General features: G+C 73.3%; 37 protein-coding genes (2 of these 37 running past the window's edge). 26 read left to right on the top strand and 11 right to left on the bottom strand.

Annotated features, from left to right (window positions below; translation table 11 throughout):
* From AB0J33_RS08220 to AB0J33_RS08200, 5 genes are all read left to right on the top strand, one after another.
* Nucleotides 1-1,419 carry the 3' portion of a LuxR C-terminal-related transcriptional regulator gene (locus AB0J33_RS08220; protein WP_363611221.1) on the top strand. It extends 1,146 nt beyond the left edge of the window, so only the last 1,419 of its 2,565 coding nucleotides appear in the window; the start codon falls outside the window, past its left edge; it ends in the stop codon at nucleotides 1,417-1,419.
* Nucleotides 1,416-3,335, top strand: coding sequence for a nitrate- and nitrite sensing domain-containing protein (locus AB0J33_RS08215; RefSeq protein ID WP_363611220.1), 1,920 nt, complete (start codon nucleotides 1,416-1,418; stop codon nucleotides 3,333-3,335). Before AB0J33_RS08220 ends, AB0J33_RS08215 begins: the two co-directional genes overlap by 4 nt.
* On the top strand, nucleotides 3,332-3,781 hold the full coding sequence (locus tag AB0J33_RS08210; RefSeq protein ID WP_363611218.1) for a roadblock/LC7 domain-containing protein: 450 nt from the start codon (nucleotides 3,332-3,334) through the stop codon (nucleotides 3,779-3,781). The genes AB0J33_RS08215 and AB0J33_RS08210 overlap by 4 nt, the downstream gene beginning before the upstream one ends.
* Complete coding sequence (locus tag AB0J33_RS08205) at nucleotides 3,756-4,139, top strand: DUF742 domain-containing protein (RefSeq protein ID WP_363611382.1); 384 nt, start codon at nucleotides 3,756-3,758, stop codon at nucleotides 4,137-4,139. The genes AB0J33_RS08210 and AB0J33_RS08205 overlap by 26 nt, the downstream gene beginning before the upstream one ends.
* A gap of 74 nt (nucleotides 4,140-4,213) precedes the next feature.
* Complete coding sequence (locus tag AB0J33_RS08200) at nucleotides 4,214-4,951, top strand: cellulose binding domain-containing protein (protein ID WP_363611216.1); 738 nt, start codon at nucleotides 4,214-4,216, stop codon at nucleotides 4,949-4,951.
* A gap of 241 nt (nucleotides 4,952-5,192) precedes the next feature.
* On the opposite strand, the gene AB0J33_RS08195 is transcribed toward AB0J33_RS08200, so the two are convergent.
* Nucleotides 5,193-5,741 (bottom strand): SLATT domain-containing protein, encoded by a 549-nt coding sequence (locus tag AB0J33_RS08195; RefSeq protein WP_363611214.1) that lies wholly within the window; start codon nucleotides 5,739-5,741, stop codon nucleotides 5,193-5,195.
* 1 nt (nucleotide 5,742) lies between these two features.
* Nucleotides 5,743-6,510, bottom strand: a complete 768-nt coding sequence (locus AB0J33_RS08190; protein ID WP_363611212.1) for a glycerophosphodiester phosphodiesterase family protein — start codon at nucleotides 6,508-6,510, stop codon at nucleotides 5,743-5,745.
* A 157-nt stretch (nucleotides 6,511-6,667) separates the two neighbouring features.
* Here AB0J33_RS08190 and AB0J33_RS08185 point away from each other — a divergent pair, with 157 nt between their 5' ends.
* The 13 genes from AB0J33_RS08185 to helR all read left to right on the top strand — a co-directional run bounded on the left by AB0J33_RS08185 (nucleotide 6,668) and on the right by helR (nucleotide 26,530).
* Nucleotides 6,668-7,048 (top strand): YccF domain-containing protein, encoded by a 381-nt coding sequence (locus AB0J33_RS08185; protein ID WP_363611380.1) that lies wholly within the window; start codon nucleotides 6,668-6,670, stop codon nucleotides 7,046-7,048.
* 115 nt (nucleotides 7,049-7,163) lie between these two features.
* Nucleotides 7,164-8,012: an alpha/beta fold hydrolase gene (locus AB0J33_RS08180; protein WP_363611210.1), complete on the top strand. Its 849-nt coding sequence runs from the start codon at nucleotides 7,164-7,166 to the stop codon at nucleotides 8,010-8,012.
* Entirely contained in the window at nucleotides 8,009-14,638 is a 6,630-nt protein-coding gene (locus AB0J33_RS08175; protein WP_363611208.1) for a condensation domain-containing protein, read from the top strand. Before AB0J33_RS08180 ends, AB0J33_RS08175 begins: the two co-directional genes overlap by 4 nt.
* Before the next feature lie 12 nt (nucleotides 14,639-14,650).
* Entirely contained in the window at nucleotides 14,651-16,039 is a 1,389-nt protein-coding gene (locus AB0J33_RS08170; protein ID WP_363611206.1) for an MFS transporter, read from the top strand.
* Complete coding sequence (locus AB0J33_RS08165; protein ID WP_238661485.1) at nucleotides 16,036-16,266, top strand: acyl carrier protein; 231 nt, start codon at nucleotides 16,036-16,038, stop codon at nucleotides 16,264-16,266. Before AB0J33_RS08170 ends, AB0J33_RS08165 begins: the two co-directional genes overlap by 4 nt.
* Nucleotides 16,263-17,867, top strand: a complete 1,605-nt coding sequence (locus AB0J33_RS08160; RefSeq protein WP_363611203.1) for a hypothetical protein — start codon at nucleotides 16,263-16,265, stop codon at nucleotides 17,865-17,867. Before AB0J33_RS08165 ends, AB0J33_RS08160 begins: the two co-directional genes overlap by 4 nt.
* On the top strand, nucleotides 17,864-18,895 hold the full coding sequence (locus tag AB0J33_RS08155; RefSeq protein WP_363611201.1) for a 3-oxoacyl-[acyl-carrier-protein] synthase III C-terminal domain-containing protein: 1,032 nt from the start codon (nucleotides 17,864-17,866) through the stop codon (nucleotides 18,893-18,895). Before AB0J33_RS08160 ends, AB0J33_RS08155 begins: the two co-directional genes overlap by 4 nt.
* A 79-nt stretch (nucleotides 18,896-18,974) precedes the next feature.
* On the top strand, nucleotides 18,975-20,858 hold the full coding sequence (locus AB0J33_RS08150) for an HAD-IIIC family phosphatase (protein WP_363611199.1): 1,884 nt from the start codon (nucleotides 18,975-18,977) through the stop codon (nucleotides 20,856-20,858).
* On the top strand, nucleotides 20,851-21,099 hold the full coding sequence (locus tag AB0J33_RS08145; protein ID WP_363611197.1) for a phosphopantetheine-binding protein: 249 nt from the start codon (nucleotides 20,851-20,853) through the stop codon (nucleotides 21,097-21,099). The genes AB0J33_RS08150 and AB0J33_RS08145 overlap by 8 nt, the downstream gene beginning before the upstream one ends.
* The gene (locus AB0J33_RS08140; protein WP_363611195.1) at nucleotides 21,096-22,034 is read left to right on the top strand and encodes a thiamine pyrophosphate-dependent dehydrogenase E1 component subunit alpha; all 939 of its coding nucleotides are present in this window, start codon (nucleotides 21,096-21,098) and stop codon (nucleotides 22,032-22,034) included. The genes AB0J33_RS08145 and AB0J33_RS08140 overlap by 4 nt, the downstream gene beginning before the upstream one ends.
* On the top strand, nucleotides 22,027-23,040 hold the full coding sequence (locus AB0J33_RS08135; protein WP_363611193.1) for a transketolase C-terminal domain-containing protein: 1,014 nt from the start codon (nucleotides 22,027-22,029) through the stop codon (nucleotides 23,038-23,040). The genes AB0J33_RS08140 and AB0J33_RS08135 overlap by 8 nt, the downstream gene beginning before the upstream one ends.
* Nucleotides 23,033-24,241, top strand: coding sequence for a 2-oxo acid dehydrogenase subunit E2 (locus AB0J33_RS08130; protein ID WP_363611191.1), 1,209 nt, complete (start codon nucleotides 23,033-23,035; stop codon nucleotides 24,239-24,241). The genes AB0J33_RS08135 and AB0J33_RS08130 overlap by 8 nt, the downstream gene beginning before the upstream one ends.
* Nucleotides 24,242-24,382: 141 nt before the next feature.
* On the top strand, nucleotides 24,383-26,530 hold the full coding sequence (gene helR, locus AB0J33_RS08125) for an RNA polymerase recycling motor ATPase HelR (protein ID WP_363611189.1): 2,148 nt from the start codon (nucleotides 24,383-24,385) through the stop codon (nucleotides 26,528-26,530).
* Between the two features lie 47 nt (nucleotides 26,531-26,577).
* Here helR and AB0J33_RS08120 read toward each other — a convergent pair whose 3' ends face one another.
* The 4 genes from AB0J33_RS08120 to AB0J33_RS08105 are packed head-to-tail and all read right to left on the bottom strand — an operon-like array spanning nucleotide 26,578 to nucleotide 35,723.
* Nucleotides 26,578-26,784 (bottom strand): MbtH family NRPS accessory protein, encoded by a 207-nt coding sequence (locus tag AB0J33_RS08120; RefSeq protein ID WP_363611187.1) that lies wholly within the window; start codon nucleotides 26,782-26,784, stop codon nucleotides 26,578-26,580.
* On the bottom strand, nucleotides 26,777-29,875 hold the full coding sequence (locus AB0J33_RS08115; RefSeq protein WP_363611185.1) for a beta-ketoacyl synthase N-terminal-like domain-containing protein: 3,099 nt from the start codon (nucleotides 29,873-29,875) through the stop codon (nucleotides 26,777-26,779). Before AB0J33_RS08115 ends, AB0J33_RS08120 begins: the two co-directional genes overlap by 8 nt.
* Nucleotides 29,872-33,168 carry an amino acid adenylation domain-containing protein gene (locus AB0J33_RS08110; protein WP_363611183.1) on the bottom strand — a complete coding sequence of 1,099 codons (3,297 nt, stop codon included), beginning with the start codon at nucleotides 33,166-33,168 and terminating at the stop codon, nucleotides 29,872-29,874. Before AB0J33_RS08110 ends, AB0J33_RS08115 begins: the two co-directional genes overlap by 4 nt.
* The gene (locus AB0J33_RS08105; protein ID WP_363611181.1) at nucleotides 33,165-35,723 is read right to left on the bottom strand and encodes a non-ribosomal peptide synthetase; all 2,559 of its coding nucleotides are present in this window, start codon (nucleotides 35,721-35,723) and stop codon (nucleotides 33,165-33,167) included. The genes AB0J33_RS08110 and AB0J33_RS08105 overlap by 4 nt, the downstream gene beginning before the upstream one ends.
* Nucleotides 35,724-36,023: 300 nt before the next feature.
* Between AB0J33_RS08105 and AB0J33_RS08100 the strand changes: the two genes are divergently transcribed.
* Nucleotides 36,024-38,333: a BTAD domain-containing putative transcriptional regulator gene (locus tag AB0J33_RS08100; RefSeq protein ID WP_363611179.1), complete on the top strand. Its 2,310-nt coding sequence runs from the start codon at nucleotides 36,024-36,026 to the stop codon at nucleotides 38,331-38,333.
* A gap of 33 nt (nucleotides 38,334-38,366) precedes the next feature.
* Here the strand turns inward: AB0J33_RS08100 and AB0J33_RS08095 are convergent, their stop codons facing one another.
* The gene (locus tag AB0J33_RS08095) at nucleotides 38,367-40,439 is read right to left on the bottom strand and encodes a PQQ-dependent sugar dehydrogenase (RefSeq protein WP_363611177.1); all 2,073 of its coding nucleotides are present in this window, start codon (nucleotides 40,437-40,439) and stop codon (nucleotides 38,367-38,369) included.
* Nucleotides 40,440-40,748: 309 nt separating this feature from the next.
* Here AB0J33_RS08095 and AB0J33_RS08090 point away from each other — a divergent pair, with 309 nt between their 5' ends.
* The 4 genes from AB0J33_RS08090 (at nucleotide 40,749) to AB0J33_RS08075 (ending at nucleotide 45,677) form a co-directional block, all read left to right on the top strand.
* Nucleotides 40,749-42,776: a serine hydrolase domain-containing protein gene (locus AB0J33_RS08090; protein WP_363611175.1), complete on the top strand. Its 2,028-nt coding sequence runs from the start codon at nucleotides 40,749-40,751 to the stop codon at nucleotides 42,774-42,776.
* Nucleotides 42,777-42,818: 42 nt separating this feature from the next.
* Nucleotides 42,819-44,108, top strand: a complete 1,290-nt coding sequence (locus AB0J33_RS08085) for a histidine kinase (RefSeq protein ID WP_363611173.1) — start codon at nucleotides 42,819-42,821, stop codon at nucleotides 44,106-44,108.
* Nucleotides 44,105-44,761, top strand: a complete 657-nt coding sequence (locus AB0J33_RS08080; protein WP_363611171.1) for a response regulator transcription factor — start codon at nucleotides 44,105-44,107, stop codon at nucleotides 44,759-44,761. The genes AB0J33_RS08085 and AB0J33_RS08080 overlap by 4 nt, the downstream gene beginning before the upstream one ends.
* 118 nt (nucleotides 44,762-44,879) lie before the next feature.
* Nucleotides 44,880-45,677, top strand: coding sequence for an SAM-dependent methyltransferase (locus AB0J33_RS08075; protein ID WP_363611169.1), 798 nt, complete (start codon nucleotides 44,880-44,882; stop codon nucleotides 45,675-45,677).
* 58 nt (nucleotides 45,678-45,735) lie between these two features.
* On the opposite strand, the gene AB0J33_RS08070 is transcribed toward AB0J33_RS08075, so the two are convergent.
* Nucleotides 45,736-46,464: a cellulose binding domain-containing protein gene (locus tag AB0J33_RS08070; protein ID WP_363611167.1), complete on the bottom strand. Its 729-nt coding sequence runs from the start codon at nucleotides 46,462-46,464 to the stop codon at nucleotides 45,736-45,738.
* Nucleotides 46,465-46,781: 317 nt separating this feature from the next.
* On the opposite strand from AB0J33_RS08070, the gene AB0J33_RS08065 reads away from it, so the two are divergent.
* Nucleotides 46,782-47,855, top strand: a complete 1,074-nt coding sequence (locus AB0J33_RS08065; protein WP_363611165.1) for a hypothetical protein — start codon at nucleotides 46,782-46,784, stop codon at nucleotides 47,853-47,855.
* Between the two features lie 82 nt (nucleotides 47,856-47,937).
* Here the strand turns inward: AB0J33_RS08065 and AB0J33_RS08060 are convergent, their stop codons facing one another.
* Nucleotides 47,938-49,194: a phosphodiester glycosidase family protein gene (locus AB0J33_RS08060; RefSeq protein ID WP_363611163.1), complete on the bottom strand. Its 1,257-nt coding sequence runs from the start codon at nucleotides 49,192-49,194 to the stop codon at nucleotides 47,938-47,940.
* Between the two features lie 376 nt (nucleotides 49,195-49,570).
* On the opposite strand from AB0J33_RS08060, the gene AB0J33_RS08055 reads away from it, so the two are divergent.
* Complete coding sequence (locus AB0J33_RS08055; protein WP_363611161.1) at nucleotides 49,571-55,090, top strand: carboxyl transferase domain-containing protein; 5,520 nt, start codon at nucleotides 49,571-49,573, stop codon at nucleotides 55,088-55,090.
* An 80-nt stretch (nucleotides 55,091-55,170) separates the two neighbouring features.
* Here the strand turns inward: AB0J33_RS08055 and AB0J33_RS08050 are convergent, their stop codons facing one another.
* A complete protein-coding gene (locus AB0J33_RS08050) occupies nucleotides 55,171-55,749 on the bottom strand; it encodes a sigma-70 family RNA polymerase sigma factor (RefSeq protein WP_363611159.1) in 579 nt (192 codons plus the stop codon).
* 226 nt (nucleotides 55,750-55,975) lie between these two features.
* Here AB0J33_RS08050 and AB0J33_RS08045 point away from each other — a divergent pair, with 226 nt between their 5' ends.
* Complete coding sequence (locus AB0J33_RS08045; RefSeq protein ID WP_363611157.1) at nucleotides 55,976-57,403, top strand: PepSY-associated TM helix domain-containing protein; 1,428 nt, start codon at nucleotides 55,976-55,978, stop codon at nucleotides 57,401-57,403.
* Between the two features lies 1 nt (nucleotide 57,404).
* On the opposite strand, the gene AB0J33_RS08040 is transcribed toward AB0J33_RS08045, so the two are convergent.
* Nucleotides 57,405-57,671, bottom strand: partial view of a gluconokinase gene (locus tag AB0J33_RS08040; RefSeq protein ID WP_363611155.1) — the end only. Its footprint extends 288 nt past the window's final position; the window shows 267 of its 555 coding nt (coding positions 289-555); its start codon lies off the right edge, out of view; its stop codon occupies nucleotides 57,405-57,407.

Here is a 57,671-nt window from a genome sequence, read left to right as displayed (position 1 = left end):
GCCGTGGTCGCCGCCACCGCCCTGGCCCACCGTGGTCACGTCGGGCGCAGCGTCGAGCTGTTCCGCTGGTCGGGCACCGCGTCGGCGGCGGCGTTCGCCATCGTCGGCGGGCTCGCCACCGGCGACCCGGGCGCCACCGGCGAGTCACCGGCGGGTGACCCGGCGGGCGAACCACCGACCCTGCACGCCAGCGCCGCCCGACTGATGGCCAACGGGGTACGCGAGAGCGTGACCGGCCCGCCGACCGCCGCGCTCTCCGCGTTGGTGCAGGCCGCGGCGCTGCTGGAGCCGGACGGACGAGCGGCGCTGCTGCCGGACAGCCCGGCGGCCCTCGCCGCGTTGACCGCGGTCCACTGCGGTGAGCTGGAGATCGCCGAGCGGGTGCTGCACCGAGCGCTGGGCGCCGGTGTCGGCGGCCCGCTGATGGCTCGCCGTCACCGACTGTTGCAGGCGTGGATCCTGATGGTCCGTGGCGAGATCCACGCTGCCACCGAGCGCCTCGCCACGGTGACGCTCGACGGGCGTCAGCTGGAGTCGCGCGACCTGCTCTTCGCCGCCGCGATCCGGATGGGCATCGGCCGGCGCAACAGCGACCTCGGGGCGCTCAAGCGTGGCTGGGGGCAGGCGCTGGAGGCGGTGGTGCGGCACCCGGTCGACCTGTTCACCCTGCTGCCACTGGGTGAGCTGGCCATCGCGGGCGCGCGACTGGGTGACCTGGCCCGGCTGGAGCCGTACCTGCACCAGGCGCGTGCACTGCTGGACCGCCTCGGCAACCCGCCACTGTGGAGCGTCCCGCTGCACTGGAGTGGCCTGCACGCCGCCATCCTGACCGGCGAGCCGACGGTCGCCGACGAACACGTCGCGGCGCTGATCGCCGCCGCGGGCCACAGCCGGTACGCGGCCGTGGTCGCCGCCGCCGCGGAGAGCTGGGTGGAGGTGCTCCGCGGGGTCGTCGACCCGGTCCGGGTCGAGGCCGCCGCCCGGGGGCTGCACGACACCGGGTTGTGCTGGGACGGCGCCCGCCTCGCCGGGCAGGCCGCCATCCGCACCGCGGACCGCCGGGCGATGACCACCCTGCTCGAGTGCGCCCGCGCGTTGCAGGGGCGCCCGCCCGGCGGCCACGACGGGCAGACCCCGACAGCCGGCGCCAGCACGGCACGGGCCACCGGCCCCACCCAACAGGGGCTCAGCGACCGCGAGTACGAGGTCGCCGAGCTGGTCCTGGCCGGGTTGACCTACCGGGAGATCGGCGACCGGCTCTTCATCTCGGCCAAGACCGTCGAACACCACGTGGCGCGGATGCGCAACCGGCTGAACTGCGCCAACCGCACCGAGCTGCTGGCGCTGCTGCGCACCCTCGTCGCCGACCGGGCCAGCGACACGGCCGGGCAACCCTGGCCGCAGCGGGCGAGCCGATGACGCGTACCGACGTTCGGCTGATCCGGACCAGGCTGGCCGTGCTGGCCGCCGTGCTGATCACGCTCTGGTCGTACGCGGCCTACGTGTCCAGCCAGGACGCCGTCGACCTGCTGCGCGTACGGGCACTGGCGGACACGCTGGGTCAGCCCATCGACCGCCTGATCCTGGGTCTACAGACCGAACGCCGGATCACCGCCGAGACGATCGCCGGGGCGGGGCAGCCGACACCGGCGCTGCTCGGGGCGCGCGCGGGCACTGACCGGGCCGCCACCGAGATCCGCGCGTTCACCGAGGGCCGCGACCTGCGGCTGCTCAGCGCCGGCAGCGTCCGCGACCGGGCCGCCGAGCTGGTCCGGCGGCTCGACGGGCTGGGCACCACTCGATCCCGGGTGGACACCGGGCGGCTCGACCAGGCCGCGGCGGTCGCCGGGTACGACGAGGTGATCGACGTCGCCTTCCGGGTGTACGGCCCGGAGTGGGGCGCGTACGAGAGCGGCCTGGCCGCCGACACCCGCGCCGTGATCGCGCTGGCCCGCGCCCGAGAGTTGTTGGCCCGGGAGGACACCCTGGTCAGCGCGGCGCTGACCGGTGCACGGCTCGACGTCGACGAGCGGCGTCGGCTGACCGCGCTGGTCATCAACCAGCGGTACGCGCACGCCGAGGCGGCGGCCGGGCTCCCGGACGAGCACCAGCGACTCGCGGACGGCCCCGAGTTCGCCGCCCTGCTCGCGCTGGAGGACCGGCTGCTGGTCCAGGCGGACACCGCGAACGCCCTGTCCGGTCTCACCGTCGAAGGCTGGCGGGCCGCGGCGGACGCCGCCCTCGGCGCGCTACAGACGCTGGTGACCAGCACCGCCCGCAGCAGCGTCGAGCGGGCCACGCCGGGCGCCGCGGTGCTCGTCGCGCGTACCGGGGCGGTGGTGGGGCTCGGCCTCATCGTCGTGCTCGTGCTCCTGTTCAGCTGGGCCGGCACCGTACGACGCCTCACCGACGAGCTGACCAGGCCGTACGCCGAGCCCCTGGCTCCGGTACGGGACGCCCCGGCGCCGACCGACGGCGCCGAGCGGGAGCTGTTCCTGGGGCTGACCCGGCGCAACCAGGTTCTGCTGCGCGAGCAGCTCAGCCTGCTGGACGGGATGCAACGTCGGGAACGGTCCGCCGAGGAGACCAACGAGCTGTTCCAGCTCGACCACCTCACCACCCGGATCCGCCGCAACGTGGAGAAACTGATCACCCTGGCCGGCGCGACACCCGCCCGCCGCTGGCGACGCCCGGTGCCCCTGCTCGACGTCGCACGGGGAGCGGTCGCCGAGGTACCGGACTATCACCGGGTCCTGATCGCGCCGCACTGGCCCTGGTCGCTGGCCGGCCCCGCCGTCACGGACGTCATCCACCTGCTGGCGGAGCTGATCGAGAACGCGCTGGCCTGCTCCGCGGCGGACACCACCGTCCGGGTCAGCGGCGAGCACCGGCCGCAGGGGTGCGCCGTCCTGGTCCTCGACGACGGACCCGGCCTGGACGCCTCCGCGCTGGCCGAAGCGAACCACCTGCTCGGCAACCCGCCACCGGACGGCCCGCCCACCGGAGCGTCGGGGTGGTACGCCGTCGCCGTCCTGGCCGGCCGCTGCGGCGCGCACGTGTCGCTGCGTCGCAGCCAGCGCGGCGGAACGGCCGCGATCGTGCTTCTGCCGGCCCGGCTGGTCACGGTCACCGACGCCGGCCGGGCACCGGCCGCCGCAGCACCTGACACCCCGCACCCACCGGCCCGCACCGGCGCCGACCTACCTGACCCGAGCGGCGACGGCGCGCTGCCGACGCGGGTCCGCCACACCGGGCCGATCGGCCCGGGACACGGCAGGACCAGCCTCGACACGGTCGAGTTGCCAGTCGCGAAAACAGCAAGGAGACATCAATGACGTCTGCAGTGGTCACCGAGGACGGCCTGACCGACGCCCTGAACCGCCTGGTCGACCGGGTGCACGGCGCGGAGTTCGCCGTCGTCCTCTCGCCGGACGGGTTGCCGCTCGGCGGCTCCCGACGGGTGGAGGCGAAGCTTGCCGAGCAGATCTCCGGCGTGGTCGCCGGCCTGATCGCGTTGGGGCTGGCCGCCACCCGGGTCTGCGAGGCGGGTCGGCTGCGCCAGATCGTGGTGCAGATGTCGCGGGCGTTCCTGTTCATCGCCACCATCCCGAACGGGACCATCCTCACCGTGCGGATCGCCGGTGACGACGTCGAGGTCGGCGACATGGCGTACGAGGTGGCGCTCTTCGTGGGGCAGGCCGAGCAGCACCTGCCGATCACTCTGGGACCGGCCTCGTCGGTGACGATCGGGGACACTGGTGCTCACCAGCGGCACCCCTGACGAGGCGTGGTACGACGACGACGCGGGGCCGGTCGCCCGTCCCTACACCATGACCGGTGGGCGCACCGCGCCCACACGCGGCCAGTTCGACCTGATCTCACTGGTGGTCGCCCGGCGGGGTGTCACGCCCCGCACACCGCTCTTCCCTGAACAGGCGCGGATCGTCGAGCTGTGTCACCATCCAGTGTCGGTGGCTGAGGTCGGTGCCGAGTTGGACCTTCCGGTGGGGACCGTCCGGGTGCTGCTCGGCGACCTACTCGCGGCCGGGTTGATCGAGACGCACCAACCGCCGATGCTGTCGGAGCTGCCGACCGAGGATCTGCTTGAGGCGATACTCGTCGGGCTTCGCGCTCTGTGACCGGGCAGGTGCCAAGCGCGACCCGGACGGATCGGGGTCGCGCACCCGGCGACGAACTGAAGGAGAAACAGGCAGTGCCGGCAACACCATCCCAACCACGCCGTACCGTGGCGATCATCCTGCTGGATCGGGTCGTGGCCCTCGTCACGGCCACACGGCGGGTGCTCACCGGTCGGGAGGACGTCTCGCGGGCCACCTGGGTGGCCGTCCTCGCGGCGCTGGGGGTGCTGATCGCGACGGCCGTGTCCGTCGTCGGGGTGCTGCGTACGCCGGAGAAGCTGACCCCGGTGACCCTGGACCCGCCGCCGTCGACGGAGCAGGTGGGCACGTCGCCGCCCGGTACGCCCCGGGCGCAGGCGCGACCGGCGCTCACCAGCCCGGCGGCGCCCGCTCCCCCGCCCGCCTCGGCCGCCTCCGTCCCACCGGCAGTCGCGGCGTCGACTAGGCCCACACCGACCGGTACGACCGCCGCGCCCACCCCGGCGGCCCTGAACGCCGACTTCGCCGTCGCGGACAACGCGCTGCTCAGTTACGGCGCGGTCGTGACGATCAACAATCCCGGGTCGGTCCCGGCGGCACAGTGGACGTTGGTCGTCACCCTGCCCCGAGAGTCGCTGGGGATCAGCGGGGTCGAGGGCGCACGGGCCAGCCGGGACGGCGCGGTGTGGACGTTCGTGCCGGACGGCGAAGCCGGTCAGGTGCCGGGCAGCGCCTCGCTCCGGGTGACGTTCCGGGTCAACGGCTCGTTGACCGGATCGGCTCCCAAGGCGTGCACCATCGACGGGGTCGCCTGCGCCGGTCTGCCGAACTGACCGGCCGCGCGGTGCGCGGCCTGCCAGTCGAACCCGGGGCCGTACACCCGTCGGACTTCCCCACAGCCGGACGAGGCCGTAGGCGGCGATGCCGACCGGTCCGGCGATCACATAGTGCGCAGCGCGTCTCATGCCCGCCGTCATCGGGGCGTCGGCGTCCGTCCGGCCTGCGGGAGCTTCCGCCGCGTAGCCCTGGGTTCCGGCTCAGGTCTCCCATGGGCCCTGAGTGACCGGGCGCCGGTCAGGGGCGGAACGGCCTGCCGGCCAACGCGGAGTCCTCCGGGAAGGCCAACGAGCTGAAGAACTTCTCCGTCTCGGCACCGCGAATGCTCTCGATCTTCGCCAACAGCGCTTCGGTCGCCTCGTAGGCCCGCTGCTCCCGCTCGGCTGGGTCGGTGGTCGCCTCGGCACGGCCGAACGCGAGTCTCCACTGGTTGCTGGCCTCGATGAGCCCGAAATGGGTACGCCGCAGCAGCGCCCACATCTGATCCCACTGATAAAAGGTCCGTAGTGCGGTGGCGGTCGCGATGACGACGCCCGAGACCGCGATTACCAGATTCTTACCCGGATAGCTGAAGCCGGCCAGCAGCGGCAACGACGCACTGACGACGATGACCAGGATGCCGGTGGAACGGAACAGTCGACGGTGCCATTTCGCCCGCCAGTCGTAATGGTCCCTGAGTTTGTCGACGCTGTCCTGTGCCAGGGCGCGATAGACCTGTAACGGATCGCCGGGAGCCCCGTTCTGCGACTCGGCGAGCAACCCGCTCTGTCCTCGGTCAACAGACACGTCACGATGCTAGGTGCTGCCCATGCGACGGTCTATAGCCCGAGAATACGATGTTGTCGGAGTATTGACGGGCGAAAGTCTCCTGCTCCGGTGAAGCGACCGGCCAGGCGATCACCGGAACACCGCGCCGACGCCACCACGCCGTCAGACCGGACGGAAACGCGTCCACCTCGTACGCCAGAAAATCAGGTCGGGTGACCAGGTTGCTGACCATACTGCGGCCCACCATCCGGGTCAGCGGCCCGGCGGTGCGCAGCAGTCCGCAGATGCGCCCCACCGGAACCCGGCGATGCGGCGCCATCTTCCGCACCGCCATCCGCAGCGCCGCCACCAGCAACGGGTCGAAGGATTCGACGGCGTACCTCCCCGAATAGTCGGCGGTCTGCCGCAGCACCTCGTCGACGAGATCGAAGTTGAGCCCGAGCATCGGCCGTTTCAACTCGATCAGCAGGGGCACCCGTCCGGCGACCCGATCCAGCACCTGCGACAGCGTGGGCACGACCTGGTCGGTGCCGAGCAACCTGAGCCGTTGCCGATCGGCCGGCGTCAGCGCCGCGGTGTCGATCGCCGCACCGGTGAGCGCCGTCAATTCGTAGTCGTGCACGACCACGAGCTCACCGGAGCGGGTGAGCTGCACGTCCAACTCGCAGGCGTAACCCGCGTCGGCAGCCGCCTCGAACGCCGCGAGCGAATTGGCGGGTCGATCGTCGCCGGTCAGTCCACGGTGCGCGATCGGGATGTCGAGCAACCAGCGGTCGTCGGACGCCACACGTTCCTCCTGAGCTTCCGAGACCGGGCTGCCACACGCCGGAACGGGCCGCGCGGAAAGGTTTTCGCGTACCTTACAGCGGTCGGCCCCACGGCGACGGCGGGCGACGTACCCGGCCCCGGACCGGCCGGTGGCGAGCATGTTTCATGCTGGAATGGTGATCCGTTTCGTACTGAACGTGCTGTGGCTCGTGTTCGGCGGTGGCATCGTGCTGGCGGTCGGTTACGGCATCGCCGCACTGATCTGCTTCGCCCTGGTCATCACCATTCCGTTCGGTGTCGCGTCGCTGCGCCTCGCCGTCTACTCGCTGTGGCCGTTCGGCCGCACCCTGGTGCCCAAGCCGGGCGCGGGTGTCGGTTCCGGTGTGGCCAACATCCTCTGGGTGGTGCTGGCCGGATGGTGGCTCGCGCTCTCCCACATCCTCGCCGGCATCGCCCTCTGCGTGACGATCATCGGGATCCCGTTCGGCATCGCGAACTTCAAGCTCGTACCGGCCGCGTTCTGGCCGCTCGGCCGCGAGGTCGTCGAGGCACCGTGACCCACTCCGGCCCGGTCCACAGCGGACCGGTTCCGGTCACCCGCAGCACACACCGCAGCTAACCCTCATCCGACGCTAAGACCGCCGTCACGGGTCGTTCCTAGCGTGTGCGGGCATGGCGACACCACCCGTCGTCGCCGTGCTGAGCAGGAACGGGGTTCGCATGCCACCGCCGACGTCCGCCACCCGACCGACAGGTGCCGCCGCCTGGTTGAGCTGCGCCGCGCCGCGGCCGGCCGCCCGACTGCGGCTGGTCTGCCTCCCGTACGCCGGCGCCGGCGCCGGCGCGTACCTGCCCTGGCCGACGCTGCTCGGCGACGACGTCGAGGTGTGGACCGCGCAGCTGCCCGGCCGCGAGCGCCGGATGGCCGACCCGCCGCTGAGCACGATGGCCGACCTGGCACCCCCGCTGGTCGACGCGATCGTCGAACGGGTGCCGGCCCCGTACGCGATCTTCGGGCACAGCATGGGCGCCCTCATCGGGTACGAGCTGGCCACCCGCCTCGTCGCCCGGGGCGGCCCGGCACCGCAGCGACTGGTGGTCTCCGCGGCGCGCCCGCCGCAGGACAACGCACCGATCGGTACGGCGTACCGCCTCGACGACGCGATGCTGACCCGGTGGATGGGTGACCTCGGCGGGGTGCCCGACGAGGTGTTCGCCGACCCGGACCTGCTGGCGCTGATCCTGCCCACCCTACGAGCCGACCTGACCGTCGTGGCGTCGTACCGACCGAGCACGGTGACGCCTCTGCCGCTGCCCGTGGACGCGGTGGCGGCGGCCGACGACCCGCTGATCAGCCCGGACGACATGGCCGGCTGGGCCGCCTGCACCACCGCCGGGTTCTCGCTGACCGTCGTGCCCGGGGGCCACCTCTACCTGAACGACTCTCCTCCCCCGCTGGCCCGCCTGCTCGCCGGAACCCCGGCGACGCGGGGCACGGACGTCGAGGGGGGCACCCGGTGAGCCAGGACCTGCACCCGGATCTCGCCGGCCTCACCCCGCAACAGCGGGAGTTGCTGGCCCTGCGACTGCGCCAGGCCCGTGCGCGGCGGCCGGACGCCACCACCGCGTACCCGCTCTCCTTCACCCAGGAGCAGCTCTGGTTCCTGGACCGGCTGGAGCCCGGCACCCCGGTCTACAACGTGCCGTTCGCCGAGCGGATCACCGGCCGGCTGGACGTCGCGGCGTTGCACCGGGCGATCAACGCGGTGGTGGCCCGGCACGACGCGTTGCGCATCGTCTTCGTGCCGACCGACTCCACCGTCACCCAGCGGGTCCGCGAGGCCGTGGAGCTGCCGCTGCCGGTGGTCGACCTGACGGCCCTGCCGCCGTCGCAACGGCAAGCCGCCGCCGACCGGGAGACCGCGGCCCACGCGGCGATCCGATTCGACCTCACCACCGGCCCGCTGCTCGCGCTCCGGCTGCTCGCCCTGGCCGACAACGAGCACCTGCTGCTGGTGACCGCCCACCACATCGTCTTCGACGCCTGGTCGGCCGGGGTGTTCGTCGACGAGGTGGTGGGCTGGTACGGCGAGTTCGCCGGTGACGCCCCGGCCGGGCTTGCGGCACTGCCCACCCGGTTCGTCACGCACGTCGCCGCCCGCCGCCGGCCGGAGGCCGAACGTGAACTCGCCGGACACCTGGCGCACTGGCGGGAGCGGCTCGCCACCGCGCCGGCCCGCTCGACGCTGCCGCCGGACCGCCCCCGGCCGCCGGTGCAGACCCACCGGGGCCGCAGCCTGCCCTTCACGGTCGACGCCGAGACGACGGCGGCGCTGGGCGGGCTGGCCCGGTCGGCCGGCGTGACCGTCAACGCGGTCGTCCTGGCCGGGCTCAGCGCCCTGTTGCGGCAGGCCACCGGTCAGGACGACCTGCTGCTCGGCATGCCCGCCGCCGGGCGGGCGAGCACCGACCTGGAACCGCTGATCGGTTGCTTCGCCAGCATGGTGGTGCTGCGGGTGGACGCGACCGGCGACCCGACGGTGCGGGAGTTGGCCCGCCGGGTCCACCGCACCGTCAGCGAGGCGTACGCCCACCAGGAGGCCCCGTACGCGCGGGTGGTGGAGGAGGTCCGCCCGGTCCGCGACCCGAGCGTGAACCCACTGTTCCAGGTGCTGGCCACGATGACCGATGGCGGCGTGGCACAGCGACAGGCGGCCGGCGTCACCTTCACGCCGGTGGCCGCCGAGAACGGCCTCACCGACTTCGACCTGTTCGTCAGCCTGACCGCGCACGGCGACCGGATCGAGGGCGCGGTCGACTTCAACGCCGACCTTTACCTCGACGAGACGATCGCCGCGACGGTGGGCCGTCTACCGGAGTTGCTGTGCGCCATGGCGGACGCCCCGCAGCGGCCGTTGTCGCAGGTGCCCGGGCTGCGCCGGCAGCGGATCGCGCTGGCCGCCACGTTCACCGTCGACCCGGTGCGCGACCCGGTGGAGTTCTGGCTGCGCTTTCTGCGGGTGCCCGCCTCGGTCGAGCTGGTCGGCTACGGGCAACTGGTGGCGCACCTGCTCGCCGGGCCGCCGGCCGACGCGACCGTGTGCCTGCTGCGTTGGGAGGACTGGCTACGCCGGCAGGACCGCGACGCCGGGGAGGCGACCCTGGACGCCGCGATGGACGACCTTGCGGCGGCGGTGGCGGCGTACCGGCGGCGAAGCGAGGCCCCGCTGCTGCTGGTGGTCTGCCCCGCATCGTCGGGTGTGGACCGACGCCGGTCGGACGGTCGGCTCGACGACCGACTGAGCGTACTGGCCGCACAGACGCCGGGCGTGCACGCGGTCTGGGCCGCCGACCACGCGGACAGGTACCCGGTCAGCGAGGTGGGCGACGAACGCGCCGACGAGCTGGGGCACGTGCCGTACACCGGCGAGTACTTCGCGGCGCTGGGCACGATCCTGGTACGCGAGCTGCGCCGGGCCGCCGGTCAGCCGCACCGACAGGTGCTGGTCGACGGTGCTCGACTGCCGGTCGAGCGGCTCGCCGAGGCGCTGCCCGGCCACCAGGTGCGCGCCTGCCCGCCCGACGGCCTGGCCGCCGCGCTGGCCGACGCCGACCCGGCGAGCACGGTGGTGCTCGACACCGACCCGGAGACGGTGGCGGCGCTTCGGCGCGACAACCCGGACGTGGTGGCGCTCACGGTGCCCGCCGGGTGGGACGAGGCGCGCCGATTCCTCGCCCACGTCTGGCCGCTGGACCCGCCCGGCCCGCAGACCCACAGCGAACTGGCCGCGCCGATCGGGCCGGAGCGGGCCGCGTACCTGATCGAGGGATTGAGCACGGCCGCCGCGGTGGCCGAGCGGAGTCGACCCGCACCGACCCGGACGGCCGGCCCGGACGACGCGGAGACGGTCGCGCCGCGCACCCCGACCGAGCAGCGACTGGCCGACCTGTGGGCCAGCGCGCTCGGCGTCGACCAGGTGGGGGTGACGAGCGACTTCTTCCGCCTCGGCGGTCACTCCCTGCTCGCCACCCACCTGCTGTCCCGGGTGCAGGCCGAGTTCGGCCGGGAGGTGTCGCTCTACACGCTGTTCACCAACCCGACCGTGGCCGCGCTGGCGGCGCTGCTGGACGCCGACGACACCGACACCACCGCGCTCGCCCCACTGACCCCCGCCGCGCCCGGCACACCCGCCGTCGCGTCGTCGGCGCAGGTCCGGCTCTGGGCCCTCGACCAGCTCGGCGACGACGTGGTCCGGCACAACACCACCGCCGCGCTGGAGCTGCGCGGCGACCTCGACGAGGCGGCGCTGCGCCGGGCGCTGAACGACGCGCTGGCCCGACACGAGGTGCTGCGGACCACCTTCCGGGATCGGGGCGGCGAGCCGGAGCCGGTGGTGCGGCCGTACCTGGACCCGTGGCTGGAGACGCTGGACCTGACCGGGCTGCCGACGGCGAAGCAGGCCCGCGCGCTGCGGCGGGCGGCCGGCGACCTGGCCGCCCACCGGTACGACCTGGCCGCCGGCCCGCTGCTGCGGGCCCGCCTGGTCCGGCTGCCCGAGCACCGCTGGCACCTGCTGCTCGGGATGCACCACATCGTCTGCGACAACACCTCGTGGAGCATCCTGCTCGACGAGGTCGCCACCCGGTACGCGCACCACGCCACCGGCGCCGACGGGCCGCTGCCGCCGCTGCCGGTGCAGTTCGCCGACTACGCCCGCCACCAGCGCGACTGGTTGACCTCGACCGAGGTCGAGCCGCACCTGACGTACTGGCGGGATCGGCTGCGGGACGCGCCGACCCTGCTGGAGCTGCCCACCGACCACCAGCGCCCCGAGGAGCGCTCCGACGCGGCCGGCTACCAGTCCCAGCGGTTGGCCACCGGTCTCGGGGCGGCCGTGCGAGAGGTGGCCCGCGCCGAGGGCGTCACCCCGTTCGCCGTCCTGCTGGCCGGCTTCGCCGCCCTGCTGCACGCCGAGAGCGGTCAGTCCGACCTGGTGCTCGGCGTGCCGACGGCGGGCCGGGAACGGGCCGAACTCGCCCCGCTGATCGGCTGCTTCGCCGACCTGCTGCCACTGCGGGTCGACGTGGCCGGGCGGCCCACGTTCCGTCAACTGGTGGCTCGGGCGTACCGGACGGCGCGGGAGGCGTACCGGCACCAGGGGTTGCCGTTCGCGTCCATCGTGGAGGCGCTGGGCCTGCCCCGGCAGGCCGCGCACCACCCGCTGTTCCAGTGCGTGCTGAACGTCATCGACGGCCCCGACGAGGTGCCGCGGTTCGCCGGGCTGACCGCCACCGGTGTGGAGGTGCCGAGCGTCGGGGTCGACTTCGACCTGTTCCTCAGTCTCAGCTGGCAGGGCGACGAGTTGCACGCCGACCTGGCGTACCGCGCCGACCTGTTCGCACCGGAGCGGATGGTCCGGCTGCTGACCGGGCTGGGGCGGGTGCTCGACGACGGGGTGCGGCGACCGGACCAGCCGATCGTCGGAGCGGCCCGACCCGTGTCGGCCGCTCGACGGACCACGCCGACGGCGCCCCGCCTGGTGGTGGGCGGCACGGTCGAGCTGCCCGAGCTGGCGGCGACCGTCCGCTTCTGGACGCGACTGCTCGGCCTGCCGCACGTCCTCGGCCAGCTACCCTCCGGGGCGCTGCTGCGGCTGCTGCGCGACCCGGTCGCCGGCCTCGCGACCTCCGCCCGCGATCGGAACGTGCTGGTGCTGAGCTGGGCGGACCGGCTGCCGCCCGGTCCGCTCGGCGCGGCGGTCGGCGGGCTGCGTGACTTCCACGCGGAGCTGCTGGCGGCGGTGGACGCCTACCGCGCCTGGAGCGCCGCCCCGCTGACGATCGCGGTCTGCCCGGCCACTCCTGCCTACCGGACAGCACCGTGGGACGCGCTCTTCACCGAGCTGACCGGGGGGCTGCGCGACGCTCGGCCCGGTCTCGACGTGGTGTCGGTCGAGGCGTGGGCGCGCCGCTACCGGGTGCCGGAGCTGAACGCCGGCGACGCGTGGTCGCCGGAACTCGCCGTGGTCGCCGGGACCCTCCTGGTACGCCGCGCGGTGCGGCATCCGGCGCTGCGCCGGCTGGTCGTACCGGCCGGGCCGACGTCGCGGCAGGCGGAGCTGGCCCGGCTGCTCGCCGCCCAGGCCCGGACCGGGCGCGAGGTGCTGCTCAGTTCGACGCCGCAGGCCCCGGAGCTGTCCGCGCTGCTCGCCGCCGACATCATCAGGTACGCCCCGACGCCGCCCGTCGACGCGACCACGCTGCTCCTGCACCCGGCCACCGAACCCGGCCCCCCGGACACCCTGGCGCTGCCGTTCGACCCGGAGACCGGGCCGGCGCCGGTGCTGCGCGGCCTCTGGTCGCTCGACAGCGCCGGCACGAGCGATGCCGCCCGGTCCACGGACACCGACGAGCCGGTCGACCGGATTGCGCCGGGTCTGCTGGCCGAGGTGGCCACCGAGCTGGCCGACGCGGCGGCGGTGCGGGTCGCCGTCGCCGACGGGTACCGGCGGTCCGCCGACCGGGCCGCCGCCGCCCCGCGTACCGAGCGGGAACGGCAGCTCGTAACGATCTGGTCGGAGTTGCTGCGCACCAACCAGCTCGGCATCCACGACGACTTCTTCGCCGTCGGCGGCGACTCGCTGCTCGCCATGCAGTTGGTGGCCCGCTGCGCGACGGTCGGCATCGACGTCACGCCCCGTCAGCTGGTCCGCCACCCCACCGTCGCCGAGCTGGCCGCCAGCCTCGGTGAGCAGTCGGCGACCACGCTCGACGCCGAGCAGGGCGAGGTGCGCGGCGACGCGCCGCTGACCGGGGCGCAACGCTGGTTCACCGATCTGCTCGCGCCCACGATGGCCCGGCCCGCCCTGTTCAACCACCCCTACTACCTTGAGCTGGCCCGTCCGCTCCCCACCGACCTGCTCCGCGAGGCGGTACGCCGGCTGGTCGCCCAGCACGACGCGCTGCGACTGCGGTTCGTACGGCTCGCGGACGGCGGCTGGCGACAGCAGCACGCCGACCCGACCGACGCGGTCCCGTTCGTCAGCCACGACCTGACCGGCCTGCCGGCGCAGGACCGGGAGGCGGCGGTGCAGGCGCGCTGCGCCGAGGCGCAGACCTCGTTGGATCTCGAACGCGGCCCGCTGACCCGGGTGGCGCACTTCCGGCTCGGCCCGGAGCTGCCCGACCGGCTGCTGATCGTCAACCACCACCTGGTGGTGGACGCCGTGTCCCGTGGGCTGCTCCTGGCCGACCTGGAGACCCTGTGCGGCCAACTGGAACGCGCCGAGGAGCCGGTGCTGCCGCCGAAGACCACGTCCTACCGGGCGTGGGCGCGGCGGCTGGCCGAGTACGCCGGTTCGACGCGGCTCGCCGAGCAGCTGCCGTTCTGGCTGGCCCAGGCGGATGACGGTGTGCTGCGCCGACTCGCGGACGAGCCGGAGACCGGGCCGTTCCGCCTCGGTGACCTGGGCTTGGCCACCGTGACGGTGGACGAGGCGGCCACCAACGGGCTGCACGCCGCCGCGCGCCGGCTGGGGGCCAGTGTGCGGGACCTGCTGGTGTGGGCGGTGGTGGCCACCATCGCCGGGCGCACCGACGGGGGTGCGATCACCGTGGCCACCACCGGGCACGGCCGGGAGCCGCTCTTCGACGACCTGGACGTCAGCCGCACGACCGGCTGGTTCCAGGTGCTCTATCCCCTGCGGTTGCAGCTGCCCACCACCGTCGACCCGACGCGTTCGGCGCGCTCGGTGATCCGGCAGCTCGCCCGGGTGCCGGACAACGGCATCGGCTACGGGCTGCTGCGGTACCTCTGCCCCGACGAGGAGGTACGCGCCGGGTTGGCCGCGACGGCAGCGCCGACGGTCGCGGTGAACTACATGGGTGGCTTCGGGTTCGACGACGTCGCCCCGGCCAACCAACTCCTCGACGTCTGCGCGGCGCCGTTCGGGCCGACCGAGGACAGCGACGGGCACTGGCCCTTCCCCTTCGACGTGACCGGGTCGCTCACCGGCCGCCGGCTCCGCGTCGACCTGAGTTACGCCACCCCGGCCTTCCGGTCGGGGTCCGCTGAACAACTGCTCGACGGCATCCGGACCAGCCTGTTGCGCCTGGCCGGAAACCACGGGCAACCGCCACGGCAGTAGGAGGAGACCCCCATGGCGTTCCGACGCCCGACCCGGTTCGCCGGGTTCACCACGATCTGGTTCGGCCAGCTGCTGTCGGCGCTCGGCACCCGGATGACGAACTTCGCCCTGAGCATCTGGGTGTGGGACGCCACCGGCCGGGCCTTCGACCTGACCATGCTGATGGCGTTCGCGTTCGGCGCGACGGTCATCTTCAGCCCGATCGCCGGCGCGCTTGTCGACCGGTGGGGGCGGCGGCTGACCATTGTGCTCAGCGACGTCGGGTCCGCGATCACCACCGCCGCCGTGCTGCTGCTGTTCCTCACCGACTCGGTCGAGGTGTGGCATCTCTACCTGGTCAACCTGGTCACCGGCGCGTTCCTCGCGTTCCAGCTGCCGGCGTACCAGGCGACCATCACGGTGATGATGGAGAAGGGCCAGTACCCGCGGGCCAACGCCATGATGTTCGCGGTCCGGACCATCCCGGTGATCTTCGCTCCGGGCTTCGCCGCCGCCCTGCTCGGCCTGATGGACATCAAGGTCATCCTGTTCATCGACGCGCTGTCCTACGTGGTGGCGATCGGCGCGGTGTTGCTGGTGCAGTTGCCGCCGAGGCCCCGCTCGACCGAACCGGACGACGCCGGCTTCTGGTCGGACACCATCTACGGTTTCCGCTACATCCTGGCCAGCCGGGCGTTCACCGGGCTGGAGATGATCATGTTCGCCATCAACGTGCTCGCCGCGGTCGGTTTCGCCCTGCTGGTGCCCCAGATCCTGGCCCGCACCGACAGCAGCGCCAACGCGGTCGGGTTGGTGCAGACCATCGGCGCGGTCGGCGGCGTTGCCGGCGCCCTCCTGCTGGGACTGCTACCGAACACCCGGCACAAGATCCGGCGAATGCTCATCGCCATCCTGGTCTTCAGCGTCCTCGGCCGGATCGTCTACGGCGTCGGGGACAGCATCATCGTCTGGTCGGTCGCCCTGCTCTTCCTGCACCTGTCCATCCCCTTCATCGACGGCTACGCCCAGTCGGTCTGGCAGGAGAAGGTGGAGCCGTCACACCAGGGCCGGGTCTTCGCCGCACGACAGTTCATCGAGGACCTGGCGTACCCCGGCGGCACCGCGCTGGCCGGCATCGCCGCCGACCGCTGGTTCGAGCCGATGATGCGCGACGGCGGGCCCGGGGTGCCGTACTTCGGCTGGTTGGTGGGGAGCGGGCCGGGCGCCGGCATGGGGCTCATCTTCGTGATCGTCGGCCTGTTCGGCATCGGCGTCGCGGCGGCCGGCTTCGCCTCACCGAGCATCCGCCGGATGGAGGTCGACCTGCCCGACTACGACGAGACCCCCGCCGTGCCGGCCCCGCTGCCCGCACCGACCGGCACCGACGAGCTGACCGACGACCGCGCGGTGGTGGCGAAGTGACGCTCACCGAGGTGGTCGCCGGGGTGCTGGAGGTCGACCCGGCCGAGGTGACCGACGACTCCGGACCGCAGACCATCGGCACCTGGACGAGCCTGCGGCACCTGCAACTGGTCGTGACGCTCGAGGAGGTCTACGGGCTCTCCTTCGCCTTCGAGGACATCCGCGACGTGCGCAGCGTCGCCGACCTGCGCGCGGTGCTGCGGGCCAAGGGAACGGAGGCGACATGAGCGCCGACCTGCTCGCCCGGCGTACCCGCTGGCAGGCCGTCACCCGACAGCCCCCGACGCCGGTGCTGCGCGTGGCGCTGCTGGCCAGCTACACGGTGGACCCGCTGGTGCCGTACCTCGGGTTGGGCCTGCACGACGCCGGGGTGCCCGCCGACCTCAGCGTCGGTCCGTTCCAGCAGGTCGTGCAGCAGTGTCTGGCCACCGACGGCTTCCTCGCCGACGCCCGGCCGGACGTGCTGGTGGTGGCGCAGCGCCTGGAGGAGGCCGGCGATCCCGGCCCGGCCGGCGCCGGCTGGACGACCGAACTGCTGGCCGGCGCGGAGGCGGCGGTCAGCGCCGCGCGTCGCCGGGGCGCACTGCTGGTGTACGTGCTGCCGGCCGTCCCCGGCACCCGCCCGCACGGCCCGGCCGACGCGATGCGCGCCGACGGCGTGACCGCCAGCGCCACCGCGGTACGGGAGCGCCTGCGCGACCGGTTGGCCGGCGACCCCGGGGTGTTGCTCGTCGACGCCGACGAGGCGGTACGGACCGTGGGCGACGGGCGGGCGTACCACCCGGCGCTGTTCCGGTTCGCCAAGGTGCCGTACGTCGAGGAGGTCTTCGCGCGCCTCGGTGCCGCCGTGGCCACGCTGGTAGGCGGCTTCTTCGGCGCGGTCTGCCGCGCGCTGGTGCTCGACGGCGACGGGCTGACCGGCGCGGCGCACCTGCTGCCGGCGCTGCGGGAGCTGCGCGACGCCGGGGTACCCGTGGCGCTGCGCGCCAGCGGCCCCGGATGCTTGTCGAACGGCGACACGGTGGACCTGCTGCCCGCGCTGAACGGCTGGGTCACCGACGACCGACCGCTGGCCGACCAGCTCGCCGAGATCGCCGCCGAGCTGGACGTGACGACGAACCAGCTGGTGCTGGCCGGCGTCGGCCCCGCCGAGGGCAACCCGGTGGCACGCCGCGTGACGCTCGGCACCGACCCGCGGGGCTGGTCGGAGGAGCTGCGCGCGGCGCGGCTCACCGACCGGCTGCCCAGCCGACGCTGGAGCGGTGGCGGCACGCCCGCACCGGCCAGCGCGCCCACCACGCTGTCGCTCGACGACTTCGTGGCCGGGCTGGACGTCCAGGTCGACTACCGACCGGTGAGCGCCGACGACATCGCCGAGGTCGCCGAGGTGGTCGCCCGAGCGCACGACTTCGCCCTGGCTCCGGCCCCACCGGCAGCCGCGCTGGCCGAGCGGGCCGGTGACCTGCTGGCCGTACGCGTCCGCGACCGGCTCGGCGACTACGGCACCTCGGGGCTGGTGGCGCTCGACCGGTCCGTGCACCGCTGGACGGTCGACGTCTTCTCACTCTCCTGCCCGGTGCTCGGCAAGGGCGTGGAAGCGGCGGTGCTGCGCGAGCTGACCCGGCGGGCCGGGCGGGCCGGGGCCGACGAGGTGCTGGTCCGCTGGACCGACACCGGCCGCAACGGCACCGCCCGGCGCTTCCTGGCCGATCTGGACGCCGTGGCGTCCGCCGATCCGCAGGTCCGGCTGCGGGCCGCTCGCCCCGACGGCGACGGTGCCGACGCGGCAGCGGCAGCGGCGGGCCGGGGTACGGCGGTGCGGCGATGAGCGGGCCACCGCCGGTCGGCGTCGGGGTGGCCGCCCTGGCCCACGTGCTCGGCGAGCAGGTCGACGTGGCGTCGGCCGCCGCCGCGTACACCGAGGACCTGGACCGGCTGCGGTCCTGGGAGTACCGGGGTTTCCACCGGGCCGGCCCCGGCGTCGGGGTCACCGACCTCGCGGTGGTGGCCGGCGGCACCGCGCTGGACCGGGCCGGGTTGTCCGCCGCCGACGTGGACCTGGTGGTGCTGGCCATCCCCGACCTGGCCGAGTACCTCTACTGGGACCCGGCCGCGCACACCCAGGCACGGCTCGGCGCGCACCGGGCCGAGGCGGTGCTGCTCAACCAGGCCTGCGGAGGTGGGGTGGCCGCGTTCGACACGGTCGCCGGCCGGTTCGCCACCCACCCCGAGTACCGGACGGCGTTGCTGATCGGTGGGAACCGGGTCTGTGAGCCGTACTGGAACCGGATGGAGGTCAACACCAGCATCTTCTCCGACGGCGCGGCGGCGGCCGTGCTGGTCCGCGACCACGACCGGTGCCGCTGGTTGGCGACCGAGACGATCAGCGACGGCCGGTACGCGGGCTTCATGCGGATGCCGGTCGGCGGGGCGGCGCAGCCCTTCACCCCGGAGGGCGGCGCTCCCCGCGTCGGCGACCCGGCGGACCGGCTCAACGAGTTCTTCGCCGGTGACGTGCGCAGGATGTTCGCGTTCGTCGCCACCATCCGGGACCGCAACCGGCGGGTGGTGGAGGCGGCGTGTGACCGGGCCGGCGTGACGCTGGCCGACGTCCGCCGGTTCGTGCACTTTCACGACAACGCCCGGCAGTTCGCCGAGCTGGCCAAGGACCTCGGCGTGGAGGTGGAGCGGACGAACGTCGAGCTGGCCCTCGCGCACGGCCACGTCGGCTGCGCCGACCAGCTGATCGGGCTGGAGCGCCACCTCGACACCGGGGAGCTGACCGAGGGGGACCTGGTCGCCCTGACCAGCACCGGCAGTGGCATGCACTGGGTCTGCACCCTGCTGCGGGTCTGACCGGCCGTGCCCACGACGGCGGCGCCGTGACCGGCCTGTCGACAACGATCCCGCCCGGCGGGAGAGGAAGGAAGAGGCAATGAGAGTCGAGGAGGTCCTTCTGCGGATCCGCCGGCTGCGCCGCCCCGACGCGCCCGCGGATCCGGAGCTGGCACCCGGCCTGGTCCACCTGGACGACGCGGCGGTCACCACCGTCGCCTCCGCCGGCCGGCTGCTCGCCGACGTGCCGGCCGAGAAGCTGTCCAGCCCGGACTTCCCGCTCCGGCCGCTGCGGGTCGCGATCACCGGCACGTTCACCCCGGGGACGGTCGAGCCGCTGCTGCGGGTGGCGTTGCTGCGCATCGGTATCGCCGCCGAGATCCACGTCTCCGGCTTCGACCAACTCGTCCTCGACCTCAGCGACCCGGGTTCGGCGCTCGCCGAGTTCCGGCCGGACGTCACGCTCTGCCTGCTGCACGACGGCTGGTTCCTGCCCGCCGAGTGGGACCCCGGCGACCTGAGCGGCCTGGCCGACACGCTCAGCCAGCGGGCGGACGTGCTGGCCGCCGCCGTCCGGGGCTACGCCGCCCGCACCGACGGCGCGTTGCTGCTGCACACCGTGCCGATGTCCCCGCTGGAGCACCGCAGCCTGGTCAGCTTCCGCGGCCGGGCCGAGTTGGGACGGGTCTGGCGGGAGCTGAACGGGCGACTGCTGGAGCTGGGCGAGCGGGAGACGACGTACACCCTCGACCTGGAGACGTTGCTGGTGGACCACGACGGCCCGGTGCGCGACGAGCGCCTGTTCCGGTTCGCCAGCATGGCCTGGACGCCCACCGTGGAACGCCGCTACGCGCACGAGGCGGCCACCTTCTGTCGGGCGGTCCTCGGCCGGACGGCGAAGGTGCTCGCGCTCGACCTGGACAACACGCTCTGGGCGGGGGTGCTCGGCGACGACGGGCTGGCCGGCATCATGCTGGGCACCGACTATCCGGGCAACTGCCACCGCGACGTGCAGCGGCGGGCCCTGGCGCTGCGCCGGCAGGGCGTGCTGCTGGCGGTGTGCAGCAAGAACGACCCCGACCTGGTGACCGAGGCGTTCGCGCAGCACCCGGATCTGCTGCTGCGGGGCGACGACTTCGTGGCGCAGGCGGTCAACTGGGGGCGTAAGGACGACAACCTGCGTCAGCTCTCCCGCACCCTCAACCTCGGCCTGGACGCCGTGGTGTTCGCCGACGACAGCCCGTTCGAGTGTGAGCTGGTGCGCCACGAGCTGCCGACGGTACGGGTGGTGGAGCTGGCCGGTGACCCGGCCGGGTTCTCCCACAAACTGCTCGCCGAGGGGCACTTCACCGTGCTGGCCACCGGGGCCACCGACCGCGAACGCACCGAGCTGTACCGGGCCCGCACCGGCCGGGAACGCTTCGCCGCCACCTTCGACTCGGCGGCGGACTACCTGCACGAGCTGAAGCTGCGGGTCACCGTCCGCCCGGTGGACGACCTCAGCCTGCCCCGGGTCGCGCAGCTCGGACTGCGCACCAACCAGTTCACCATGACCGAACGGGCGCACACCGAGGCGCAGACCCGACAGCGCGCCGCGTCGCCCGACCACCTGGTGCTCACCGTCGAGGTCACCGACCGGTTCGGTGCCGAAGGGCTGGTCGGTGGCCTGTGGCTGGACCGGTCCACCCCGGACTCCTGGGTGATCGAGAACTTCGTGCTCAGTTGCCGGGTCTTCTCCCGTGGCGTCGAACAGGCCGCGCTGCACCGGGTGGCGGAGTTGGCCGGCTCGGCCGGCGCGACCCGGCTGGAGGCGCTGTTCCGGCCCACCACCCGCAACAAGCCCGGCGGGGCCGTCTGGCCCGGCGCCGGGTTCACCGTGGCGTCCGAACAGGACGGCACCATCCGGCACGTGTTGCCGCTGCACCCACCGCCCCGGCTGTTGCCGGCGTGGATCGCCCTGGAGGAGGGAGACGTCCGTGCCTGATCTGTTCACCACCGTCGCGGACCTCGTCGAACAGGTCGCCGACATACCGGCCGCGCAGCTGTCGCCGGATGTCCGGTTCGAGACGCTTACCAACTGGACCAGCCTGGAGGCGCTGGGGCTGCTCGCCGCGCTGGAGGACGAACTCGGTGTCCGCCTGGACCTGCGGGCGTACCTGGCGGTGACCGCCGTCGGCGAACTGGTCGACCTGGTCGCCGGCGAGCTGGACGGGGCAGCGCGGTGACCGCCACCCGCACCGAGGCGCCGCCGGGCGCGCCGACCCGGCTCGCCGACGCCGACCTGGATCTGCTGCTGCTCATCCGGCACTTCGAGCTGGCGTTGCTGGACATGTTCGGTCGGGGTGAACTGCACGGCACCACGCACACCTGCCTCGGCCAGGAGTACGTGCCGGTCGCGCTGCGCCCCCTGCTCACCGACGGCGACTTCGTGTTCAGCAACCACCGGGGTCACGGCCACTACCTGGCCCGGTTCGACGATCCGCACGGGCTGCTCGCCGAGGTGATGGGACGCGAGGGCGCGGTCTGCCACGGCGTCGGCGGCAGCCAACACATCCTGCGCGACCGTTACCTGTCGACCGGGGTGCAGGGCGAGAGCGCGCCGGTGGCGGCCGGGGTGGCGCTGCACCTCAAGCGCGCCGAGCCGGGCCGGCTGGCGCTGGTCTACCTCGGCGACGGCACCTGGGGCGAGGGCGCGGTCTACGAGGCGCTGAACATGGCCGCGCTGTGGGGGTTGCCGCTGGTGCTGGTGGTGGAGAACAACGGCATCGCCCAGTCCACGCCGACCGGCGCGCAGCTCGCCGGCAGCATCGGCGGGCGGGCCCGGGCGTTCGGGGTGGAGCACCTGCGGGTCACCTCCACCGACACCGCCGTGGTCCGGGCCGCGTTGGCGCCGGTGCTGCGCCGGGTCCGCGAACGCTGCACGCCGTACGTGGTGGAGCTGATCACCCACCGGGTGGGCCCACACAGCAAGGGCGACGACAACCGCCGCCCGGACGAGCTGGCGTACGCGAAGGCGCACGACTGGTACGTCCGCTACGCCGAGGCGTACCCGGAGCAGTTCACCGCGCGCGACGAGCGGCAGCGCGGGTACGTGGCGCAGGTGGTCGCCGACGTCGCCGGCCGGCCGGCGAGTCGCTGGGCGGAGGCCGACCGTGGCTGAGCGGGTGGTGGAGAACCTCAACCAGGCGTTGCACGCGTTGCTGGCCGACGATCCCGGGTTGACAGTGCTCGGCGAGGACGTGGTCGACCCGTACGGCGGGGCGTTCAAGGTGACCCGGGGGCTGTCGACACGCTGGCCGGACCGGGTGCGCTCCACCCCGTTGAGCGAGGGAGGCATCGTCGGCGTGGCCGGTGGCCTGGCGCTGGCGGGGCAGAGCGCGATCGTCGAGATCATGTTCAGTGACTTCGTGGCGCTGGCGTTCGACCAGATCCTCAACTTCGCCAGCAAGTCGACCACGATGTACGGCCGGCGGGTGCCGATCCGCCTGGTGGTGCGCTGCCCCACCGGCGGCAACCGGGGGTACGGCCCGACGCACAGCCAGAGCCCGCAGAAGCACTTCGTCGGCATTCCCGGCCTGACCCTGCACGAGATGTCGCCGTTCCACGACAACCGGACGGTCCTCGCCGGCATGCTCGCCACCGGACGGCCGGGGCTGCTCTTCGAGGACAAGGTCCTCTACACCACCCGGATGTACGCCGACGGCGTGGTGGACGAGCTGTTCCGCTACGACCTGATCGGCCCGGACGCCGACGTGGCCCGGGTCTGGGTGGACGACCCGGAACAGGCCGACTGTGTGCTCGTCGTACCCGGCGGGTTGGCCGCGCGGGCCGTGTCGGTGGCCCGGGAGCTGCTGTTGCGCGACGACATCGTCTGCCAGGTGCTGGTGCCGTCGCGGTTGTGGCCGGTGGACGCGGACACCCTGCTGCCGCCGATCGCCCGCGCCGGCCGGGTGGTGGTGGCCGAGGAGAGCACCGCCGGCGGCACCTGGGGGGCGGAGTTGGCGCACGTCGTGCACCAGCGACTCTGGGGCGCCCTGCGGGCACCGGTGCGGTTGGTGCACTCCGCGGACAGCGTCATCCCGACCGCCGCGCATCTCGAACGCACCGTGCTGGTGCAGGACGCCGACATCCACCGGGCCGTGAAGGAGGTCGTCAGCGGTGACTGACCTGGTCGTTCCCAAGCTGAACAACAACGACACGACGTACGTGCTGATCGACTGGCTCGTCGCGGACGGCGAGCAGGTGCGCGCCGGTGAGCCGATCGCCGAGGTGGAGACCTCCAAGGCGGCCGAGGAGTTGCTCAGCGAGCATTCCGGCGTGCTGCACCGGGTCACCGAGGTCGACCAGGAGTGCGCACCCGGCGACGTCATCGGCCACGTCTTCGACACCGAGGAGGCCCGGCAGCGCTTCCTCGCCGCGGCGGTCGCCCCCGCCGGGTCGGCGCCCGAGGCCCACCCGGGCGGTCCGGTGCTCACCGACTCGGCCCGGGAGTTGGCCGCCGCGCACGGTCTCGGTGACGACGAGCTGCGCGCGCTCGGCAGGGCGGTCGTGCGCCGTACCGATGTGGAACGCCTGCTGGCCGACCGGTCGGCGGCGCCCACGGCGACGACCGAGCCGGTGGTGGTGGCCGCGGCCGCCGCGCTCGCGGCCGGCGACGGCCCGGAGCCGGACGACCCCCGCCCGGTGCACGCGCTCTCCCGCGCCCAGCGGGCGGTGGCCGCGGTGGTCACCGAGTCGCACCGGGAGGTGCCGGCGGCGCTCGCCGTCATCAAGGTACGCGTCGACGCCGCCCTCACCGTGGCCCGGCAGCTCACGCGCACCACCCGCACCCTGGTCGGTCTGCCGGAACTGCTGGTCAAGGCGATCGGCGGGCTGCGCGAGGAGCACCCGTTGCTGTTCGCCGCGCCCGGCGACGGCAGCAGCGTACGGCTGGCCGAGGCGGCGCACGTCGGCGTCACCATCGACGTCGGGACGGGACTGTTCATCCCGGTGGTCCGGGACGTGGAGGAGCTGACCTGCGCGGAGATCGCCGAGACGCTGATGGACTTCCGGTCCCGGGCCGGTGGGACCGGCTTCCGGGCCGGGGAGCTGGCCGGCGGCACCATCGTCGTGTCCCTGCACACCGACCCGGACGTGGTGCTCGCCGGGCCGATCGTCTTCCCGGGCCAGACCTGCGTGGTGGCAATCGGGGGCACCCAGGAGGAGTTGGCGCTGGACGACGCCGGCCAGGTCGTCACCCGCCGGTTCGTCAATCTGAGCGCGGTCTACGACCACCGAGTGGTCAACGGAAGGGAGGCGGTCGCCTTCCTCCAGGCGGTGAAGGCGGCGCTGGAGGCGCCCGCCCACCTGGCCGACGTACTGCCCTGAACACGGAAAACGGGAGACACCACGTCTCCCGCCACTTCTAACTTATAGCGCACCGGGGGGCTTGCGGCAAGACCCCATTTATGACGCAGAATCGTCGGCCGAGGCCAGATTCTGCCGAATGGAAGTCATGAATTGAATTCCTTGCCCACCACCGTGTTCGCACTCCCCGATCGCCTCTCCGCCAAGGCCGACCCGGCGCTCATCGCGCGCGACGAGCGGCACTTCGCGGTCATGGCGCAGAGCCTCGCGCAGCTGACCGCCGAGCTGTCCGACCGCCTGGACACCGCGCGGCGGGCGCCCGGCGGCAAGGGCCGGCAGGCGGTGGACCGGGACGAGGAGGTCCGTAGGCTGAGCGCCCGTCTGCGCTCGCTGAGCCGCTACGGACTGGACCTGTGCCTCGGCCACGTGGTCGAGGCGGGCAATCCCGAGCCGGTGTACATCGGGCGGCGCGGCCTCACCGACAGCACGGGTCGACGGCTGCTGCTCGACTGGCGCTCACCCGCCGCCGAGCCGTTCTTCGGCGCGACCCACGCCAACCCGATGGGTCTGGCGAGCCGCCGCCGGTACCGCTGGACCCGCGGCCGGATCAGCGACTACTGGGACGAGGTGTTCACCGCGGACGGGTTCGTGGGGCACGCCGTCGCGCTCGACGACCAGTCCGCGTTCATCGCCAGCCTGGGCGGCGCCCGGTCGGGCCGGATGCGCGACGTGCTCAGCACCATCCAGGCCGACCAGGACGCGATCATCCGGGCGGGGTCGGCCGGCGCCCTCGTGGTCGACGGCGGTCCGGGCACCGGGAAGACCGTCGTCGCCCTGCACCGCACCGCGTACCTGCTCTACTCCGACCCGCGCCTCGGTCAGCGCCGGGGCGGGGTGCTCTTCGTGGGGCCGCACCAGCCCTACCTGGCGTACGTCGCCGACGTCCTGCCCAGCCTCGGCGAGGAGGACGTGCAGACCTGCACCCTGCGCGACCTCACACCCGAGGGGGCCACGGCGACCGCCGACACCGACCCGGAGGTGGCCCGGCTGAAGTCCTCGGCCGCGCTGGTCGGGGCGGTCGACGCGGCCGTGCGGTTCTACGAGGACCCGCCGACCGCCCCGATGACGATCACGGTCGGCGACTCCGACATCCGGCTGGGCGCCGACGACTGGGCCGACGCGTTCCAGGCGCCGGGGCCGGGCACCCCGCACAACGAGGCGCGCGAGGAGATCTGGGAGGAGTTGCTCACGATCCTGATCGACAGGTACGACGGCGACGAGCCGGACGACGTGCTCCGCGCCTCGCTGCTGCGCAACCGGGAGCTGCGAGCTGCGGTCAACCGCGCCTGGCCGTTGCTCGACGCGGCCGACCTCGTGGGTGACCTGTGGTCGGTGCCCGCGTACCTGCGCAGATGCGCGCCGTGGCTCAGCCCGGAGGAGGTCCGCAGGCTGCACCGCGACGAACCCCGGGCCTGGACCGTCTCCGACCTGCCGTTGCTGGACGCGGCGCGGCGGCGGCTCGGCGACCCGGAGCGGTCGGGGCGCACCCGTCGGCACGATCCGGCCGCCGCCGTCGAACGCGAACACATGGCCCGGGTCGTCGACGAGCTGCTCGCGGCCGACACCTACGACGACGGCGAGGGCCTGCTGACCATGCTGCGCCAGCCGGACCTGCGGGAGGTCCTGGTCGACGACTCCGCGCTGTCGGACGCCGACCCGGATCTGTTGGCCGGCCCGTTCGCGCACATCGTCGTGGACGAGGCGCAGGAGCTGACCGACGCCCAGTGGCAGATGCTGCTCGCGCGCTGCCCGTCGCGCAGCTTCACCATCGTGGGCGACCGCGCCCAGGCCCGGCACGGGTTCACCGAGTCGTGGCAGGAACGCCTCGAACGGGTCGGGCTGGACCGGGTCGCGCTGGCCTCGTTGACCATCAACTACCGGACGCCCGCCGAGGTCATGGCGGAGGCCGAGCCGGTCATCCGGGCCGTGCTCCCCGACGCCAACGTGCCGACCTCGATCCGCGGCAACGGGCTACCCGTCGTCCGCGGATCGGTCGCCGAGCTGGGCTCGATCCTCGACACCTGGCTCGCCGCCCACGCCGACGGCATCGCCTGCGTGATCGGCGACCCGACGTTCCCGCCGACGGCCCGGGTCCGGTCCCTGAGCCCGGAGCAGGCCAAGGGGCTGGAGTTCGACCTGGTCGTCCTCGTCGACCCGGAGACGTTCGGCACCGGCATCGAGGGGGTCGTCGACCGTTACGTCGCGATGACCCGGGCCACCCAGCAACTCGTGCTCCTCAGCAGTGCCTGAGGCTGGGCCGACCCGGGTCTCGGGGCCGCACCGGTCCCGCTCGGGTCTCAGCCCAGCCGGGCGGCCTCGGCGGCCAGGTGTTCGCGGACGCTGCGGGGGCGCATGTCGGTCCAGGTCCGCGCCACGAAGTCCAGGCACTCCTGGCGGCTGCCGGCACAACCGGCCTCCCGCCAACCGTCCGGGACCTCCTTGTGGCGGGGCCAGAGGGCGTACTGCTCCTCGTCGTTGACCAGGACGCGGTGTTCGTCAGCCATCACGGTTTCCTTCCTCGTGTCGGGCCAGGTGCAGTTCACGGGCGAGACTCTCCGGGGACAACGCCCGGATCTCCGCGAGCAGGTCGGCCAGGTCGCCGTCCGTGGGTGGGACAACCGCCGGGGGTACGTCGGCGGTCGGTCGGGCCAGCGCGGCGACGGTACGGGCCAGCGCGGACGGAGTGGGTGACTCGAAGATCGCGGCCGGCGGCAGGTCGACGCCGAGGGCGTCGCGCAGCCGTGCCACCACCCGGGTACCGAGCAGGGAGTGCCCGCCCAGCTCGAAGAAGTCGTCGTGTGGGCCGATCTCGTCCACCCCGAGCAGGTCCATCCAGATCCGCCGCACCACCTCGTACGGCTCGTCGGCCGGCGCGGGTCGCGGCGTCGCCGGGGACACCGGAGTGGACTCCGGCGCGGTGTCGTCGGGGCCGATCGGTTCCGGTCGCCGCGGCGAAAACCGCTCCACCCAGTGCCGCTGGCGGGCGAACGGGTACGTGGGCAGGGGCACCCGCCGTCGTCCGTCCTCCCGGGCGTCGGGCCGGCGCAGTGGCACCCCGGCCAGCCAGAGCCGGCCGACCGCCAGGGCGACCGAGGCGTCCTCGCCGACCGGGGTGCGCTCGACGGGGAGGGTGGTCGACACCGGAACACCGCGCGCCGCCTCGTGTTGGCGGGCGAGGGTGGCCAGGGTGCGACCGGGGCCGACCTCCAGCAACGCGTACCGCTGGCGCAGCAGCAGGTCCGCGCCGGCGGTGAAGTTGACCGGTCGGCGCAGCTGCCGCACCCAGTAGTCGGGGTCGGTGGCCTCGTCGTCGGTCAGCCAGCCGCCCGTCACGTTCGACACCACGGGCAGGGTCGGCGGGCGCAGCGGCACCTCACGCAGGTGCGCGGCGAAACCGGCGAGGGCCGGTTCCATCAGGGCCGAGTGGAACGCGTGCGAGGTGCGTACCTCCCGGCAGGCCACCCCACGTTCGCGCAGCTCGGCGGCGAGCGCGGCGACGGCGGCGGTCGCGCCGGAGACGGTGGTGAGCCGGGGCGCGTTGGCGGCGGCCACCTCGACCCCGGCGGGCAGCAGGGGCGCGACCTCGTCGGCGGGCAGGTGCACCGACAGCATCGACCCGGGCTGCTGGGCCTGCATGAGCCGGCCGCGTACCGCGACGGTGGCGAGCGCGTCCGCGAGGGTGAAGACGCCGGCCCGGCACGCGGCCACGTACTCGCCGAGGCTGTGCCCGGCCAGGGCGGCCGGACGTACGCCGTGGTGGTGCAGCAGCTCGGCGAGGGCGTACTCGACGGCGAAGAGGGCCGGTTGGGTGAGCCGGGTCTCGTCCAGCTCCGGTGCGGCGGGCACCGGGTCACCGGGCGGGCAGAGCAGCGTGCGCAGGTCCACGTCGAGGTGCGGGCGGAGCAGGTCCGCGCAGCGGTCGAAGGCGGCCCGGTAGACCGCCTCGGTGCGGTACAGGGTGCGGCCCATCCCCGGGTACTGCGCGCCCTGGCCGGGGAAGAGCAGTGCCACCCCGGCCGGTGCGCCGGTGGCGACGCCGGTGCGGACCAGCGCCGAGCCCCGGTCGGCGAGCTGGGCGGCGGCGAGGGCGCCGGTGGCGGCGACGGTGACCAGCCGGTGCCCGAACTCCGGCCGGGACTCGCGCAGGGTGTACGCGACGTCGGCCAGCGGGAGTTCGGGATGCTCGGCCAGGTGGGTGGCGAGCTGGGCGCGGGCCCGGTCGAGCGCGTCGGCGTCCCGGGCGGAGAGCATCAGCAGCCGGGTGGAGTCGGTGGACGAGCCGGGCGGGGCGGGCTCGACGGGCTCGGCGGCTTCGAGGACCACGTGGGCGTTGGTGCCGCCGATGCCGAACGAGCTGACCGCGGCCCGGGGCGGCGTGTCCCGGTCGGGCCAGGGTTGCGCGGCGGTGGGCACCCGGAACGGGCCGCCGGTCAGCTCGGGGTGCGGTTCGGTGCAGTACGGGCTGGGTGGCACCACCCGATGGTGCAGTGCCAGCGCCGCCTTGATCAGGCCGGTCACCCCGGCCGCTACGTCGAGGTGCCCGAGGATCGACTTGACGGAGCCGAGCGCGCACTGGCCGTCGGCGGTCCCCCGGAACGCCTCGGCGAGAGCCCGCAGCTCGATCTGGTCGCCCAGCTCGGTGCCGGTGCCGTGCGCCTCGACGTACCCGATGGTCTCCGGGTCGACCTCGGCCATCTCCTGGGCGGCCCGGATCGCCGCGACCTGACCGTCCACTCCGGGCGCGGTGAAGCCGACCTTCACCCGGCCGTCGTTGTTGACCGCCGAGCCGCGGATCACCGCGTACACGGTGTCGCCGTCGCGGCGGGCGTCCGCCAGCCGGCGCAGCACGACCACTGCGACGCCGTCGCCGCCGACGGTTCCGCTGGCCCGCACGTCGAACGGACGGCAGTGCCCGTCGCGGGACATGATGCCGCCGGCCTCGTGGCGGTAGCCGGTGCCGGCGGGCAACAGCAGGTGCGCGCCACCGGCGAGCGCGACGTCGCAATCCCGGGCCAGCAGTGCCTGCCCGGCGAGGTGCACGGCGACCAGCGAGGACGAGCAGGCCGTCTGCACCGCCACGGCGGGGCCCCGCAGGTCCAGGTGGTACGCCACCCGGGTGGGCAGCGAGTCCTTGTCGTTGGCGAGCATCAGCTCGTACTCGCTGACCGAGTCCAGCTGCGGGTTGCGGAACAGGTGGTGCAGCAGGTAGCCGCTGGCCGCGGCGGCGGCGTAGACCCCCACCAGCCGGTCCGGGTCGCCGGTGAGGTGACCGGCGCGTTCCAGCGCGGCCCAGGCGCACTCCAGGAAGAGCCGTTGTTGCGGGTCGAGCAGCCGGGCGTCGCGGGGCGAGTAGCCGAAGAAGCCGGCGTCGAACCGGTCGACGTCCGCCAGCGCGCCGTGCGCCGGCACGTGGTCCGGGTGTCGACGTTCGTCCTCGGTCACCCCGGCGGCGGCCAGTTCCGCATCGGTGAAACGGCTGATGGTCTCCTCGCCGGCGAGGACCCGCCGCCACAGCTCGTCCACGTCGGCGGCGCCGGGAAACCGGCCGGCCATCCCGACGATGGCGATCTCCAGTCCGGTCTCCTGCGTGGTCATGGTCGTCCCTCCCCGGCCGGCACCGGGCGGGCGCGTCGCGCCCGCTCGGCGAGGGCCTGCTTGCGTTCGTCCCGGCGCCGACCGGCGGTCGGGTCCGGAGGTGGCGGGGCCGCCGGCGCTTCCCCGTCGAGAAATCGGGCCAGCAGCGCGATGGTCGGGTACCGGAACAGCTCGACGGCGGGCACCGGGCGGCCCAGCCGGTCGGCGAGGCGGGCCTGTGCCCTGGCCAGCAGCAGTGAGGTGCCGCCCAGGTCGAAGAAGTTGTCGTGCACGCCGACGTCGGCGAGCCCGAGCACGTCGCGCCACACCTCGGCGACGGCCCGCTCGACCTCCCCGTTCGGTGCCAGGTACGCGGCGCCGAGGTCGGCGCGCACCACGGCGGGGGCGGGCAGCCGGGACGGGTCGAGTTTGCCGCTGGCGTTCACCGGCAGGTCGTCGACCACCACGAAGGCCGTCGGCACCAGGTATCGGGGCAGCTGCCGCAGCAGGTCCTGGCGCAGCTCGTCCACCACCAGGTTGTCGCCGACGAGGTAGCCGACCAGCCGCCGTCCGCCGGGCGAGTCGGTGCGGACCACGGCGGCGGCCCGGCGCACACCGGCGCACTGCCGGAGCCGGGCCTCCACCTCGCCCAGCTCGATCCGATAGCCGTTGATCTTGACCTGGTTGTCGGCCCGGCCCAGGAACACCAACTGCCCGTCGGCACGCCAGCGGACCAGGTCGCCGGTGGCGTACATCCGCGCTCCGGGCGTCGGGGCGTACGGGTCGGGCACGAAGCGCCGCGCGGTGAGCGCCGCGTCGCCGTGGTAGCCGCGGGCCACCCCGGCGCCGCCGAGATACAGCTCGCCGGGCACCCCGGGGGGCACCGGCCGCAGCTCGGCGTCGAGCACGTAGGCGCGTACCCCGGTCAGCGGCCGACCGATGGGCAGCTCGGTGCCGTCCGGGGCGCAGTGCGCGGCGGTGGCGGTCACCGTGGCCTCGGTCGGGCCGTACCCGTTGATCAGGAGCCGGCCGTGCGACCAGGCGGCGGCAACGTCCGGCGCGCAGGGTTCGCCGCCGACGGTGAGCACCCGCAGATCCGGCGCCCCGGCCGGGTCCAGGGCGTCGAGCACCACCGGGGGCAGGTCGGCCACGGTGACGGCGTGCCGGACGAGCGCGGCGGCCAGGTCGGGGCCGGGGGCGCGCTCGTCCGGGCCGAGCAGGCGCAGCGTCGCGCCCACGGTGAATGCGGTGACCAGGTCGGACAGGGACACGTCGAAGCTGATCGAGTGGAACTGGAGGACCCGGTCGTCGGCGCGGACGCCGACCAGTTGGGCCTGCGCCCCGGCGAGGTTGCCCAGCCCGCGATGGGTGCCGACGACGCCCTTGGGCAGCCCGGTGGAGCCGGACGTGTAGATCAGGTAGGCGGCGGCGTCCGGGTGGACGGTTCCCGGAGGTGGACCGGCGGCGGCCGGCAGCGGCTCGTCCACCCGCAGCAGTGGCACGTCGGTGGCGGGCAGCGCCAGCTGCGCGTCGGCGTCGGTGACCACCAGCGCGGCGGCGGAGTCGGTGAGCAGGTAGGCCAGCCGGGCCGCCGGCAACTGCGGATCCAGGGGCAGGTAGACCGCGCCGGCCCGGAGCACGCCGAGGAGCGCGACCACCCAGTCCGGGCCAGCCGGCAGGCAGACCCCGACGGTGGTCTCGGCCCGTACGCCGCGGGCCAGCAGGGCGTGGGCCAGCCGGTCCGCCCGCACGTCCAGCTCCCGGTAGGTAAGCGTCTGCTCGCGGTACGCCACGGCGACCGTGTCCGGGCGGGCGGCGGCCTGCCGGGCCACCAACGCGGGGAACAGCGGCTGCTCCGCCGCCGCGGTGGCGGTGGCGGCCCAGCGGTCGACGAGGTGCCGACCGGCGTCCGGGCGCAGCAGCGGCAACCCGGCAACCGGAGTGTCCGGGTCGGCGAGGGCGGCGGTGAGCAGCGTGGCGAGTTGGTCGGCGAGCCCGCGGGCGGTGGCCTCGTCGAAGAGCCGGGTCCGGTACTCGATCCGCCCGTCGATCCGCCCCTGGTACGGGATGACGGTCAGTGTCAGGTCGAACATGGACGTGCCGGTGTGCGTCTCGCCGCTGGCCAGCACGGTGACCCCGGGCAGCGTCAGGCGCTGCTCCCAGCCGTCCTCGACGGCGAACATCACCTGGGCGAGGGGGTGCCGACCGGGATCCCGGACCGGTCGGATCTCCTGCACCAGCGCGTCGAAGGGCACCGGGTCGGTCAGCGCGGTCAGCGCCGCGTCCCGCAGATGGTCCAGCAACGCGGCGAAGGTCACCTGCTCGTCGACCCGGCTGCGCAGCACCAGCGTGTTGACGAAGAAGCCGACCGCCGTCTCGCTGTCGAGCGTCTGCCGATTCGCGACGGGGGTGGCGAGCAGCAGGTCCGGCTGCTGGCTGTGCCGGTGCAGCAGCACCGCCCAGGCCGCCGCGAAGATCATGTATGGGGTGGCGCCGGTGCGTCGCCCCGCCTCGGCGACCCGGTCGGCCAGCTCGGGCGGCCAGGAGAACTCGATCTCGTGGCCGGCGTCCTCCAGCTGCGCCGGTCGGGGCCGGTCGGTGGGCAGGTCCAGCCCCGGCGGCGCGCCCGCGAGGGCGTCACGCCACCAGCCCAACCGCCGGGTCAACTCGGTCGGATCGAGCAGCCGGTCCTGGGCCAGGGCGGCCGGCACGTCGCGCGGCACCGACGGCAGCTCCGCGGCCCGTCCGGCGCGGGCCGCCGCGTACGCCGCGGACAGCTCCTCGAAGAGCAGGCCCATGCTCCAGCCGTCGCAGACCACGTGGTGCAGGGAGAGCAGCAGCGACCAGTCGACCGGGCCGGTGCGGCACAGTGTGGCGCGCAGCAGCGGACCCCGGGTCAGGTCGAACGGGCGGACCGCCTCGGCGGCGGCGTACTCGTCGATCCGGTCCGCCGCGACGTCCCGCACGTCCAGCGGCAGGCCGCCCGGCGGCAGGATCAGCTGGTACGTCTCCCCCTCCAACGGCACGAACACCGTGCGCAGCGCCTCGTGCCGCGCCACCAGCAGGTCGAGCGCGGCACGCAGCGCCGGCACGTCCAGGTCGCCGCGCAGGTCCACCCGGTACGGGACGTGGTAGGCGGGGCTCTCCGGGTGGAGCTGGGCCAGCAGCAGCATCCACTCCTGCGCGGCGGTGAGTGGGTGGATCCCGTACCGGTCACCGTCGGCGCGGAGCGCCGCGAGGAACGCCCGCCGCCGTTCGGGCGGCAACGCCTCCACCCGCTGCCGCAGCGCCGCTGGCGTGAGGACAGCGCTCATCTGGCGCTCCCGTGCTCGTACTGGTCGAGCAGGCCGGCGAGATCGGCGGGTGGTGCGGCGTCCGACGGGACCGCGTCGACCGGCCCGTCGGGCTGGGCCACCGCCGCGCGGGCCCCGGTGATCTCGTCCGCCGCGGCGGCCAGCGCCGCCACCGTCGGGTGGTCGAAGATCAGTCGCAGTGGCACCTCCACGCCGATCGCGGCGGACAGCCGGGACCGCACCCGGGTGGCCTTCAACGACCGGCCGCCGAGATCGAAGAAGTCGTCGTCGCGCCGACGCACCGGCACACCGAGCACGTCGCGCCAGACCGAGGCCACCACCCGCTCGGTGCCGGTACGCGGGCCGGCGTCCTCGTCCTCCGTCGGGGGCGCGCCGGGCGCGGGCGGCGCGTCGGGTGTCGACAGCGCCTCGGGTACGGGCGGCGCGTCGGGTGCGGGCAGGGCGTTCGTGTCCACCTTGCCGTTGCGGTTGAGCGGCAGCCGGGGCAACGTCACGAACACCGCCGGCACCAGGTGGTCGGGCAACTGTTCCCGGGCGCGTTCCCGGACCGTCTCGACGCGCACCCCGTCGGCGAGCACCACGTACGCGACGAGTCGGGCGTCGCCCGCCCCGTCGCGGTCGGCGCGCACGATGGCGTCGCGCAGCAGCTCACCGCCGCGGAGCACCTCGGTCACCTCGCCCGGTTCCACCCGGTAGCCCCGGATCTTGACCTGGTGGTCGGACCGGCCGACGAACTCGATCAGCCCGTCGACGCGTTGCCGGACCAGGTCGCCGGTGCGGTACAGCCGGCCCCCCGCGCGCGGCCCGAACGGGTCCGGCACGAACCGGTCGGCGGTCGCCTCCGGACGGCCGAGGTAGCCGCGCGCCACCCCGTCCCCGCCGATGAACAGCTCACCGAGCACGCCGGGCGGCACCGGCTGGAGGAACCGGTCCAACACGTACACGCGGGTGTTGGCGACCGGGCCACCGATCGGCACCACCTGGTCGTCGGCGGTGAGCAGGGCGCAGTCGTACGTGGTGGTGTAGGTGGTGCCCTCGGTCGGGCCGTACCCGTTGACCAGTGTCAGGTCCGGGCAGGCGGCCCGCAGCCGGCCCACCGCCACCCGGTCGGCCTGCTCCCCGCCGAAGGTCAGGTAGCGCAGACCGGCCAGGGCGTCCGGGGCCTCCGTCGCCAACTGCCGGGCCACAGAGGTGGCCAGGAACATCATCGTCACGCCGGTGGCGCGCAGCCGCTCGCGCAGCCGATCCGGCACGATCACGTCGTTGATGTCCAGGTCGGCCAGGCAGGCGCCGTTGAGCAGCGCCCCCCACACCTCCAGGGTGGCCGCGTCGAAGGACATCGTGGCGGCCTGCCCCATCACGTCCTCGGGGCGTACGTCGACGAAGTCGGTGTCGCGGACCAGCCGGACGATGTTGCGGTGGCTGACCCCGGTGCCCTTGGGCTGGCCGGTGGAACCGGAGGTGTACATGACGTACGCGAGCTGGTCGGGGTGGATGGTCACCCGCAGCGGGTCCGCCGGGTCCTGGTCGGGCGGTAACCGGTCCACCACCAGGCGCGGCGTGCCGTCGTCCGGCAGCCGGTCGGCCAGCGCGGCGGTGTGCAGGATCGCTCCCGGCGCGGCGTCGCGGCACATCAGCGCCAGCCGCCGCGACGGGTACCCGGGGTCCAACGGCAGGTACGCGGCACCGACCTTGAGCGTCGCCAGGGCGGCGATGACCCAGCGGGCGGTGTCGGGAACGCAGAGTCCGACCAGCGCCTCGGCGCCGATGCCCAGTCGCCGTAGGTGCCCCGCCAGCTGGTTGGCGCGCCGGTCCACCTCCCGGTAGCTGAGGATCTCGTCGCCGTGGCGCAGCGCGGGGGCGTCCGGAGTCTCCCGGGCCCACCGCGCGAACAGGTCGGGCACCGACCGGTCGCGGGGGTAGGCGGTGTCGGTGGCGTTCCACCCGGCCACCACCCGCCGTTCCGTCGCCGGGTCGAGCAGCGGCAGGTCGGACAGGCGCGCCTCGGGCCGCTCCTCGACGCGAGCGAGCAGAGCGGTGAGCGTGGCGCCGATCAGCGCCGCGTTCGGGTGGGTCACGGTGGCCGTCGGCGACCCGTCGTCGGCCCGCAGCCGCAACACACCCCGTGCTCCCGGTGGCAGCGCCCCGAGGCTCGCCGACACCACCGGCCGGTGCTCCGCAACCATCGGGGGCAGCGCCGCCTGGTGTGCCCGCGCCTCGCGCAGCGCCGTGCGGACCAGGTCGCGCAGCTGCGTCCAGGTGGGATCGTCGGGAACTCGGACCCGCACGGGCAGCCATCGTCCCGGCGCGCCCCGGTCGGTCGGCGTCTCGGCGAGCAGGTCGCCGCCGCCGGTCCAGCGGTGCAGCAGCGCGAACACCCCGGCCAGCGCGTCGACCAGCGACTCGGACGAGCCGGCCGGCAGGGCCACCCCAGCCGTGCCGTCGACTGCGGTGTCGGGTACGGGCGGCAGGGGCAGCTCCGGTGGCTCCGGAAGGGCGTCGAGTTGTCGCTGCCAGAAGGCGGCGAGGTCGGGCGCGACGGACTGTTCGGACATCGGATCTCAGCTCCGATCGGGCAGGCGAAACGCAATGCCCGGAATTCTGCGGTGGACCCGTGCCGGTTGCTTGTACGGGCCGTGCGCGTGCTGTGGGGGCTGCCTGAGGGAATCCTGAGGGTGGGATTATGCCGATACCGCATAGCAGTCAGTAAGTACACCGACTCTTTTGGTTATGGCGATGATGCTCAATGAAGACAATGATCGTGCCGGGGGGAAAGCCACGCCGGGCGTCGGCTACGGACGACCGGTTGTCTCTTCACTGACCTGAGCCTCCACGAGAGAAAACAGGAGTGGTGGATGTCCGGAGACAGACTCAACCATGCCTCGCGCCCGTCGGCGCCGAGCCGCGATCAACGCGGGGGCGAGGCATCGGCACCGGGTCAACCGCACCGGGGCGGTGATCCGGGGCGCGCGCTGCGCCGCCTTGCCGACGTCGGCGACCGCACGGCCGCGCACCTGTGGCTCACCATCCAGCCGGACCTGCTCACCGCCACACCCGACCCGACCGACGCCGCACTGGCCGACATCTGGCGGGTCGCGTTGCAGCACCACCTCGACGGCGAACCGCAGCTGGCCGCCGCACGGCTGGCGATGGTCCCGATCGACGCGGCCGGCCCGCACGCCGTACAGGTGCACTGTCACGCGGCTGTGCACCACCTGATCGAGGGTGACATCGAGCGGGCCACCACCGACGCCGAGGAGGCCGCCCAGGCCGCGCACGGGTGCGACTCCCCCGCCGCCCACGGGGCGTACGCCCGACTGGCCACGCTGCTTGCCGCGGCGACCGGCGACGCGTCGGCGGCACGGCGGCGAACGGAGCCGGCGGAGGGGCTACGCCACGCGGACGTCGGCCTGTTCCGACTGATGATCCACCTGGACCTCGCCGGCTACCTGCTGGGCGTCGGCGACGCCTCCGACGCGCTGCGGCACGCCGAGGCGGCCGTCCGGCTGGCCGAGGTGACCGGCGACACCGGTTACGAGCCCTACGCGCTGGCCCTCGCCGCCTCGGCGAAGTGCCTGCTGGGTCGCCTGGAGGAGGCCCTCGCCGACAGCGCCGCCGGTCAACGCCTGCGGGAGCTGGCCGGGATCGGCGCCGACGAGGCGTTCTCGCTCACCACCCTCGGCATGGTGCACCGTCGCCGACGCGAGCCACGCCAGGCCCGCAAGGCGTTGGAGAGCGCCCTGGCCATCCTCGGCAACGGGCAGCACCGGCCGATGTCGCGCGCCCTGATCCTGGCCGAGTTGGCACGGATCCGCGCCGCCGACGACCTGCGGGCCGCACGGGATCTGGCCGAACGCGCGGTCACCATGGCCCGGGAGCCGGACCGGCCGTACGCGCTGCTGGCCCGCGGCTGGGTGGCGCTGCTGCGCGGCGACACCGACGCGGCCCACTTCGACGCCGCCGAAGCCCGCACCGGCGCCACCGTCGGGCGGCGGCGCGCCACCCTGATCGAGGCGCTGCAACTCACCGTCCTGGCGGCGGAGGACCCCCGGGCCGCCGCCGGTCTGCTCGACGACGCCGGCGCGCTCTGCCGGGACCTGGGCGACCCGGCCCAGGAGGCCGCGGTTCGACTGATCGCCGCCCGACTCGAGGGCCGGCAGGCACGACGCGGCGCGGAGGGGGCCGAGCAGAAGCTGCGCCGCTGCGGGGTACGCCTCGACCCGGGCGTCGCCGACGGGCTCACCGCCATCACGCTGCGCGTACCGGCGGTGGTCATCCACACCCTCGGTGACTTTAGGGTGTTCCGGGCCGGGGCCGTCGTGCCGTACGGCGAGTGGCAGTCCAAGAAGGCACGGGACCTGCTGAAGATCCTCGTCGCGCATCGCGGTCGCGCCGTCCCCCGCGCCCGGCTGATGGAGTTGCTCTGGCCGGACGAGTCGCCGGCCCGGACCGCGAACCGGCTCTCCGTGCTGTTGTCCACCCTGCGCCGCGTGCTCGGCACCGGGCACCGCACCAGCGGGCGGGGCGCGGTGCTTGCCGACCGGGGCTCGGTGGCGATCGACCTCGACGTGATCGACGTGGACGTCGAGACGTTCCTCACCGCGGCGGAGGAGGCGCAGGCCGCACAGCGTGCCGGGCACCCCACCGCCGCCGGGTTGCTGACCCGCGCCGACGAGCTGTACGGCGGGGACTTTCTCGCCGACGACCCGTACGAGGACTGGGCGCAGCCGCTGCGCGAGGAGGCGCAGGTGGCACACACCCGGGTGTTGCGGGCGCTGGCCCAGCACGCCTCGGACACCGACCAGAAGCTCGTCTACCTGATGCGGCTCGTGCACCGGGACCAGTACGACGAGGACGCCCACCTGGAGTTGGTGGAGGTGTTGCGGGCGGCGGGCCGGCACGGCGAGGCACAGCGGCGCTACCGCGCGTACGCCGAGCGGATGCGGGAGCTGGGCATCGACCCGGCGCACGCCGACGGCACGGCCAAACCCGCCGGATCCGGTGCCGGGCCGCACGCCGACCCGCCGTCGGGCACGGGGGCACGGTTGGCCCGCTGGCGGGCCCCGGCCACGCTGCCCCGGGCCTGGACCACCGAGTTCGGGGATGCCACGATCCCGAGCCAGCGGGCCCTGAGTTTCCAGAGCCTGAGCAAGCACCCGGTCTGACCCGCGCCGCCTCGGCACGCCGAGCCGTCGACGTTAGTTGCCGAGCGTGACGTGCAGGATCTTCTCGTTGCTGTTGTTCGGGGTGCTGTCCTTGTCGCCGACGTTGGTGGTGGTCAGCCACAGTCCTCCGTCGGGGGCCGGCTCCACGGTCCGCAACCGGCCGTAGGTGCCACTGAAGTACGTCTGCACGTTCGTCAGGCTGCTGCCGCTGATCACCGCGCGGTACATCCGGGCGCCTCGGGCGCAGGCCACGTAGAGGGCGTCACGCACGATCGTGATGCCGGAGCAGGACCCTTCGGCGGTCGGGTAGGTGCGGGCCGGTGCGATGAAACCGGCGGTGCCGCAGCTGCCGCTGGTGCCCTCGCAGGCCGGCCAGCCGTAGTTGCCACCCTTGGTGATCAGGTTGGTCTCGTCCATGATCGAGTTGCCGAACTCCTGCTCCCAGAGTCGGCCCTGCGAGTCGAACGCCAACCCCTGCGGGTTGCGGTGCCCGTAGCTCCACACGTAGTTGCCGAACGGGTTGTCCGACGGGACGGTGCCGTCCGGGTTGAGCCGCAGGATCTTGCCTTCCAGGCTGGCCCGGTCCTGGGCGTAGTTGCCGTTCTGGGCGTCACCGGTGCTGGCGTACAGCTTGCCGTCCGGGCCGAACCGCAGGCGACCGCCGTCGTGGTACTTGTTGCGCCGGATGCCGCTGAGGAGCACCTGTTCGGTGGCGGTGTTGAGGCGCCCGTTCTCCAGTTTGATCCGGACGATGCGGTTGTCGCTGGGTGAGGTGTGCATGATGTACAGCCAGCGGTCGCTGGTGAAGCCGGCCGAGATGGCGAGCCCCAGCAGACCACCCTCACCGTCGGTGCTCTGCACGTTCGGCACCGTGCCCAGGTTGGTCTTGGCCCCGGTGGCCGGGTTGAGCTGGATGATGTCGTGCGCGTCGCGGCGGTTGTAGAGGACGCTGCCGTCCGGCAACGTCACCAGGCCCCACGGGATGTCGGTGTCGGTGGTGACCTGCCGCACCCCGCACACCGGGTTGGCGCACGCCGCGCCGGTGGTCACCGTCGTGGTGCCGCTGCGCGACGAGGCGTTGTCCTGCGCGTCCCGGGCCACCAGGTGGTACTGGTACGCGGTGTTCGCCGCCAGGCCGCTGTCGGTGAACGTCGTCGCCGGCGGCGCGCCGGTGACCGTGCCCACCTTCACGCCGGCCCGGTAGATGTCGTACGCCCGGACCCCGATGTTGTCCGTCGACGCCGTCCAGCGCAGGGTCACCGTGGTGCCCGACGCGCTGCCGGTGAGCTGTTGCGGCGCGGTCGGCGGCTGGGTGTCGGCCTGGCACGGCGGCGGTGTGATCGAGACGGTGCCGCTCGCCTGGGACACGTTGCCGGCGGCGTCGCGGGCGTTGACGTACAGACCCCAGGTCGCCCCGGCGACCACCGTGAGGTTGGTGGAGAGCGTCGTGCCGCTCACCGACGTCATCAGCTGACCGTCGTGGTAGATGTCGTAGAAGGCCACCCCGACGTTGTCCGTCGAGGCGTTCCACGCGAACGTCACCGAGTTGCAGGTCAGGCCACTCACCCGGGGGCTGCCCGGCGTCGTCGGCGGTTGGGTGTCGGCGCTGCCGAGGGACGTCGTCCACCGCTGGTTGGACTGCCCGTTGCAGGTCCACAGACCGACGGTGGTGCTGTTGGCGGTGCCCGCGCCGGTGACGTCCAGGCACAGACCGGACTGGACGCCGACGATGGTTCCGGAGGTGTTGATCCGCCAGCGTTGGTTGGCGCCGCCGGTGCAGCCGTTGATCTGCAACGCGGCCGGCGCGGTGGTGTCCTGACCGACCACGTCCAGGCACATCGTGTCCTCGTAGACCCGCAGCTCGCCGCTCGGGGTGAGGGTCCACGCCTGGTTCGCCTGCCCGTTGCAGTCGTAGATGTTGATGCCGGCGCCGGCGGTCCTGACGTTGCCGACCACGTCCAGGCAACGGCCGCTGGCCACGCCGACCACCGTCGACGGCGCCGCGGCGGCCGCTGGCACCCCGACGGCCACCGTCAGCAACGTCACCGCCGCCATGGCCGCCGGCAACAGCCGGCGTCGTGGGTTGGTCCGCGCGGTGACTCGCATCCGTCCTCCAGGGTCAGGGCGCCGGCCGGCCACCGGGCGATAGTGCGCCCGACCACGCCGAACAAACACATCGACCATCAAAGATGCATTCGCCGCCCAAGTCAAACGATGTCCCTCGATCGGGGGCAAACCCGCTGATCGGCGGGGCGTCCCGGCGAGGCGCTTCTCCTACTCAGGTCGTAGACCCATTGCCGTCCTGCGCCAGATGGTTCGCGGCGATCGCTCGAACAGGCTTGTGCCAGGGCATCGGGTGACGCCGTACGGACACTGCTCCGGACACCCGTTCGCCTGGAAAGGCACTGGCCGACAATGCGTCCACTTCCTCTTCTTCCGGCCCGTCCCACCCGACCCGGCGTCCGGCTCGGCGCGACGGTGGCGGCCACGGTCGTCCTCGCCCTGAGCGCCGCCGGCTGCGGCGCGGCGCAGCGCACCCCCGCGCCGCCCGTCGACGCTCCGGCGGCACCCGCCGCCGCGAGCGGGACCGGCCCCGCCCTGACCGACACCGACGTCAACGCCTGGCTCGACGGCCTGCTGCCGGCCGCGCTCGACCGCACCGGCATCGCGGGGGCCACGGTCGCCGTCGTGGACGACGGCAGAATCGTCACGACCCGGGGGTACGGGTACGCCGACACCGGCACCGGCGGCAACGAGGTCGTGCCGGTCGACCCGGACCGGCATCTGTTCCGGATGGGATCGGTGTCGAAGCTCGTCACCGCCACCGCGGTACTGCAACTGGTGCAGGGCGGGAAACTCGACCTCGACGCCGACGTCGAGACGTACCTCGATTTCGAGCTGCCGCGCCGCTGGGAGCGGGCCGTGACCCTGCGGCACCTGCTGACGCACACCGCCGGCTTCGAGGAGCGGATCGCCGGCCTCATCGGCACCGACGGCGGCGACGTCAACCTGCGCAGGGCTCTGGTGACCGACCCACCGGAGCAGATCTACGAGCCGGGCACCGTCCCCGCGTACTCCAACTACAGCAACGCGCTCGCGGGCTACGTCGTCGAACGGGTCAGCGGGACGCGCTTCGAGGAGTACGTCCAGCGCAACATCCTGGACCGTGCCGGCATGCCGTCGTCGACCTTCGCGCAGCCCCTTCCGGCGGCGCTGCGCGACCGGATGTCCAACGGGTACGACACCTCCGCCGGCCCCGCGGCGCCGTTCGAGATCGTCGGCACGCCACCGCCGGGCGCGCTGAGCGCCCCGGCGACGGACATGGCGCGGTTCATGCTCGCCCAGCTCGGCGAGCAGGTGGGTTTCGCGCCCCTGCTGGATCGGCCGACCCGTGAGCTGATGCAGCGTCCGGCGCTCGACTCGACGTCGCTGGGCACGCTGGCCGACGGACCCCGGATGACCCTCGGCTTCTTCGCGGAGGACCGCAACGGTCACCGGATCCTGGGTCACGGCGGCGACACCAAGTACTTCCACTCGCACCTACAGATCTACCCCGACGACCGGGCCGGCATCTTCCTCTCCCTGAACAGCAACGGCACCGGCGCGATGGACAGCCACGAGCTTCGCGCGTCGGTCGTGAACGGCTTCGCCGACCGCTACTTCCCGGCCCGTGAGGACCAACCGACGGCAGGCGTGGACCCGGCGACCACCGCCAGGCACGCCGCCCTGGCCGCCGGCACGTACGAGTCCTCGCGGGCGATCCGGAGCAACTTCCTGACCGCGATCGGCCTGGTCGGCCGGACCACGGTCAGCGTCGCCGACGGGAACCGGTTGCGACTGACGCCCGGTCCACTCTCCGACTCCCCCGCCCTGTACGAGGAGGTGGCGCCCTGGGTCTGGCGTGAGGTCGGCGGGCAGCGCACGATCGCCATGCGGGCGACCGGCGACCGGGTCGAGGCGATCGGTTTCGACTCCGCGTTCGCGTTGCTGCCCGTCGAGCCGGCCCGCGCCTCCACGGTGGCCATCCCGTTGCTCGCCCTGTCGACCGTCGTGCTGATCCTCGCCGTCCTGTCCTGGCCGGTCGGCGCGGTCGTCCGCCGCCGGCTCGGTCGCGCTCCCCGCGAGCGGGCCGGGCGTACCGCGCGGGTCCTGAGCCGCCTCGCCGTCGCCGGTACGCTGCTCGCGCTCACCGGGTGGGTGCTGAGCATCACCACCATCATGGGCCTGCACGACGTGCCCGGCGCCGTCCTGCGCACCCTCCAGGTGCTGCAACTGGTCGGTCTGCTCGGTGTGCTGCCCGCCGGGGTCCGACTCGTCGACGACGTGCGACGCCACGTCGGCTGGCCACGGATCGTCGGCAGCGGTCTGCTCCTGTTCGCCCTCGCCGGCGCGGGCTGGTTCGCCGTGGAGTTCCACCTGCTCGCGCCTAGCATCTCCTACTGACCCGCCCGACCCCGGACGATCCGGAGCAAGGACGCGCACCGCATGAGGGACCACACCGGCACCGAACCCGGCTCACCGCGACTGACGAAGTGGCTCGACGGACGGCTCACCCGACTCGGGGTGAACGGGGTGGTCGCCCGGGACTGCCTGCTGGCGGCGGCGCTGACCGTCCTGACGTTCGCCCTGCTGACGGTGCTGCTCTTCTTCGTGGCGCCGGAGGACGGGCTGTCCTTCGACCCGACGCGGGCGTGGCTGCTCGTCGCCCTCTGCTGCGTGCAGGCGATGGCGCTGTGTCTGCGTCGGGTCCGGCCGCTGCTCTGCCTCGGGGTCATCGTCGCCCTGCAACTGCCCGTCATCGGCGTCGGCCTGCCGGAGGCGACCATCCGAGGCATCGCGCCCTTCGTGGCGGCGTACACCGTCGGGTCGTTGCTGCCGGTTCGGCGCGCGTTGCTGACCGTCGGCGCGGTCGTGCTGGTGGAGTCGCTCGGGGCGGTCGTCCTGGTGACGCCCGACGTGCTGACCGCCGTCGCGTACGTCTCGGCGAGCGCCCTGACCTACGCCGCCGCGACGTTCGTCGGCGGCTACGTGGCCACCTACCGGCGCTACGTCGAGTTGGTCCGGGTGCGGGCGGACGAGGCCATCCGGGAGCAGCGGACGAAGGTTCAGGCGGCGATCGGCGCGGAACGCTCCCGGATGGCCCGGGAGCTGCACGACGTGGCGGCCCACCACCTCTCCGGCATGGTCGTGCAGGCCGCGGCGGTCGAGCGGCTCATCGACCGGGACCCGGCGGCGGCGAGGGCCGGCGTGGCCTGGATCCGGAGCCAGGGCAAGGAGACCCTGGACAACCTGCGGCTGGTCGTGGGTGTGCTGCGGGGGCGGCCGGGGCACGAGGACGACGACGCCCCGGTGCCGGGGCTGGGCATGCTCGACGACCTCGTCCGCACGGCGGGTGACCTCGCCGGCCCGGTGGAGTTCGTTCGCGTGGGTGCGCAGCGTGAGGTGTCGCCGATCGCCGACGTCGCGCTCTACCGGATCGCGCAGGAGTCGCTCAGCAACGCCCGTCAACACGCGCCGGGCGCCCCGGCGCGGGTGGTGCTCCGCTTCGACCCCCGCTCGGTGTCGCTGGAGGTGGTGAACGAACCGCCCGGCCCGCGCGGCGTACCGACGGCGCGGACCGGCGGAGTCGGCCTGGTGGGTATGCGCGAGCGCGCACAACTGATCGGGGCGACGTTCACTGCCGGTCCGACCGCGGCCGGTGGCTGGGCGGTCACCGCGACGCTACCGACGAACGGTCCCGCCGCGGCGCGGCCGAAGGAAGAGGCCCCCGCATGATCAGAGTGATGCTCGTCGACGATCAGGCGGTCGTCCGCGCCGGCTTCCGCGTCATCCTGGAGCAGGACGGCGAGATCGAGGTCGTGGCCGAGGCGTCGAGCGGGTCGGCAGCGGTCGAGCTGGCCCGCCGGCTGCAACCGGACGTCATCTGCATGGACGTCCGGATGCCGCACGGCGACGGGCTCACCGCGACCCGGCAGATCATCGCCGACGCGTCCGGAGCGCCGCCGGCGGTGCTGGTGGTGACGACCTTCGACCTCGACGAGTACGTCTTCGGCGCGCTGGAGTCCGGCGCCAGCGGTTTCATCCTCAAGGACTGTGAGCCGGAGGACCTGATCGAGGCGATCCACCGCCTCGCGAGCGGGTACGGGCTGGTCGACCAGGCCGTCACCCGACGCGTGATCTCGGAGTTCGCCAGGCGTACGCCGGCACCCCGCTCGGACGCGGCGGCGGCACACCAGCTGACCGCGCGGGAGACCGAGATCGTGGAGTTGCTCGCCCAGGGCCTGTCGAACGTCGAGATCGCCGAGCAGCTCTTCATCGAGACCAGCACGGTCAAGTCACACCTCGGGCGGGCCATGGCCAAGATCGGCGCGCGGGACCGGCTACAGACCGTCGTGTGGGCGTACCAGAACGGGGTGGTCCAGCGGTGATCGTGACCTGAGCACAGACCACACGGCACCCGGGTCGACAGTGGACGGCGCCGGAGTACGATCCCGGTCGTACCGCTGTGGTGACCTCCAGCTGACGACCCCTCGATAGGAGCCTGGCATGGCCGGCCCGGACGCCGAACTCACCGCGAAGCTTCAGCCCGACGTACCGCACGCGGCCCGGATCTGGAACTACTGGATGGGCGGCAAGGACAACTTCCAGTCCGACCGGGCGGCCGGCGACGCCGTCGCCGAGGTCTACCCGGAGATCGTGCTCATGGCGCAGCAGTCACGCGTCTTCCTGGTGCGGGCCGTGCGGTACCTCGCGGCCGAGGCGGGCATCCGGCAGTTCCTGGACATCGGCACCGGCCTGCCCACCATGCAGAACACGCACGCGGTCGCCCAGGGCATCGCGCCCGAGTCCCGGATCGTCTACGTGGACAACGATCCGATGGTGCTGGTGCACGCCCGGGCGCTGCTGGCCAGCACGACGTCGGAGGGTGTCACCACCTACGTCCCCGCCGACTACCACGATCCGGAGAAGATCCTCGCCGAGGCGGCGCAGACGCTCGACCTCACCCAGCCCGTCGCGGTGATGTACATGGGCGTGCTGGGTTACGAGCCCGACCTGGACGTGGTGCGTTCGATCATCCGGCGCACGATGGACGCGATGCCGTCCGGCTCCCACCTGGTGTTCTGGGACGGCACCGACACCAGCCCGGCTGTGGTTTCCGGTGCCGAGCGGCTGGCGCAGAGCGGCGGGGTCCCGTACATCCTGCGCAGCCCGGCGGAGCTGGAGAGTTGCTTCGACGGGCTGACCATGGTCGAGCCGGGTCTGGTGCCGATCCCGCTGTGGCGGCCGGAGACGCCCGACGCCGTCGGCATCGACGCCTACGGTGCCGTCGCCCGCAAGCCCTGACCGACACGACGTCCGCCCCGCCTCCCGCCGTCGCGCCGGAGGCGGGGCGGACGTCGTCTCACCGGGCGCACGTCAGGGTCAGGCCCTCGGGGACCGCGCTTGTCGACACGAGCAGACCGAACGTCGTCACCCCGTCCGACGCCAGCGTCCCGTTGTAGGCGGCGTTGCGCACGGTGACGTCGGCGCCGGCCGTCTCGACCACCCCGCCCCAGGACGTCTCGACCCGCTCGTCACCGGACCACCGCCAGGAGACGCGCCACCGGTCCAGCGGCAAGGCCCCGGTGTTACGGACCGTGACCGTTGCGACGAAGCCGCTGCCCCAGCGGGCGTCGATGGTGGCCGTCGCGCGGCACGAGGTCAGCGACGCGGTGCGGGTCGAGGCGATCACGTACGGGTCCCGCCGGCCCTCGGCGTCGGTGAACCGGTACCAGTACTCCGTGTCGGGCGTCAGCCGGTCGATGGTCACCGCGCCGTTGAGTTCCGGCCCGGAGACACCCTCGGCCACCGCAGCCCGCCACTGTTGGGCGTCCTCTCGGCTGGTGAAGAGGCTGACGGTCATCGGCGGGTTGTAGCCGCACGGCGGCCGGAAGAACACGACGTACGAGATGGTGAGGCTCGTGGTGGTGGCCCCGCTCACGTTCGCGGTGATCGGCAGTGCCGGGGGGCAGGTCGGCGTCGGTGTCGGCGTGGCCGACGGCGTCGGGGCGGGCGTCGCCTCGGCGGCGTCGGTGGTCGCGGTCCAGGCGGCCAGCGCCATGGTCGTGACGGCGAGGAACATGCGAAGCATCGGTGCCTCCGTGGTTGGCGGGCACCGACGACCGCGGTGGTGGCCGGTGCCGCACTCGGGTTTCCGGCCGCCGACGTGGGCTGCCCGGCACGGGCGGCATGGCCACCTCGTGCGCCCCGTGGACCGGAGGAGATGTGGTGCGCGCTGGCTCCCCGAGCACGACCGAACCACAGCATGGCAGTCGACAGGCATCGATACAAGCCGGTCCCGATCCCGTTGGACATCGTCCGTTTTCTCTTCGCCGGAGCGACACCCACCGGGCGTCCGCGCCAAGAATGATCCATTGTGGTCTATCCAATCGGACACGGGAGCACACCATGCTCGACGTAAACCCCCCGACCCGGCGACCCCGGGTGGCGAGGGCACTGATCACGGCCGCCGCCGCGGCGGTGCTGGCGGCTGCCGCGCTGACCGCCCCGAGCCCCGCCGGCGCCGCCGTCAGCCGGGCCGAGCTGGCCCTGCGCTGGGCGCCCATCCACTACCAGGACGTCGATGCCACCGGCGGCCACGCCCTGAGCGGCCAGTCGGACTACCTCACCCGGGTCGACTTCGACGGCGACCTGGACGGGCGCAACAACTGGGACCGGGCCGGCCAGGCTGGCGCCTCGTTGGCGGCGCACGCGTACTACTCGGTCGTGGAGACGAGCACCCACTGGTACATCACGTACTTCTTCTTCCACCCGCGCGACTGGACCGACCACCCGTTCTTCGAGACCGAGCACGAGAACGACGGTGAGGGCGCGCTGTTCGCGATCGAGCGCGACGGTTCCGCGTACGGTGTCCTGCGCTCGGCCGTCACGGTCGCGCACAGCGACTTCTACTCGTACACGCCGAGCGGCAGCACCTGGACCAGCGGCGGCGAGAGCATCGACGGCACCCTGCGGTTCGAGGCGTCGCCGCACGACACGTTCCAGCACCCGGTGACCGCGCAGGAGGCGCAGGGCCACGGCCTCAAGGCACACCCGCAGTACGACATCAACGGTGACGGCCTGGTCTACTACCCGTCGACGGTCGCCGAGACGCCGAGCAGCGGCAACGACCGCGACGTGCGGTACCAGCTGATCGACATCTTCGCCGCCGGCGGCCTGTGGGCGCAGCGGTCCAACGCGAGCCTCTTTGCCAGCCTGGGCACGTTCGCCGGTGACACGTCCGGCGACTGTGGCGCCGGCACCTGGAGCTGTTCGACCAACTCGGCAAACGCGCCGTGGGGCTGGGACGACGGCAACGACGCTCCCGCGCGCGGGGAGATCGCCAGTGACCCGGCGAAACTGTCGGCCGCGTACTTCACCGTGCCGACCGCCCTGGCCCGCACCTACAGCTACAACCCGTACGCCGGTGCGGCGGCGGCGCTCGCCGAGGCGGCGAGGACGGCACCGCCGACCGTCGACTGATGTCTCCGTCTCCCCGGGGTCGGGCCTGCCGGGCTCGTCACCGGGGAGACGGGGTCGACCCGCATTCGAGCGGGTTCACCGATCAGCGCTTGCCCAGGAAGATTCCGATGCCGTTGGCGACCATTCGCTCCGTACCGTCGGACGGGCTGTTGCGGGCGGTGGCCGTCGCCTGGCCCGGCTCGCGGACGGCGACCGTGCTCGAACCGCCGCCGTCCAGGTTCACGGCGGCCCGCGCGCCGAGCGACCGCATCAGGTCGGCCAGCTCGGCGATCGTGAAGCCGGCGCTGGCCGGGGCGCGGCCGGCCAGGGCGACCAGGTACACGGTCCGGCCGTCCGCGCTGACCCCGGCCGAGCTGCGCACCGCGGCGGTCTTGGTGTCCAGGCCGGCGAGCGGTGCACCGTCGCGAAGGATCGGCGCGCCACCGACGGCGAAGGTCAGCTTCGGATTGTCGGCGGAGACGAGCTTCTCGCTCACCTGCACGCGGTCACCGACGGCGAGGTCGTCGAGCGCGTCCGCGCCGCCCTCCCGGCCCACCAGCACCTCGGTGTCGGCCGGGATCGCGCCCGCACCTGGCGTCTGACCCACGGCGGTCACCACGCCGTCGCGAACGGTCACCTCGTAGGTGCGGGTGCTGCACGGGTCGCTCCGACTCGTGTCGGTGCCGCAGGTGGACCGGACCCGGGAGGCGGTTCCCCAGTCGGCGGTGAACAGGCCGACCCCGTCGACCGGGAGCGCGTACTGGTTGAGGCCACCCAGGGCGATCGTGCCCTTCGTGCTGCGCACCTCGCCGTCCAGGCTCAGGGTGTCGACGCGCGCCTTGCCGTTCACGCCGACGCCGAAGACGTCCCGGGTCGAGGTGCCGGGGGCGAGGCCGGGCCCGAACCGCTGCGCGGTCGGCACCGCGAACTTCAACTCCGCGCCGTCGGCGATCTCCGGACCCGACGACGAGTAGGTCGGGGTGACGCCGACGTGGGTCTCACTGTTGTTGAAGAAGTCGCCGTTCACGCCGGCGACGGCGCCCTGGTCGTTCGTCATGGCCGAGACGACCTTGCGCTGGGCGACCGCGTCGGGGTGCAGGAGGCCCAGGGAAACCTCGTTCTTCTTCAGGTTTGCGGTGAGCAGGTAGCCCACGGTGACGCCCCGGGGCGTGGCCACCTGGAACGAGCGGTAGGTGACGCCCGGGGCGAGCTGTTCGGTCGTTGTGAAGATGACCGGGGTGTCGGTCGCGGGTAGCGTGGCAGTCACGGCGTGGGCGACGCCGGCCGGCGTCACAAGCGTGGTCAGCCCCGCCGCGAGCAGCAGCGCCAGACGCGGGCGTACGAGGTTCAGTGACCTCATTGCCGCTCCTTCAATGGTGCGTTTCCTGGCCTGGGCCGGGAGGGTCTAGCCGGCTGGCGGTTGGCCCGGACCGGCGATGATCTTCCTGGCCAGCCGATCATCCGGGGGTGAACGCGGGAGGCTGCGAACGTGAACCGCCCACACCGTCCTGATCAACTGACGGAGCGTCCGAGCAGGTCGGCCCGGGTCGACCCGATCGACAGCGATGGGCACGCTCCCCCGGGGGTGCCAAAAACTTTTGTGCACTTCCTACAACTGAGCGACTGTTGGTTCGGTGGTTGCGCCATAGCGCTGGCAGCCGCCACCGGGAAAGGTGATCACTGCTGGGAGCCGTCTCCCGGCATGTGGGTCGAGGTCTAGCTAAGGGGTCTTTCGGGTGTTCAACCGTGTCGCCATCGTCAACCGTGGTGAAGCCGCCATGCGGCTCATCCACGCGGTCCGCGAACTGGCCGCGGAGACCGGCATCCCGCTCGAAACCGTGGCTCTCTACACCGATGTCGACCGCAACGCCACGTTCGTCCGCGAAGCGGACATCGCCTACGATCTCGGCCCGGCGTCCGCCCGCCCGTACCTCAACCTGGCAGTGCTTGAGCGCGCGCTGACCGAGACCGGGGCCGACGCCGCGTGGGTCGGCTGGGGCTTCGTCGCCGAGGATCCGGCGTTCGCCGAGCTGTGCGAGAAGATCGGCGTCACGTTCGTCGGGCCGAGCGCGGACGCCATGCGCCAGCTCGGCGACAAGATTGGCTCGAAGCTGATCGCCGAGGAGGTCGGCGTGCCGGTCGCGCCGTGGAGCCGCGGCGCCGTCGAGACCCTGGCCGCCGCACGTGCCTCGGCGGCCGAGGTCGGCTATCCGCTGATGCTGAAGGCGACCGCGGGCGGCGGCGGGCGCGGCATCCGCGTGATCCGGAACGAGGCCGAGCTGGACGACGCGTACGAGCGCACCAGCCAGGAGGCCGCGCGGGCGTTCGGCAGCGGCATCGTGTTCCTGGAACGCCTGGTCACCGGCGCCCGACACGTCGAGGTCCAGGTGATCGCCGACGGGCAGGGCACCGCGTGGGCGCTCGGCGTCCGCGACTGCTCGGTGCAGCGACGCAACCAGAAGGTCATCGAGGAGTCGGCGTCGCCGGTGCTCGACCCGGCGCAGGCCGCCGAGCTGAAGACCTCGGCGGAGCGGCTGGCCGTGGCCGTCGGTTACCGGGGCGCGGCGACCGTCGAGTTCCTGTACCACCCGGGCGACCGGCTGTTCGCGTTCCTCGAGGTCAACACCCGTCTCCAGGTCGAGCACCCGATCACCGAGCTGACCACCGGGTTCGACCTGGTCAAGGCCCAGCTGCACGTCGCCGCGGGCGGGCGGCTCGAGGGCGCGCCGCCGGCCGAGCGCGGGCACGCCATCGAGGCGCGGCTGAACGCCGAGGACCCCGACCGCGACTTCGCGCCGTCGCCGGGCCGCATCGCGCGGCTGGACCTGCCCAGCGGCCCCGGCATCCGGGTGGACACCGGCGTCAGCGAGGGCGACACCATCCCGGCCGACTTCGACTCGATGATCGCGAAGATCATCGCGTACGGCCGCGACCGCGACGAGGCGCTCGGCAGGCTGCGCCGGGCGATGGCGAACACCACGGTGATCATCGAGGGCGGGGCGACCAACAAGAGCTTCGTGCTCGACCTGCTCGACCAGCCCGAGGTGATCGACGCCAGCGCGGACACCGGTTGGATCGACCGCGTTCGCGGCGAGGGCCGGCTGGTCACGCACCGCCACTCCGCGGTCGCCCTGGCCGCCGCCGCCATCGAGGCGTACGAGGAGGAGGAGCGCGTCGAACGGCAGCGACTGCTGTCGACGGCGGCCGGCGGACGACCGCAGGTGCAGCACTCCAGCGGTCGCCCGTTGGACCTCAAGCTGCGCGGCGTCGGCTACCGGACGCGGGTGGCACGGGTCGGCGCACACCGGTTCCGGGTCGGCATCGAGACCGGCCCCGTCGTGCGCACCGCCGACGTGGAGCTGGACCGCTTCGACCGGCACACCGGCCAGATCGTCGTCAACGGCATCCGGTACCGGCTGCTCACCGGCACGTACGGGCCCACCCACCTGGTCGAGGTGGACGGCGTGACGCACCGGGTCAGCCGGGACGAGGGCGGCGTCCTGCGCTCTCCGATGCCCGCGCTGGTCGTCGCCACCCCGCTGGAGGTCGGCGCCGAGGTCGAGGCGGGCGCCCCGGTCCTGGTGCTGGAAGCGATGAAGATGGAGACGGTGCTGCGGGCGCCGTTCCGGGCGCGGTTGAAGGAGTGCGCCGTCTCGGTGGGCAGCCAGGTGGAGGCGGGTGCGCCGCTGCTGCGCCTGGAGCCGCTCACCGACGGCGCCGACGAGACCGCCGACGACCCGAGCGCCGAAACCGTCGAACTGGACCTGCCCAGCGCCGTCGGGGAGACGCCGGCGGACGAGCGCAGCCGGCGGGGTCAGGAGGACCTGCGGGGTCTGCTGCTCGGCTTCGACGTCGACCCGCACGACGACAGTCGGGTGCTCGACGACTACCTCACCGCGCGGCGGGAGGCCACCGAGGCCGGTCAGCGGCCGCTGGCCGGCGAGGTCGACCTCGTCGAGGTGTTCGCCGACCTGGCCGAGCTGAGCCGCAACCGACCCACCGGGGAGGACGGCGGCGCCGCGCACGTGCACAGCGCCCGGGAGTACTTCCACACCTACCTGCAGAGCCTCGACGTCGAGCGGGCCGGGCTACCGGACGCCTTCCAGGCCAGGCTCGCCAAGGCGCTCGGCCGGTACGGCGTCACCGACCTGGAACGCTCCCCCGCCCTCGAAGCCGCCGTCTTCCGGATCTTCCTCGCCCAGCAGCGGGCGGGCGCGGACGCCACGGTCATCGCGACGCTGCTGCGCGCCTGGCTGCGGGAGACCCCGCCGGACGAGACGCTGCGCGAGCCGGCCGGCCTCGCGCTGGAACGGCTGATCGCCGCGACGCAGGTCCGCTTCCCGGTGGTCGCGGACCTCGCCCGCGGCGTGGTGTTCGCCTGGTTCGCCCAGCCGCTGCTGCGCCGCAACCGCGCCCGCGTCTACGCCGAGGTCCGTGGCCACCTGCGGCACCTCGACGCGCACCCGGACGCGGCGGACCGGGCCGAGCGCATCGCCGAGATGGTCCGCAGCACCGAGCCACTGGTCCGGCTGCTCGGCCAGCGGCTCGTCCGCGACCACCTCGACAACGCGGTCATGTTGGAGGTGCTGACCCGGCGCTACTACGGCAACAGGGCGCTCACCAGCGTGCGTACCCGGGAGGTCGCGGGCTGCACGTTCGTGGTCGCCGAACGCGCCGAGTCGAGCGTGGTCTCCGCCGCGATGAGGTTCGACGCGCTGGGCAGCGCGCTACGTGGCCTGGCCGAGCTGGCCGCCGGCGAGGACGCCGTGGACGCCGACATCTACCTCGGCTGGGAGAACCAGCCGGAGGACTTCGACGCGATGGGTGCCGCGCTGGCCGAGGTCGTCGCCGCGCACCCGCTGCCGCCCCAGGTCCGTCGGGTGACCACCACCGTCGCGGGTCGCGGCGGGGCGGTCATGCACCACCACTTCACCTTCAGCCCGTCCGGCAGGCAGATGATTGAGGACCGGCTGATCCGCGGGCTGCACCCGTACATCGCGCAGCGGATGCAACTGGAGCGGCTGCACAAGTTCGACCTGACCCGGCTGCCGTCGGCGGACGAGGAGGTCTACCTCTTCCAGTGCGTGGCACGGGAGAACCGGGCTGACGAACGCCTCGTCGCGTTCGCGCAGGTGCGTAACCTGACCGAGCTTCGCGAGCAGGACGGCCGGCTGGTCGCGCTGCCCAGCACCGAGGACGCCATCGCCGCCTGTCTGGACTCGATCCGCCGCGCCCAGTCCCGGCGGCCGTCGAAGACGCGCTTCAACACCAACCGGATCGTCGTCTACGTCTGGCCGCCGAGCGAGCTGACCCGCAAGGAGATGGAGATGATCGCCGGGCGGGTGCGCCCGACGACCGCGGGCGCCGGCCTGGAGGAGATCCTGTTCATCGCGCGGCAGCGCGACCGCCGGACCGGCGAGCTGACCAAGATCGCCGTACGGATCTCGTTCGACGCCGCGGGCGGCGCCGAGTTGACCGTCGGGGAACCGCCGGTCGAGCCGATCGAGCCGCTGGACGAGTACCGGCTCAAGGTGCTGCGCGCCAGCAGCCGCAACACCGTGTACCCGTACGAGCTGACCGGGCGGCTCGGTGACTTCGTCGAGCACGACCTCGACGACGACCACGCCGTGCAGGATGGACGGTGCTCGTCTCCGCCCGAAACCGGCTCCGACTGCGCTCCGTCGCTGGTACCGGTGGACCGGCCGAAGGGTCGCAACAGCGCCGCCATCGTCGCCGGGGTGGTCACCACGCCGACCGAGCGCCACCCGCAGGGTGTCACCCGGGTGGTGCTGCTCGGCGACCCGACGAAGTCGCTGGGCGCGCTGTCGGAGCCGGAGTGCCGGCGGGTGATCGCCGCACTGGACCTGGCCGAGCGGATGCAGGTGCCGCTGGAGTGGTGGGCCCTCTCCGCCGGTGCCCGGATCTCGATGACCTCCGGCACCGAGAACATGGACTGGGTGGCCGCCGCGCTCAAGCGGATCGTCGAGTTCACCCAGGCCGGCGGTGAGATCAACATCGTGGTCGCGGGCATCAACGTCGGCGCGCAGCCGTACTGGAACGCCGAGGCGACGATGCTCATGCACACCAAGGGCATCCTGGTGATGACGCCCGACTCGGCGATGGTGCTCACCGGAAAGCAGTCGTTGGACTTCTCCGGCGGGGTGTCCGCCGAGGACAACTTCGGCATCGGCGGCTACGACCGGGTGATGGGGCCGAACGGGCAGGCACAGTACTGGGCGCCGAACCTGACGGCCGCCCGGGACGTGGTGATGGCCCACTACGACCACACGTACGTCGCACCCGGCGAGGACGCGCCCCGGCGGGCGGTCACCACCGACCCGGCCGACCGCGACATCTCCGACTTCCCGCACGACGTGGCGGGCAGCGCCTTCCGCACGGTCGGGGAGATCTTCTCCGTCGAGGCCAACCCGGACCGCAAGAAGCCGTTCGACATCCGTACGGTGATGCGGGCCCTGGCCGACCAGGACCACCCGGTGCTGGAGCGCTGGGCCGGCATGGCGGACGCGGACACCGCGGTCGTGCAGGACGTCCACCTCGCTGGCATCCCGGTCTGCCTGCTCGGCATCGAGTCCCGGTCGGTGCCGCGGCACGGCTTCCCGCCCACCGACGGTCCGGACACCTACACGGCCGGCACGCTCTTCCCGCGCTCGTCGAAGAAGGCCGCGCGGGCGATCAACGCGGCCAGCGGCAACCGACCACTGGTCGTGCTGGCGAACCTGTCCGGCTTCGACGGCTCACCGGAGTCGATGCGCAAGCTGCAACTGGAGTACGGCGCCGAGATCGGCCGGGCGATCGTGAACTTCCGCGGACCGATCGTCTTCTGCGTGATCTCGCGCTACCACGGCGGCGCGTTCGTGGTCTTCTCCAAGGCGCTGAACCCGAACATGACCGTGCTCGCGCTGGAGGGCTCGTTCGCCTCGGTGCTCGGCGGCGCGCCCGCCGCCGCGGTGGTGTTCTCCGCCGACGTCAACGCCCGTACGGCGGCCGACCCGCGGGTGCGGGACCTGGAGGCCCGCACCGCTGCCGCGACCGGCACCGAGCGCGCCGCGCTCACCGCCGAGCTCGACGAGCTGCGCTCGTCGGTGCGCGCGGAGAAGCTCGGCGAGGTGGCCACCGAGTTCGACCGGGTGCACAACATCCAGCGTGCCGTAGAGGTCGGTTCGGTGGACGCCGTCATCCGCGCCGCCGAGCTGCGTCCGCGCATCATCGAGGCCATTGAGGGTCGCCTGGGCTAGCACGACGAGGAACGCCCGCCACGGGTCAGCGACACCGGTGCACGGTGGTGCCGACCCGTGGCGTTGGCGGGTGGCACCCTTCAGCCCGTTCTCCGATCGTGGCCGGGGGTGCTGTCGGACTGCCAGGCGGCGACGAGATCCTCGCGTGCTCGGGCGACCCGGGAACGGATGGTGCCGACCGGGCACTGGCAGACGTCCGCCGCCTCGGCGTAGGACAGGCCGAGGACCTGGGTGGCGACGAACGCCTCGCGGCGTTCCCGGGTCAGGCCGGCGATCAACTGGTGCAGGGTCACGCCCTCGTCGGCGCCGGCCGTGATCGCACCGGCAGCCTCGGCCGCCGCCTGCCAGTCCGGCACCGACGCCATCCTCGGTCGGGCCACCGCCGTCCGGACGTGATCCACGGCGACCCGTCGGGCGATGGTGAACACCCAGGTACGCGCCGACGAGCGGCCGGCGAAGCCGGGCAGGTTGCGAAACGCCCGCAGGAACGTCTCCTGGGTGAGGTCGTCGGCCTCCCCCGGCCCGGCAAGGTGCGACAGGAACCGCCAGACCTGGTCCTGGAGGGCCCGGATGAACGCCGTGGCGGCCTGCCCGTCACCCCGGCCCGCCTCCCGCGCCCACCGGGTCACCTGCTCGTCGTCAGCGTCGCCGTTTCGCACGGACCACCGTCCTGTGTGTCACGGGCGCTCCCTCGTGCCGAGATGTCGTCGTCGTGACGCCGCCGGTCGGCCGCGCACTCTGGTGGTCGGCGGCCGGTCGGCAAAAGTTCCCGGGACTACCACAGTCGGCTGATCTTCCAGATGCCCGACGGTCCGGGAACCGATGCCACCCGCCATCCGACTACCGATTCCGACCGCCCCGCGCATCGAGTCGAACGGATACCGCATGACGTCCATCGTTGAGACGCCCGAGTCCACTCCCCCACCGGCTCCCGCGCCGACCCCGGCGCGTACGACCTGGGGTGGGCTACTGCTGCGGATCCACTTCTACGCCGGGATCCTGGTCGCCCCGTTCCTCGTCGTGGCGGCGCTGACCGGCCTCGCGTACACACTCACGCCGCAACTGGACCAGATCGTCCACGGCGAACAGCTCACGGTCGACACGGTCGGCGACGACACGCGTCCGCTGGCCGACCAGATCGCCGCGGCCCGCACCGCCCACCCGGACGGCACGCTCGCCTCCGTCACGCCCGGGGCGGGGGACGCGACGACCCGGGTGGTGTTCGACGTCGCCGATCTCGGCGACCGGCAGCACACCGTCTACGTCGACCCGTACACGGCCGAGGTGCGGGGGACGTTGACCACCTGGTTCGGGTCGACGCCCCTCACCACCTGGCTGGACGACCTGCACCGCAACCTGCACCTCGGCGTCGTCGGCCGGTACTACTCGGAACTCGCCGCGAGTTGGCTGTGGGTCATCGTGCTGGGCGGGATCGTCCTGTGGTGGCGTCGGCAGCGCCCCGGCGCGGGGCGACTGCGCCGACTGTTCGGCCCCGACCTGGCGGCCCGGCGGGGGGTACGACGTACCCGTGGCTGGCACGCGGCGACCGGGCTGTGGCTGGCGGTCGGGCTGCTGTTCCTCTCCGCCACCGGCCTGACCTGGTCCCGCCACGCCGGGGAGTCCTTCGGGGCGGGGCTGGACGCCCTCGACTCCCGTACCCCCGAGGTGTCCACCGCCCTGCCCGGCGCGACCGCACCGGCCGACGATGCCGGCCACCACGAGGGACACCGCGGGCAGGCCACCGCGGTCGACCTGGCCGCGACCGACCGGGTCCTCGCGATCGCCCGGGGCGCGGGCCTGGACGGCCCGGTCGAGATCACTCCGGCCGCCGACGCCCATTCGGCGTGGACCGTGACCCAGGTGGACAACACCTGGCCGGTCCGCAAGGACCGGGTGGCCGTCGACCCGGCCGCGGGCACGGTGACCGCGCGCAGCGACTTCGCGTCCTGGCCACTGCTGGCGCAACTGAGCGGGCTCGGCGTCCAGGCCCACATGGGGCTGCTGTTCGGGCCGGTCAACCAGATCCTGCTCGCCGCCCTCGCCCTCGGGCTGCTCTGCGTCATCGTGTGGGGCTACCGCATGTGGTGGCAACGCCGGCCCACGCGCACCGAACGTCGTGCCCTCGTCGGCACCGCCCCCGAGCGGGGCGCGTGGCGGCAGACGCCCCGCTGGGGCCTCGTCGTCGGCGTACCCCTGGTTGTCGCCGTTGCCGTGGCGCTGCCGGTGTTCGGGGTGACCCTGCTGGCCTTCCTCGTCTTCGACCTCACCGCCGGGGCGTGGCGGGCTCGCCGGGCCGGGGCCGCGGCCGGCTGACCTACCCCTCCCCCAACGGCACCGAGTGGGGTAGGCCGAGACCCTCGACAGCCGCCGCGACCAGGGCCTGCGGGGTCAGCGAGACATCGAGTACGAGCACCGACTCGTCCGGCTCGGCCGGTTCCAGGGTGGCGAGCTGCGACTCCAGCAGACTCGCCGGCATGTAGTGCCCCTCCCGCCGGGCCAACCGGGCACGGATGACCTCCGCCGACCCGTCCAGGTGCACGAAGTCCACCCGCTGTGGGCCCTGGCGCAGCACGTCCCGGTA

The sequence above is a fragment of the Micromonospora sp. NPDC049645 genome, assembly GCF_040675155.1.
Classification (GTDB): Bacteria; Actinomycetota; Actinomycetes; order Mycobacteriales; family Micromonosporaceae; genus Micromonospora.
The sequence above is the reverse complement of the archived record's forward strand: the minus strand, read 5'-3'. Positions and strand labels throughout refer to the sequence as shown.

Bases quoted from the DNA above. Each gene is read 5' to 3' on its own strand.
- AB0J33_RS08065 (WP_363611165.1), top strand. From the start codon at position 46,782: ATGCTCGACGTAAACCCCCCGACCCGGCGACCCCGGGTGGCGAGGGCA.
- AB0J33_RS08075 (WP_363611169.1), top strand. From the start codon at position 44,880: ATGGCCGGCCCGGACGCCGAACTCACCGCGAAGCTTCAGCCCGACGTA.
- AB0J33_RS08180 (WP_363611210.1), top strand. From the start codon at position 7,164: ATGGCGACACCACCCGTCGTCGCCGTGCTGAGCAGGAACGGGGTTCGC.
- AB0J33_RS08215 (WP_363611220.1), top strand. From the start codon at position 1,416: ATGACGCGTACCGACGTTCGGCTGATCCGGACCAGGCTGGCCGTGCTG.
- AB0J33_RS08095 (WP_363611177.1), bottom strand. From the start codon at position 40,439: ATGCGAGTCACCGCGCGGACCAACCCACGACGCCGGCTGTTGCCGGCG.
- AB0J33_RS08120 (WP_363611187.1), bottom strand. From the start codon at position 26,784: ATGGCTGACGAACACCGCGTCCTGGTCAACGACGAGGAGCAGTACGCC.
- AB0J33_RS08070 (WP_363611167.1), bottom strand. From the start codon at position 46,464: ATGCTTCGCATGTTCCTCGCCGTCACGACCATGGCGCTGGCCGCCTGG.
- AB0J33_RS08105 (WP_363611181.1), bottom strand. From the start codon at position 35,723: ATGTCCGAACAGTCCGTCGCGCCCGACCTCGCCGCCTTCTGGCAGCGA.
- AB0J33_RS08160 (WP_363611203.1), top strand. From the start codon at position 16,263: ATGAGCGCCGACCTGCTCGCCCGGCGTACCCGCTGGCAGGCCGTCACC.
- AB0J33_RS08110 (WP_363611183.1), bottom strand. From the start codon at position 33,168: ATGAGCGCTGTCCTCACGCCAGCGGCGCTGCGGCAGCGGGTGGAGGCG.
- AB0J33_RS08100 (WP_363611179.1), top strand. From the start codon at position 36,024: ATGTCCGGAGACAGACTCAACCATGCCTCGCGCCCGTCGGCGCCGAGC.
- AB0J33_RS08085 (WP_363611173.1), top strand. From the start codon at position 42,819: ATGAGGGACCACACCGGCACCGAACCCGGCTCACCGCGACTGACGAAG.
- AB0J33_RS08080 (WP_363611171.1), top strand. From the start codon at position 44,105: ATGATCAGAGTGATGCTCGTCGACGATCAGGCGGTCGTCCGCGCCGGC.
- AB0J33_RS08170 (WP_363611206.1), top strand. From the start codon at position 14,651: ATGGCGTTCCGACGCCCGACCCGGTTCGCCGGGTTCACCACGATCTGG.
- AB0J33_RS08155 (WP_363611201.1), top strand. From the start codon at position 17,864: ATGAGCGGGCCACCGCCGGTCGGCGTCGGGGTGGCCGCCCTGGCCCAC.
- AB0J33_RS08210 (WP_363611218.1), top strand. From the start codon at position 3,332: ATGACGTCTGCAGTGGTCACCGAGGACGGCCTGACCGACGCCCTGAAC.
- AB0J33_RS08115 (WP_363611185.1), bottom strand. From the start codon at position 29,875: ATGACCACGCAGGAGACCGGACTGGAGATCGCCATCGTCGGGATGGCC.
- AB0J33_RS08060 (WP_363611163.1), bottom strand. From the start codon at position 49,194: ATGAGGTCACTGAACCTCGTACGCCCGCGTCTGGCGCTGCTGCTCGCG.
- AB0J33_RS08150 (WP_363611199.1), top strand. From the start codon at position 18,975: ATGAGAGTCGAGGAGGTCCTTCTGCGGATCCGCCGGCTGCGCCGCCCC.
- AB0J33_RS08090 (WP_363611175.1), top strand. From the start codon at position 40,749: ATGCGTCCACTTCCTCTTCTTCCGGCCCGTCCCACCCGACCCGGCGTC.
- AB0J33_RS08045 (WP_363611157.1), top strand. From the start codon at position 55,976: ATGACGTCCATCGTTGAGACGCCCGAGTCCACTCCCCCACCGGCTCCC.